The 57,421-nt window shown below is 64.1% G+C and carries 48 protein-coding genes, 6 tRNA genes and 1 pseudogene (2 of these 55 running past the window's edge); 33 read left to right on the top strand and 22 right to left on the bottom strand.

What is annotated here, in order from left to right; genetic code table 11:
• Window positions 1–442: the final stretch of an ATP-dependent DNA helicase gene (locus OKW41_RS33230; protein ID WP_429575256.1), read on the top strand. Its footprint begins 1,823 nt before the window's first position; only the last 442 of its 2,265 coding nucleotides appear in the window; its start codon lies off the left edge, out of view; its stop codon occupies window positions 440–442.
• A gap of 190 nt (window positions 443–632) precedes the next feature.
• Here OKW41_RS33230 and OKW41_RS33225 read toward each other — a convergent pair whose 3' ends face one another.
• Both OKW41_RS33225 and OKW41_RS33220 read right to left on the bottom strand, forming a co-directional pair.
• Window positions 633–884, bottom strand: coding sequence for a hypothetical protein (locus OKW41_RS33225; protein WP_429450358.1), 252 nt, complete (start codon window positions 882–884; stop codon window positions 633–635).
• Window positions 885–1,115: 231 nt separating this feature from the next.
• Window positions 1,116–2,369, bottom strand: coding sequence for a JmjC domain-containing protein (locus tag OKW41_RS33220; RefSeq protein ID WP_429575255.1), 1,254 nt, complete (start codon window positions 2,367–2,369; stop codon window positions 1,116–1,118).
• Between the two features lie 32 nt (window positions 2,370–2,401).
• Here OKW41_RS33220 and OKW41_RS33215 point away from each other — a divergent pair, with 32 nt between their 5' ends.
• Window positions 2,402–2,944: an FKBP-type peptidyl-prolyl cis-trans isomerase gene (locus OKW41_RS33215; protein ID WP_429575254.1), complete on the top strand. Its 543-nt coding sequence runs from the start codon at window positions 2,402–2,404 to the stop codon at window positions 2,942–2,944.
• Here the strand turns inward: OKW41_RS33215 and OKW41_RS33210 are convergent.
• The 4 genes from OKW41_RS33210 to OKW41_RS33195 form a co-directional block, all read right to left on the bottom strand.
• A complete protein-coding gene (locus tag OKW41_RS33210) occupies window positions 2,924–4,372 on the bottom strand; it encodes a hypothetical protein (protein WP_429576523.1) in 1,449 nt (482 codons plus the stop codon). The genes OKW41_RS33215 and OKW41_RS33210 overlap by 21 nt on opposite strands.
• Complete coding sequence (gene mutS / locus OKW41_RS33205; protein WP_429575253.1) at window positions 4,338–7,025, bottom strand: DNA mismatch repair protein MutS; 2,688 nt, start codon at window positions 7,023–7,025, stop codon at window positions 4,338–4,340. Before mutS ends, OKW41_RS33210 begins: the two co-directional genes overlap by 35 nt.
• A gap of 208 nt (window positions 7,026–7,233) precedes the next feature.
• Complete coding sequence (gene lplT / locus OKW41_RS33200; RefSeq protein WP_429575252.1) at window positions 7,234–8,532, bottom strand: lysophospholipid transporter LplT; 1,299 nt, start codon at window positions 8,530–8,532, stop codon at window positions 7,234–7,236.
• A 213-nt stretch (window positions 8,533–8,745) separates the two neighbouring features.
• Window positions 8,746–9,549 (bottom strand): inositol monophosphatase family protein, encoded by an 804-nt coding sequence (locus OKW41_RS33195; RefSeq protein WP_429575251.1) that lies wholly within the window; start codon window positions 9,547–9,549, stop codon window positions 8,746–8,748.
• Window positions 9,550–9,956: 407 nt separating this feature from the next.
• On the opposite strand from OKW41_RS33195, the gene OKW41_RS33190 reads away from it, so the two are divergent.
• Window positions 9,957–10,787 carry an RNA methyltransferase gene (locus tag OKW41_RS33190; protein ID WP_429575250.1) on the top strand — a complete coding sequence of 277 codons (831 nt, stop codon included), beginning with the start codon at window positions 9,957–9,959 and terminating at the stop codon, window positions 10,785–10,787.
• Between the two features lie 263 nt (window positions 10,788–11,050).
• Complete coding sequence (gene cysE / locus OKW41_RS33185) at window positions 11,051–11,878, top strand: serine O-acetyltransferase (protein WP_429575249.1); 828 nt, start codon at window positions 11,051–11,053, stop codon at window positions 11,876–11,878.
• A gap of 45 nt (window positions 11,879–11,923) precedes the next feature.
• On the opposite strand, the gene OKW41_RS33180 is transcribed toward cysE, so the two are convergent.
• The 4 genes from OKW41_RS33180 to OKW41_RS33165 form a co-directional block, all read right to left on the bottom strand.
• The gene (locus OKW41_RS33180; RefSeq protein WP_429450349.1) at window positions 11,924–12,721 is read right to left on the bottom strand and encodes a UDP-2,3-diacylglucosamine diphosphatase; all 798 of its coding nucleotides are present in this window, start codon (window positions 12,719–12,721) and stop codon (window positions 11,924–11,926) included.
• Between the two features lie 63 nt (window positions 12,722–12,784).
• A complete protein-coding gene (locus tag OKW41_RS33175; protein ID WP_090800697.1) occupies window positions 12,785–13,279 on the bottom strand; it encodes a peptidylprolyl isomerase in 495 nt (164 codons plus the stop codon).
• A 126-nt stretch (window positions 13,280–13,405) separates the two neighbouring features.
• Window positions 13,406–13,987 (bottom strand): peptidylprolyl isomerase, encoded by a 582-nt coding sequence (locus OKW41_RS33170; RefSeq protein WP_429575248.1) that lies wholly within the window; start codon window positions 13,985–13,987, stop codon window positions 13,406–13,408.
• Between the two features lie 50 nt (window positions 13,988–14,037).
• Complete coding sequence (locus OKW41_RS33165) at window positions 14,038–14,829, bottom strand: tetratricopeptide repeat protein (protein ID WP_184057269.1); 792 nt, start codon at window positions 14,827–14,829, stop codon at window positions 14,038–14,040.
• 250 nt (window positions 14,830–15,079) lie between these two features.
• On the opposite strand from OKW41_RS33165, the gene cysS reads away from it, so the two are divergent.
• From cysS to OKW41_RS33135, 6 genes are all read left to right on the top strand, one after another.
• Window positions 15,080–16,477, top strand: coding sequence for a cysteine--tRNA ligase (gene cysS, locus OKW41_RS33160; protein ID WP_429450348.1), 1,398 nt, complete (start codon window positions 15,080–15,082; stop codon window positions 16,475–16,477).
• A gap of 47 nt (window positions 16,478–16,524) precedes the next feature.
• On the top strand, window positions 16,525–17,634 hold the full coding sequence (locus OKW41_RS33155) for a DNA-3-methyladenine glycosylase family protein (protein ID WP_429575247.1): 1,110 nt from the start codon (window positions 16,525–16,527) through the stop codon (window positions 17,632–17,634).
• A gap of 128 nt (window positions 17,635–17,762) precedes the next feature.
• The gene (locus OKW41_RS33150) at window positions 17,763–18,734 is read left to right on the top strand and encodes an acetyl-CoA carboxylase carboxyltransferase subunit alpha (RefSeq protein ID WP_013089750.1); all 972 of its coding nucleotides are present in this window, start codon (window positions 17,763–17,765) and stop codon (window positions 18,732–18,734) included.
• A gap of 53 nt (window positions 18,735–18,787) precedes the next feature.
• Window positions 18,788–20,263 carry a tRNA lysidine(34) synthetase TilS gene (gene tilS / locus OKW41_RS33145; protein ID WP_429575246.1) on the top strand — a complete coding sequence of 492 codons (1,476 nt, stop codon included), beginning with the start codon at window positions 18,788–18,790 and terminating at the stop codon, window positions 20,261–20,263.
• Window positions 20,264–20,678: 415 nt separating this feature from the next.
• Window positions 20,679–21,929: an aspartate kinase gene (locus OKW41_RS33140; RefSeq protein ID WP_090800687.1), complete on the top strand. Its 1,251-nt coding sequence runs from the start codon at window positions 20,679–20,681 to the stop codon at window positions 21,927–21,929.
• Window positions 21,930–22,109: 180 nt separating this feature from the next.
• A tRNA-Ser gene (locus OKW41_RS33135) sits at window positions 22,110–22,203 on the top strand.
• Between the two features lie 276 nt (window positions 22,204–22,479).
• Here OKW41_RS33135 and OKW41_RS33130 read toward each other — a convergent pair.
• The 3 genes from OKW41_RS33130 to OKW41_RS33120 all read right to left on the bottom strand — a co-directional run bounded on the left by OKW41_RS33130 (window position 22,480) and on the right by OKW41_RS33120 (window position 27,473).
• Complete coding sequence (locus OKW41_RS33130; protein ID WP_429575245.1) at window positions 22,480–23,670, bottom strand: porin; 1,191 nt, start codon at window positions 23,668–23,670, stop codon at window positions 22,480–22,482.
• 61 nt (window positions 23,671–23,731) lie between these two features.
• Window positions 23,732–26,167, bottom strand: a complete 2,436-nt coding sequence (locus OKW41_RS33125; protein ID WP_429575244.1) for a TIM-barrel domain-containing protein — start codon at window positions 26,165–26,167, stop codon at window positions 23,732–23,734.
• A gap of 19 nt (window positions 26,168–26,186) precedes the next feature.
• Window positions 26,187–27,473, bottom strand: coding sequence for an MFS transporter (locus tag OKW41_RS33120; RefSeq protein ID WP_184056975.1), 1,287 nt, complete (start codon window positions 27,471–27,473; stop codon window positions 26,187–26,189).
• Window positions 27,474–27,938: 465 nt separating this feature from the next.
• On the opposite strand from OKW41_RS33120, the gene OKW41_RS33115 reads away from it, so the two are divergent.
• From OKW41_RS33115 to OKW41_RS33090, 6 genes are all read left to right on the top strand, one after another.
• On the top strand, window positions 27,939–28,286 hold the full coding sequence (locus OKW41_RS33115) for a hypothetical protein (protein ID WP_429450341.1): 348 nt from the start codon (window positions 27,939–27,941) through the stop codon (window positions 28,284–28,286).
• A 192-nt stretch (window positions 28,287–28,478) separates the two neighbouring features.
• Window positions 28,479–30,395: an extracellular solute-binding protein gene (locus OKW41_RS33110; protein WP_429575243.1), complete on the top strand. Its 1,917-nt coding sequence runs from the start codon at window positions 28,479–28,481 to the stop codon at window positions 30,393–30,395.
• Window positions 30,396–30,444: 49 nt separating this feature from the next.
• A complete protein-coding gene (locus OKW41_RS33105; protein ID WP_429450338.1) occupies window positions 30,445–31,482 on the top strand; it encodes a microcin C ABC transporter permease YejB in 1,038 nt (345 codons plus the stop codon).
• Window positions 31,482–32,588: an ABC transporter permease gene (locus OKW41_RS33100; protein ID WP_429575242.1), complete on the top strand. Its 1,107-nt coding sequence runs from the start codon at window positions 31,482–31,484 to the stop codon at window positions 32,586–32,588. The genes OKW41_RS33105 and OKW41_RS33100 overlap by 1 nt, the downstream gene beginning before the upstream one ends.
• Window positions 32,585–34,216 (top strand): ABC transporter ATP-binding protein, encoded by a 1,632-nt coding sequence (locus OKW41_RS33095; RefSeq protein WP_429575241.1) that lies wholly within the window; start codon window positions 32,585–32,587, stop codon window positions 34,214–34,216. Before OKW41_RS33100 ends, OKW41_RS33095 begins: the two co-directional genes overlap by 4 nt.
• Window positions 34,217–34,352: 136 nt before the next feature.
• Window positions 34,353–35,018, top strand: a complete 666-nt coding sequence (locus OKW41_RS33090) for a C40 family peptidase (RefSeq protein WP_429575240.1) — start codon at window positions 34,353–34,355, stop codon at window positions 35,016–35,018.
• Window positions 35,019–35,131: 113 nt separating this feature from the next.
• Here the strand turns inward: OKW41_RS33090 and OKW41_RS33085 are convergent, their stop codons facing one another.
• Window positions 35,132–36,079: a patatin-like phospholipase family protein gene (locus tag OKW41_RS33085; protein WP_429450333.1), complete on the bottom strand. Its 948-nt coding sequence runs from the start codon at window positions 36,077–36,079 to the stop codon at window positions 35,132–35,134.
• Window positions 36,080–36,564: 485 nt separating this feature from the next.
• On the opposite strand from OKW41_RS33085, the gene gltX reads away from it, so the two are divergent.
• The 8 genes and pseudogenes from gltX to OKW41_RS33045 all read left to right on the top strand — a co-directional run bounded on the left by gltX (window position 36,565) and on the right by OKW41_RS33045 (window position 40,712).
• Window positions 36,565–37,974 (top strand): glutamate--tRNA ligase, encoded by a 1,410-nt coding sequence (gene gltX / locus OKW41_RS33080; protein WP_429575239.1) that lies wholly within the window; start codon window positions 36,565–36,567, stop codon window positions 37,972–37,974.
• Between the two features lie 120 nt (window positions 37,975–38,094).
• Window positions 38,095–38,170 (top strand) — tRNA-Ala (locus tag OKW41_RS33075).
• 187 nt (window positions 38,171–38,357) lie between these two features.
• A tRNA-Glu gene (locus OKW41_RS33070) sits at window positions 38,358–38,433 on the top strand.
• A 90-nt stretch (window positions 38,434–38,523) separates the two neighbouring features.
• Window positions 38,524–38,600 (top strand) — tRNA-Asp (locus OKW41_RS33065).
• A gap of 61 nt (window positions 38,601–38,661) precedes the next feature.
• A tRNA-Glu gene (locus OKW41_RS33060) sits at window positions 38,662–38,737 on the top strand.
• Window positions 38,738–38,817: 80 nt separating this feature from the next.
• Window positions 38,818–38,894, top strand: a tRNA-Asp gene (locus tag OKW41_RS33055).
• 443 nt (window positions 38,895–39,337) lie between these two features.
• Window positions 39,338–40,125 (top strand): annotated as a pseudogene (locus OKW41_RS33050) (reverse transcriptase domain-containing protein); the annotation flags it as partial.
• 122 nt (window positions 40,126–40,247) lie between these two features.
• Complete coding sequence (locus OKW41_RS33045) at window positions 40,248–40,712, top strand: GNAT family N-acetyltransferase (RefSeq protein ID WP_018417609.1); 465 nt, start codon at window positions 40,248–40,250, stop codon at window positions 40,710–40,712.
• Between the two features lie 47 nt (window positions 40,713–40,759).
• Here the strand turns inward: OKW41_RS33045 and OKW41_RS33040 are convergent, their stop codons facing one another.
• Window positions 40,760–41,659, bottom strand: coding sequence for an AraC family transcriptional regulator (locus tag OKW41_RS33040; protein WP_429450331.1), 900 nt, complete (start codon window positions 41,657–41,659; stop codon window positions 40,760–40,762).
• A 182-nt stretch (window positions 41,660–41,841) separates the two neighbouring features.
• Between OKW41_RS33040 and OKW41_RS33035 the strand changes: the two genes are divergently transcribed.
• Complete coding sequence (locus OKW41_RS33035; protein WP_429575238.1) at window positions 41,842–42,243, top strand: gamma-glutamylcyclotransferase family protein; 402 nt, start codon at window positions 41,842–41,844, stop codon at window positions 42,241–42,243.
• A gap of 127 nt (window positions 42,244–42,370) precedes the next feature.
• Here OKW41_RS33035 and aceB read toward each other — a convergent pair whose 3' ends face one another.
• Window positions 42,371–43,963, bottom strand: a complete 1,593-nt coding sequence (aceB, locus tag OKW41_RS33030; RefSeq protein ID WP_429575237.1) for a malate synthase A — start codon at window positions 43,961–43,963, stop codon at window positions 42,371–42,373.
• Window positions 43,964–44,043: 80 nt separating this feature from the next.
• Window positions 44,044–44,850: a haloacid dehalogenase type II gene (locus tag OKW41_RS33025; RefSeq protein ID WP_429450326.1), complete on the bottom strand. Its 807-nt coding sequence runs from the start codon at window positions 44,848–44,850 to the stop codon at window positions 44,044–44,046.
• 151 nt (window positions 44,851–45,001) lie between these two features.
• On the opposite strand from OKW41_RS33025, the gene OKW41_RS33020 reads away from it, so the two are divergent.
• A complete protein-coding gene (locus OKW41_RS33020) occupies window positions 45,002–45,904 on the top strand; it encodes a LysR family transcriptional regulator (RefSeq protein ID WP_184004033.1) in 903 nt (300 codons plus the stop codon).
• A gap of 127 nt (window positions 45,905–46,031) precedes the next feature.
• On the top strand, window positions 46,032–46,466 hold the full coding sequence (locus OKW41_RS33015; protein WP_090800630.1) for a universal stress protein: 435 nt from the start codon (window positions 46,032–46,034) through the stop codon (window positions 46,464–46,466).
• A 270-nt stretch (window positions 46,467–46,736) separates the two neighbouring features.
• Here OKW41_RS33015 and aceA read toward each other — a convergent pair whose 3' ends face one another.
• Window positions 46,737–48,041: an isocitrate lyase gene (gene aceA, locus OKW41_RS33010; protein WP_429576522.1), complete on the bottom strand. Its 1,305-nt coding sequence runs from the start codon at window positions 48,039–48,041 to the stop codon at window positions 46,737–46,739.
• A gap of 401 nt (window positions 48,042–48,442) precedes the next feature.
• On the bottom strand, window positions 48,443–50,038 hold the full coding sequence (locus tag OKW41_RS33005; RefSeq protein ID WP_429575236.1) for a DEAD/DEAH box helicase: 1,596 nt from the start codon (window positions 50,036–50,038) through the stop codon (window positions 48,443–48,445).
• Window positions 50,039–50,046: 8 nt separating this feature from the next.
• Here OKW41_RS33005 and OKW41_RS33000 point away from each other — a divergent pair, with 8 nt between their 5' ends.
• On the top strand, window positions 50,047–50,370 hold the full coding sequence (locus OKW41_RS33000) for a hypothetical protein (RefSeq protein ID WP_429575235.1): 324 nt from the start codon (window positions 50,047–50,049) through the stop codon (window positions 50,368–50,370).
• 167 nt (window positions 50,371–50,537) lie between these two features.
• Here OKW41_RS33000 and OKW41_RS32995 read toward each other — a convergent pair whose 3' ends face one another.
• Window positions 50,538–50,807, bottom strand: coding sequence for an acyl-CoA-binding protein (locus tag OKW41_RS32995; RefSeq protein ID WP_429450324.1), 270 nt, complete (start codon window positions 50,805–50,807; stop codon window positions 50,538–50,540).
• A 167-nt stretch (window positions 50,808–50,974) separates the two neighbouring features.
• On the opposite strand from OKW41_RS32995, the gene tsaB reads away from it, so the two are divergent.
• Genes tsaB through OKW41_RS32975 form a run of 4 tightly spaced genes read left to right on the top strand, consistent with a single transcriptional unit; the run spans window position 50,975 to window position 54,300 of the window.
• Window positions 50,975–51,811 carry a tRNA (adenosine(37)-N6)-threonylcarbamoyltransferase complex dimerization subunit type 1 TsaB gene (gene tsaB / locus OKW41_RS32990; RefSeq protein WP_429450323.1) on the top strand — a complete coding sequence of 279 codons (837 nt, stop codon included), beginning with the start codon at window positions 50,975–50,977 and terminating at the stop codon, window positions 51,809–51,811.
• Window positions 51,808–52,302: a ribosomal protein S18-alanine N-acetyltransferase gene (gene rimI / locus OKW41_RS32985; RefSeq protein WP_429575234.1), complete on the top strand. Its 495-nt coding sequence runs from the start codon at window positions 51,808–51,810 to the stop codon at window positions 52,300–52,302. The genes tsaB and rimI overlap by 4 nt, the downstream gene beginning before the upstream one ends.
• Complete coding sequence (locus OKW41_RS32980; protein WP_429575233.1) at window positions 52,289–53,272, top strand: uracil-DNA glycosylase; 984 nt, start codon at window positions 52,289–52,291, stop codon at window positions 53,270–53,272. Before rimI ends, OKW41_RS32980 begins: the two co-directional genes overlap by 14 nt.
• 2 nt (window positions 53,273–53,274) lie before the next feature.
• Window positions 53,275–54,300, top strand: coding sequence for a DUF1853 family protein (locus tag OKW41_RS32975; protein WP_429454467.1), 1,026 nt, complete (start codon window positions 53,275–53,277; stop codon window positions 54,298–54,300).
• Window positions 54,301–54,306: 6 nt separating this feature from the next.
• Here OKW41_RS32975 and thiD read toward each other — a convergent pair whose 3' ends face one another.
• Window positions 54,307–55,113, bottom strand: a complete 807-nt coding sequence (gene thiD / locus OKW41_RS32970; protein ID WP_184056933.1) for a bifunctional hydroxymethylpyrimidine kinase/phosphomethylpyrimidine kinase — start codon at window positions 55,111–55,113, stop codon at window positions 54,307–54,309.
• A gap of 60 nt (window positions 55,114–55,173) precedes the next feature.
• Window positions 55,174–56,481, bottom strand: coding sequence for a lysophospholipid transporter LplT (gene lplT / locus OKW41_RS32965; protein WP_429450319.1), 1,308 nt, complete (start codon window positions 56,479–56,481; stop codon window positions 55,174–55,176).
• A gap of 218 nt (window positions 56,482–56,699) precedes the next feature.
• Between lplT (OKW41_RS32965) and alr the strand changes: the two genes are divergently transcribed.
• A protein-coding gene (gene alr, locus OKW41_RS32960; RefSeq protein ID WP_429575232.1) for an alanine racemase crosses the window boundary here: on the top strand, window positions 56,700–57,421 show its 5' portion. 349 nt of this gene lie beyond the right edge of the window; only the first 722 of its 1,071 coding nucleotides appear in the window; its start codon is at window positions 56,700–56,702; its stop codon lies beyond the right edge, outside the window.

Here is a 57,421-nt window from a genome sequence, read left to right as displayed (position 1 = left end):
GGGCGATGCGAGCCGCACCGAACTGCTCGACCGCTTTCGCGCCTACGGCAATGCGATCCTGGTCGGCAGTCAGAGCTTCTGGGAAGGGGTGGACGTGCGCGGCGACGCGCTGTCGCTGGTCGTGATCGACAAGCTGCCGTTTGCGCCGCCGGACGATCCCGTGCTGGCCGCGCGGCTCGACGCACTGACGAAGAAGGGCTTGAGCCCGTTCGCCGTGCATCAGCTGCCGCAGGCCGTCATCACGCTGAAGCAGGGCGCCGGCCGGCTGATTCGCGCGGAGACTGATCGTGGCGTGCTGATGATCTGCGATACACGTCTCGTCGATAAACCTTATGGCCGCCGCATCTGGCAGAGTCTGCCGCCGTTCAAGCGCACCCGCGAGATCGACGTGGTGCGTGAGTTCTTTGAGGAGAGCGCTGGGCCAGCGGCGCCGGTTCGATAGGCGGATGTGTTCCACACATGCGACGAGCTCCGCAGTGGAAAGCGGCCCTGAATGACAAAACGCCACGGATGTGAATCCGTGGCGTTTTTCTTTTCCCGTTTGCGGCTCGCGCCGTTTCCGGCCAGCCTCCAAACGTTTCGTGCGCAGGCGCTGTAGCGGGAGCGCCGCTACAGCGCCGAACCGTTGCGGCTTACTGGCTTGCGCCTGCTGCCGGCGATGCTGCTTCAGCCGGCGATGCTGCAACTGCCGGCGATGCTGCTTCTGCCGGCGATGCTGCTTCGGCCGGCGATGCTGCAACTGCCGGCGATGCTGCTTCAGCAGGCGATGCTGCCGCCGGTGCGGACGCAGCCTCCGACGGTGCAGCAGCCTGATCGTTGCTCTTGTTGCATGCAGCGAGTGCCACAACTGCCAACAGGGATGCTACGAGGAGGGATTTCTTCATGATCACGTCCTTTTATGGTTTAAAGGTAAGCAACAGCGCAAAATAAAACCGGTAATGTGCTCCAACACCGACCTGGGCCGCTGGCGGAGATGCTCTTTTGACGAGCTGGAATCTTCCCTACGGCTTGGGCGGAAATTATATGCACTTTCGTACTGACAGTCGATAAATGCGGGTCAATACGTTGTCTTTCTCATACAAAATTTCACTGTACGGTATAACAGGCGGGCAGAGTTACGCAAGCTCGCCCACCTGTATCCAGCCCGCACAATACCACTCGTGTAGCAGTGCTGTCACCGATGAATCGTGCGATAGTGTTACAAAGCGTTTCGCACTCATGCACCGCAGATTTGCGAGTTCAAACAGCCATTTTTTCGCGCCGGTCCATGATATTTCTTCTCCATTTACGAAGAAAAAACGTCGTTCATACAACAGGTTAGTCTTGCGATCGAGCCGTAGGCCGGATCTCGACGCCGCGCCGATGAAACGGGCTTCGTTGAGCGGCCGTTGCGGCGGATCGAAGACGACACTCGGCTTGGGTTCGCTGAGGTACGTGCCAAGGAACGACGCAATGTCCTGCTCATTCCATCGCACTTTAGCAAGCATCGCGCCCACCCGTTCGACGAGCGCCGCGGGCAACTCGGCCGGCTGTTCGACGGCGGCCTGCCGTGGGTCGCGATAAAGGGCGCCCGCCTTGCCCGTGGCCTCTCCGCGCTCGGCCAGGTGGTAGAGGAACTGCGCGGTCAGCTCGCTTTCGGAGGGCGCGCGAAAACCGATCGAGCAGGTCATGCATTCGCCCTCGGCGATGCCGTCGTGCGCGATGTGCGGCGGCAGGTACAGCATGTCGCCGGGCTCGAGTACCCACTCCTGTTCGTGCTCGAAGTGCTGTAAAACCTTCAACGGCAAGCCGGGCTGCAGCGTCAGATCTTTCTGCGCGCTAATGCGCCAGCGGCGCTTGCCTTTTACTTGCAAAAGAAACACATCGTAGGAATCGAAGTGCGGGCCGACACCGCCGCCATCGGTCGCATACGAAATCATCAGGTCGTCGAGACGCGCGTCCGGCACGAAGCGGAAACGGTCGAGCAACGCGCGTGAGCGGTCGTCGTGCAGGTCCACGCCCTGCACGAGCAGTGTCCATGCGCGCTGTTTGACGGACGGCATTCCGTCGGGCGCGAACGGGCCGTCCTCCAGCTGCCATTTGTTGCGGAAGTGCGTGATCAGGCGCGCTTCGACGTCGTCCCGATCGGCCAGCTCGAACAGCTCGTCGCGCGACAGCGGCGCTTCGATGTCCGGAATCGCTTGACGGATCAGCAGCGGCTTCTTCTGCCAGTAGCGGCGCATGAATTGCGACGGGCTCAGATGGCCGAGAAGCGCGGTCGGAACGTGGGGCGAGGGCGGAAGAATGGGCCGCGTGGCCGGCTTTGCGGCAGACGGCGAATTGCTTGCCGAACCTGCATCGGCCGGGAGGTGAGTGGGCCGCCTGGGCATCGTATAATGTGAGTTGTATTCTGGAGAATCGAATGAAAATCGCAAAGAACACCGTCGTGTCGGTCGCCTACAAACTGTCGGATGCGCAGGGCAATCTGATCGAGGAAAGCGAAGAGCCGATGGTCTATCTTCACGGCGGCTATGATGGCACGTTCCCCAAGATCGAGGAAGAGCTCGACGGCCGCGAGGCTGGCTTCGAGACCCAGATCCAGCTCGAGCCGCAAGACGCGTTCGGCGAATACGATCCTGACCTTGTGAAGATCGAGCCGCGCGATCGCTTCCCTGAACCGCTCGAAGTCGGCATGCAGTTCGAAGGCACCCCGGAAGATGGCGACGAGGAAATCGATGCGCTGGTGTACGTGGTGACCGACGTCGCGGAAGACAAGGTCGTGCTCGATGGCAATCATCCGCTCGCCGGCATGGCGCTGCGTTTCGCGTTGACCGTCAAAGACGTGCGTCCGGCTACTGAAGACGAAATCCAGCACGAGCACGCGCATGGCGCGGACGGCCTCGAAGTTCTCGACGACGATGAAGACGAGGACGAAGACGACAGCTCAAAACCGACCCTGCACTGAGCTTGCGGGCATGCGCGGTGTCGTCGCGGGGGCAGACGGCACCGATGCGGGCAACGCAGGCGAGGCTGGCAATATCGACCCCGGCGGCATCGAGATAGCGGGCCCATAGTCGCCGCCGCCCTGGTCGGACGGGATGCGCGGCTGCTGCTCCTGCGACTCTCCAGGCGTCTGCAATACGGGCGGCAATTCCGACGCCGGCCCGAAACCTTCCACATTCGGCATCTCCGGCGCAACCGGCATCGACGCGCCGGATTCGTCGCGCGGCGATGGGGGCGGCAAGACCGGCGGCGTGGTGGGCAGCGGCATCTGCTTCGGCACGTCGCGCACGCCGACTCTGAACGGCGGTTTCCTGCCGAAATCCGCTTCTATCTGAATCCATTGGTTGAGACGATCATGCGGCGCGAGCGCAATGCGCGTGAGGTTCGTCACGACCATCCCCTTGTCGTTGCGTAGCGGCTGATCGATGACGAAACCCCCGGCCGGCCGGTCGTCGTCTGCATGAATGACGACCACGGGTCCGGGGAAAATCTGCGCGAGCTTGAGCAGACTGCGCTTGAATTCTAGAAAGCCGTCGCGGCGCGAGCTATGTGCGAAGTGCAGCCAGGCGAACCGTTCGGGTCGCTCGTAGCGCTCCGGGTCGAAGTCGCCCTGAATGAACACGACGATCGCGCGCGCGTCGCGGCGCTTCGCGTATTCGGCCGCATGCTCGAGCCAGAATGCGTTGGCGATCACGCGATCTTCGAACTCGCCGTTGCGGCCGCCCGCGCTCAGGTAGTGGTTGTTCGGACCCGGCGCGTTCAGGCCGATGAAGACGATGTCGCCGGCTTTGGTGTTCGCTTTGTCGTTCGTTTTTTCGTTGACCACCCAGCGCACGTTTTCACGGAACGGGCGGAAGCGCGACACCTCGCTCTCGCGCGTCAACGCGATCGGGTTCTGCCCCATCGACGTTGGATCGGCGAACAGCGTTTGCCGCAACTGGTCGAGCCGCTCGACCGGATCGAAGCCGCCGGCTTCCGCCGTGCCGCAATCGACCCAGTCATGTTGGCCGGGAATAAAGAAGAGGGCAGTGCGCGAACTGTCGAGCAGCGCGTGGCGGCGCTCGAACAGCGCGTCGCGGCAAACTTCCTTTGGCCCCTTCAGATTGCCGTCGTAGACGATGAGGCGCACGTCGCGCTCGCGGCCGATCGCCTCGAGCAGCCGTTGCGTGGCGGCTTCGTCGGCGGGGCTGTGCATCGTGCCGGAAATCACCGCGAACGCGAAGCGCGAGGCCTCGGCGTGCGCCGGCGCGGTCCATGCGCACACTGCCACGAGCACGACGATGCCGCCTGCCGGTGCGAGCACGTGGCGCAGCGCCGCGCGAAGCCCGCGCGGGCGCGGCGGGTGTCCCGGCGTGTCAGTGGTCCGCATCCGGCGCGACGGCCAGTTCATGCAGTTCATACAGCAGATCGAGCGCTTCGCGCGGCCGCAGATCGTTCGGATCGATGCCGCGCAGACGCTCGACGAGTGTCTGCATCGCGGGCAACGCAGGCGTTGCGTCACTCGCCGCCTCGTGGTCGTCGTCCGCGTCTTCGGCGAGCATGGCAGGCTGCGTCGCGAACAGATCGAGTTGCGGCGCGGGCTGCGCGGCCGATTGCTGCTCCAGATGCGCGAGATGCTTGCGTGCCGCGCGGATCACCGCGTTCGGCACGCCGGCGAGTTGCGCGACCTGCAGACCGTAGCTCTGATTGGCGGGCCCTTCGTTGACCGCGTGCAGGAACACGATGCCGTGCCCATGCTCGACCGCCGACAGATGCACGTTGGCCGCGTGCGGAAACTCCGCGGGTAGTTGTGTCAGCTCGAAATAGTGCGTCGCGAACAGCGTGTAGCAGCCGTTGTGGGCGAGCAGGTGGCGCGCGATCGCCCACGCGAGCGCGAGGCCGTCGAATGTCGACGTGCCGCGGCCGATCTCGTCCATCAGCACGAGGCTTTGCGGTGTCGCGTCGTTGAGGATCGCGGCGGCTTCGGTCATCTCCACCATGAAGGTCGAGCGGCCGCCGGCGAGGTCGTCGGCCGCACCGATGCGCGTGAAGATGCGGTCGATCTGTCCGAAGGCCGCGCGCCGCGCTGGTACATAGCTGCCCACGTAAGCGAGCAGCGCGATCAGCGCGGTCTGGCGCATGAAAGTCGACTTACCGCCCATGTTGGGACCGGTGATCAACAGCAGCTTGCGCTCGGTCGCGAGTGAGCAATCGTTGGCGATGAACTGCTCGACCTGCGCCTCGACCACCGGATGACGACCCTGCTCGATGTCGATACCCGCGTTCGCCGAGAACGTCGGCGCAACCCAGTCGAGCGCGCGAGCGCGTTCGCCGAGCGCGGCCAGCAGATCGAGTTCGGCGAGCGCGAGCGCCACGCGCTGACAGTCGGGAATGAACGGCAGCAACGATTGCAACAACGCGTCGTACAGTGCGCGTTCGCGCGCGAGCGCGCGTTCCTGCGCGGACAGCGCTTTGTCCTCGAAGGTCTTCAGCTCGGGCGTGATATAGCGCTCGGCATTCTTCAGCGTTTGCCGACGGCGATAGTCGTCCGGCACCTTGTCGGTTTGGCCGCGCGTGACTTCGATATAGAAGCCGTGCACCTTGTTGTACTCGACGCGCAGATTGCTGATGCCGGTGCGCGCGCGTTCGCGTGTTTCGAGATCGATCAGGAACTGTCCGCAGTTCTCCGAAATATCGCGCAGTTCGTCGAGCTCGGCGTCATAACCACGCGCGATGACGCCGCTGTCGCGCACCATCGCGGCCGGCTCTTGCGCGACCGCGAGCTTCAGCAAATCGGCGCACGCGTGCGGCGGTTCGAGCGCCGCGTCGATGCGCGCGAGCGAATCCGCGTTCGATGCCACCGCCGCGAGCTGCGCGCGCAATGCAGGTAGCGCGATGAAGGTATCGCGCAGGCTCGACAGATCGCGCGGCCGCGCCGACAGCAGCGCGAGACGTCCGGTGATCCGTTCGATGTCCGAAATCTGCCGCAATGCGCCGCGCAATGTATCGAGATCGGCGCCCGGCGGCGCGTCGAGCAACGCGCCGATCGCCTGCTGACGCGCCTGAGCCACCGCCGAATCGCGCGGCGGATGATGCAGCCAGTGACGCAGCAGGCGGCTGCCCATCGTCGTGCAGCAGGTGTCGAGCAGCGAGCACAGCGTCGGCGATTCGGTGCCGCGCAGCGTCTCCGTGAGTTCGAGGTTGCGGCGCGTGGCCGGATCGAGGCCGATGTATTCGGATTCGTATTCGACCTTCAGGCTGCGCACATGACGCAGTTGCTGGCCTTGCGTGGACGCCGCGTACAGCAGCAACGCGCCGGCCGCGCCGCACGCACAGCCGAGCGAATGTGCGCCGAAGCCGTCGAGGCTAGCGACTTCGAGCTGGTCGCACAGGCGCTTCGTGCCCGAGGTGATATCGAAGTGCCAGGCCGGTACACGCTTGAGCGCGCTGGCGTTGACAGGCGGTGTCCAGCTAGTCGAATCGGCGGTGGCGTCGGCGACCAGAATTTCCGCGGGACGGATGCGCTCCAGCGCGGCGGCGACCTGATCGGGCGCGACTTCGGCGAGGCGCAGCGCGCCGCTCGCGAGATTGAGCCATGCGAGACCGACGCTCGTGGCGACACCGCGGCGATTGTGCGCGACGCCCAGCGCGAGCAGATAGACGTCGCTCTTGTCGGACAGCAGCGCGGCGTCGGTCAGCGTGCCAGGCGTAACCACGCGCATGACCTTGCGCTCGACCGGGCCTTTCGAGGTGGCCGGGTCGCCGATCTGTTCGCAGATCGCGACCGATTCGCCGAGCTTCACGAGCTTGGCCAGATACTGTTCGACAGCGTGATGCGGCACGCCGGCCATCTTGATCGGATTGCCCGCCGACGCGCCGCGCTGCGTGAGCGTCAGGTCGAGCAGGCGCGCGGCTTTTTCCGCGTCGTCGAAAAAGAGTTCGTAGAAGTCGCCCATCCGGTAGAACACCAGCGTGCCCGGATGCTCCGCCTTGATGCGCAGGTACTGCTGCATCATCGGCGTGTGTTGTGCGACGTCGTTGGCCGCTGCGGTTTGAATACCCATCCTTCGTGTCTTCTTGCGGTAGATGCTCAGGGCGTGAGTTTAACCCGCCGGCGCGGCGAGCGGACCCTGGCCGAACGGACGATGCCCAATACAAGAGCTGAATGTCAGCATGACCTATTCGATCAAAGCGGGGGTTGCACGCCGTCGCGGCGGGTTACGGCCGTCGAGCCGAGCCTCGCGCTGTCATTGCTGGAGCACCGTGATGCATTCATTCCTCGATCATCGCCCGCATGTCCACCCTGCGTTCGTTCGCCGCGCTGCGGCGTTTCGCGAGCCACATCAGCAGCGTGATGAAGGTGCCGAACACGACGATGATCCACTGCGCGGGCATCTTCGCCGTGAGCAGCAGCGCGTACACGCCGAGCATCAGCAGCACCGCGAGGTTCTGGTTGAAATTCTGCACGGCGATCGAGTGACCGGCCGACAGCAGCGTCGCGCCGCGATGCTGCAGGATCGCATTCATCGGCACGATGAAAAAGCCCGACAACGCACCGAGCACGATCATCAGCGGATAGGCCAGCAGAATGTAGTAGGGCGCGACGTGCGTGCCGAAGCGCAGGCCCGCCCCCGCCGGGAACAGGTCCTTGTTGTAGAAGGCCATCGCGATCGCCACCGCGCCCGTCAGCACGCCGACCGGCAACACCTTCAGCGAGTGGCGCAATGGAATCAGCGCGGCCGCGCCCGCCGCGCCGATCGCGATGCCGAAGCCGGTCACGCCTTGCATCACCGCCGCCTTCGACAACGACAGCCCGAGGTTCACGTTCGCCCATTTGAGCACCAGCAGCTGCATCGTCACGGCGGCGCCCCACATCAGCGTGGTCACCCACAGCGCGATCTGCGCGAGCTTGTCGGCCCACAGCACCCGGAAGCAGTGATGGAAATCGCCGACCAGCTTATTCGGCTCGGTCAGCCGGTTCGGATAGCGCGCGCCAGTGTCCGGAATGAAGATGTTGATCGCGGCGGCGATCGCGTAGGTGAGCATGACCGCGCCCATCGCGAGATCGGCGGCCGAGCGGATCAGCGGCATATGAGCACGCATGACGAAATGCTCGACGACGGTGCTGATCAGCGCACCGCCGAGCATCGTGCCGGCGATCGTCGACAGCACCGTCGCCGATTCGAGCCACGCGTTCGCCTGCACGAGCTTTTCAGCGGGCAGCAGCTCGGTGAGGATGCCGTACTTGGCGGGCGAATACGCGGCCGCGCCGAAGCCGACCACGCCGTAGGCGATCATCGGATGAACGCCCAGAATCATCATCAGGCAGCCGCTCGCTTTCAGCGCGTTGGAGATGAACATCACGTGGCGCTTCTGCATCGAATCGGCGAACGCGCCGACGAACGGCGCGAGCAGCACGTACGAGATCGTGAAAAAAATCTGCAGCAGCGGCGTAACCCACGCGGCCGAGCGCATCACGGAAAGCAGGGCGATGGCGGCGATCAACAGCGCATTGTCGGCCAGCGACGAAATGAACTGTGCCGCGATGATCGTATGGAAGCCTTTTTTCATGGGGCAGATTGGAGGCTGCGCCCGGGGCGAAAGTCGGGCAGGGTCAAAGCGGCATGGAGCAGGGAACGGTCCCGGCCGAGTACCGCCCCGAATAACTTCCCGCTTTTTAGCACGACGCTCCGGACACTGGAGCGCCGCCAACAGAAAGGCGGCCGAAGCCGCTTTTCTCTGCAACCGTTATGCGTTGCCGCGGACCGGCCGCGGCGGCGCACCTTACGCCGACTGCTGACGCGTGCGGCTGAAGCGCGACAGGATCGGAATCATCTGCGCGTAGACCTTCGGGTTGCCCGCGACGACTTCGCCGACGTGCAGGAACTCCGAATCACCGGTGTAGTTGCCGACCAGGCCGCCGGCTTCGGTGATCAGCAGGCTGCCCGCCGCGACGTCCCATGCGTTCAGGCCCTGCTCGAAGAAGCCGTCCATGTGGCCGGCCGCGACGTTGGCCAGGTCGAGCGCGGCGGCGCCCGGACGGCGCAGGCCGGCGCAGGCTTCGGTCATCTCGGCGAACTGACGGCCGTACGATTCGAGGCTGTCCTGCGCGCGGAACGGAAAGCCGGTGCCGATCAGGCAGTCGGCCAGGCGGTCACGCTTGGCGACGCGGATGCGGCGATCGTTGAGAAACGCGCCACGGCCGCGCGATGCGGTGAACAGATCGTTGCGGGTCGGATCGTAGACGACGGCCTGCGTGACGACGCCCTTGTGCGCGAGCGCGATCGACACGCAGTAGTAAGGGAAGCCGTGGATGAAGTTGGTGGTGCCGTCGAGCGGATCGATGATCCACTGGTATTCGGAATCGTGGTCCGACTTGCCCGACTCTTCGGCGAGGATGGCGTGATCGGGATAGGCGGTCTTCAGCGTTTCGATGATCGCCGCTTCGGACGCTTTGTCGACCTCCGTGACGAAATCGTTGTGCTGCTTTTTGCTGACCTGAATCAGGTCGAGATCGAGCGATGCGCGGTTGATGATCTGAGCTGCGCGGCGCGCGGCCTTCACAGCGATATTGAGCATGGGATGCATAAACTGATCCTTGTGCCGGGGCAGCACGGCTGCCGGCCGGTAAATAAGCGCGAAACTGCGCTGACGGGCGCCGCAACGACGCAAAAACAGCACGGAACGGCAGACCGGCTATCAAACCGGAGAGCATTCCGTCCACGGAGACGAATTGAATAAGAACAGTGCGACCGGTTCGACGGAAGCTTCAGCAAACGTCGGCGCCGGACGCGAAAAGCGGTATTTTACCTGAGTACGGGCGCCCTCGCGCATGCTCGCTCACGTGCGGATGATGTACCGCACAGGCGCCCGCCGGTGCCGGTCAGATGCTGCGCCCTCGTCCGCGCGCGTGGCTCGCGCGTGCGTCTGATTCGGCATAGGTGCCCGTTGGCGCTACCATACGCGTCTTGAGTCCTAGCCAGCCGAGTTTCATCGTGGATCGCACCCACCATTCCTCCGACCCCGCCGTGGCCGATTTGCGCGGCGGCTTCACGTCGACGCGTTTCGTGCTGGTCGAGCCCAGCCATCCGGGCAATGTCGGCGCCGCGGCGCGCGCGCTGAAAACCATGGGCTTTTCGCGGCTCGTGCTCGTGTCACCGCGCGTGCCGAACGTGCAGAACGACCCCGAAGCGATCGCGATGGCGAGCGGCGCCGATGACGTACTCGCCTCCGTGCACGTGGTGCCGTCGCTCGCCGATGCACTGACTGGCGTGCACTGGTCGATTGCGCTGACCGCGCGGCTGCGCGAATACGGTCCGCCGCAATGGACGCCGCGCGCAGCTGCCGCCGCCGCGCACGCAGAGGCGATGCACGGCGAGATCGCGCTGGTGTTCGGCAACGAGCGCACGGGCTTGTCGAACGAGGACGTCGAGCGATGCAGCGCGATCGCGCATATTCCGGCCAATCCGGCCTATAGCTCGCTCAATCTCGCGCAGGCGGTGCAGGTGCTCTCCTACGAGCTACGCACCGCGTACCTCGGCGCCGACGAAGCGAGCGACGGCGCACCCACCGCGGGAGCACACGCGGCGCCGGCCGAATCCGCCGCTCCACGCGCGCAGATGGCGGCCAGCGACGAGATAGAGAGCATGTTCGCGCATCTGGAAAGCGCACTGGTCGCGCTCGAGTTTCTCGATCCGGCCAATCCGAAGAAGCTGATGTCACGGCTGCGGCGGCTCTTCGCGCGCTCGGGCCTCGAGCGCGAGGAGGTCAACATCGTGCGCGGCATCGCCAAGCACATCCTGCTCAAGACCAGACGGACCGGCTGACGGTCCGTTGACCAGCCCGTGCCGGCGCACCTGATGCGCCGCCTTCGTCTGACGACAACCTTGCAGGTGACGGGGACTTCCGGCAGGTTTCGCGCAATCGCCCTACAATCCACGAAACGTTAGAAGCAAAGCTACCGCCGTGCTAAGCGGCAGCGATGCCGTTCGCTATGGCGCGAAATGCAGAGTCCCGCGCATGCGCAAACCGCGCGGATTCGCTCACGCAGACGGTTTTCCCTCCCAACAATACGGTCGCTGGCATGTCCATGTTCACGAGACTTCGCGAAGATATCGCCACCATCCGCGAGCGCGATCCCGCCGCCCGCAGCGCATGGGAAGTGCTCACGTGTTATCCGGGGCTGCACGCGCTCGTGCTGCATCGGATCGCTCACGCGTGCTGGCGCGCGAAGCGCCGCTGGCTCGCGCGTTTCGTGTCCCAGATGGCGCGCTTCATGACCGGCATCGAGATTCATCCGGGCGCGAGCGTCGGGCGGCGCGTGTTCATCGATCACGGCATGGGCGTCGTGATCGGCGAGACCGCGCAGATCGGCGACGACTGCACGATCTACCAGGGTGTGACGCTCGGTGGCACGTCGCTCACGCGCGGCGCGAAGCGGCATCCGACGCTCGAGCGTGGTGTGATCGTCGGTGCGGGTGCGAAGGTGCTCGGCGGCTTCACCGTCGGCGCGGACGCGAAGATCGGATCGAACGCGGTCGTGACGAAGCCGGTGCCCGCGCGTGGCACGGCGGTCGGCAATCCGGCGCGGATCATCGTGCCGGCCGCGGCGGCTGCGAACGGTGCGAACCCGAATGTGAACAACGCCGCGCGTGACGCGAAGCGCGGCAGCGAAATCAGCGCGTTTTGCGCATACGGCATCACGCCCAACGCGGACGATCCCGTTTCGCTCGCGATTCACGGTCTGATCGACCATGCGGCTACTCAGGCGCGACGTATCGATGAAATCGTCGATGCGCTCGAGCGGCTCGGCACGAGCCTCGAAGGTCTGCAAGGCGCGGATGCAGCGTTGCTCGATTTGCGGCGGCTATCGGCGGCGATCGCGGGGAAGGTGGAGGGGCTGGCGGGGGAGCGCTAGGTATCGGCGCCTCGGCAGCGCGAAGCGCACGCCGTACCCACGAGGTCAATCCAGCGGCAGCGCTCGAATCCCCTCGGCATCGATCTTCAGATAGCCGCCCCGGCGCTCGCCGTGATCGAGATCCCAGTCGGGCAGAACCCAGCGCGTGCCGCCCGGCTCGCGATGCCGCGCGGGCAGATGGGTATGCCCATGAATGATCGTCGCGGTCTTCGATTTCCTGAACAGCGCGGCGACACCTTGCGGGGTCACGTCATACTTGATCGGCATCGGCCGCATGCGGCCATGCTCGCTCTTCGAGCGCATGTTCTCGGCGAGCTTGCGACGCCAACGAAATGGCCACGCGAGAAACAGAATCTGCGCGAGTCGATTGCGCGCGAAACGCCTGAACAACTGATAGCCGCGATCCGCGGTGCACAGACCATCGCCATGGGCGAGCGCAATGCGCGTGCCGAACGCGGTAATCACGAACGGATCGGGCAGCCAGATCGCGCCGGCCGCTTTCATGAAGCGCTTGCCCAGCAGAAAGTCGCGGTTGCCGTGCATGATGTAAAGCGCGATGCCGCGCTCGGACAGCGTGTGCAGCAGCGCCGCAATATGGGCGACGAACGGCTCGCTCAGCATGTCGTCGCCGACCCAGTACTCGAACAGATCGCCGAGGATGAACACCGAGTCGGCCGCTTCCGCGCTCACGCGGATGAAATGCTCGAACGCGGCGAGCGTGCGCGGAATCGCCTCGCTCAGATGCAGATCGGAGAGGAAGAAAAAAGGGCGCGCGGCGTGCGGGCGTTGGCCCTCGCCTGGCACGCCCGCGGCGACGCTTCGCAGCGGCGTCTCTTGCAGCATTGAAGGTGCCTGATTTCAGTTCAAACGAGTCGACACCCGCATGAGGTGCGACTCACTCACGGTTTAGCCGACGACGACAGCTTTTTCGATCACGACGTCATCGACCGGCACGTCCTGATGGAAGCCCTTCGAACCGGTCTTGACCTTCTTGATCTTCTCGACCACGTCCATGCCTTCGACGACCTTGCCGAACACCGCATAGCCCCAGCCTTGCGGCGTCGGCGACGAGTGGTTCAGGAAGTCGTTGTCGTTCACGTTGATGAAGAATTGCGCGGTCGCGGAATGAGGGTCGTTGGTACGCGCCATCGCGATCGAGCCGTTCTCGTTCTTCAGACCGTTGTTCGCCTCGTTGGTGATCGGCTCGGCCGTCGGCTTCTGCTTCATGCCGGGTTCGAAGCCGCCGCCCTGGATCATGAAGCCGTCGATCACGCGGTGAAACACCGTGTTGTCGTAGTGGCCGGCCTTCACGTAGTTCAGGAAGTTCTCGACCGACTTCGGCGCCTTTTCGGCGTTCAGCTCGAGTTTGATGAGGCCGTGGTTCGTATGCAGTTCAACCATGATGGAATCCTTTGATGAACAGGTGGATAAAAGGCGCGGCGCGTCGTCATGCGCTGACGACCGGCCGCGCCGGGGCGTTGGTTGGGGCCGGGCTTCGGCCGCGTGGGTTCGCTTGCCCGTTCGTTTTTACTTGCTCACCACCGTCGCCGACTGGATCACGATCGGCTTCTGCGGCACATCGCTCATCGGGCCGCGCGTGGTGGTGGGCGTGGCTTCGATGCGTTTCACGACGTCCATGCCGCTCGTGACCTTGCCGAATACCGCGTAGCCGTTGCCGTCCGGATTCGGGTAGTCGAGACTGGCATTGTCCACCGTGTTGATGAAGAACTGCGCGGTGGCCGAATTCGGGTCGCTGGTGCGCGCCATCGCGATCGTGCCAGCGGTGTTCTTCAGACCGGTGCGGCTCTCGAGCGGAATCGGCGCGCGCGTCGGCTTCTCGACGAAGCTCTGCGTATAGCCGCCGCCCTGGATCATGAAGCCCGGGATCACGCGATGGAAGATCGTGCCGCTATATTGGCCGGCTTTCACGTAGTCGAGGAAATTGGCGACCGTCTTTGGCGCTTTCTCGGGATACAGCTCGACGCGGATGTCACCCTCCGACGTCTTCAGCAGCACGGAAGGATGAGCGGCCTGCGAACCGGACTGCGCAAAGGCGGGTGCGTTTGCGATCAGGGCGGCGCTGCCGAGCGCCAACATCAACCATTTCATGAAAGTCCTCGGGGTTGGAGAAAACTTGCGGCAGGCAACGAGCCCGGCGCTCAGCGCGACGGCGCCATGTACGGCGGCATGGCGAGCGAGCCATTCGGGCCGCCGAACTGGAAGCTCGGGCTGTCCGTGATGTTCGACGTGGGGTGCGCGGCGGGCACGGTCGTCTGCTCGGCGGCAGGCTGCGACGCCGCGGCAGCGGGCGTTGCCGGCGACACGACCTTCTGGATATCGGCGAGACGCTGCGCGGTCCTCGGGCTCGCCTTGCCGAGGCTCTCCGCGCGACGGTACGCGGCATCGGCGAGGCGCAGATAGAGGTCACCGAGGTTCTCGAACGCGAGGCCGTAGTTCGGATTGACCTGGGTGGCCATCTCGAGCGCCGCGCGCGCTTCGGTCAGACGGCCTTGTCTCGCGAAGAGTGTGGCGAGGTTGTTGTACGGCTCGGGCAACTCGGGATACAGCTGCGTGAGTTCGGTGAACGCTGTGATCGCTTCGTCGTCGCGATTCAGATGCACGAGCACGTTTGCGCGTTTGAACTTCGCTTGTGCGTCGCGCGGATTCGCGGCGACGCGCGCATCGAGTTGGGTCAGCGCGGCTTGCCAGTTTTTCTGCGCGATCGACGCGTCGATTTCCGGCGTATTGTCACGCACGGCGGGGCCTTGCGGCATCACCGCGGTCTTCTGCGCATAAGCGCTCGCGACCGGCACCGCGGCAAGTGCGGCAACGACGGTGACGCGCCACGCGAGGGCACGCGCCGCTTCGAAAGTAACGCCACCGACAACGTTGCCAAACGCAGTCGCGGCGAGGGTCGCAGCGCTGTGCGCGCGGCCGCTGGAGTGTTTCATAGGCTCGGGTCTGGATGTTATACTCCGAGCCATTCTAACAAAAGGTCTGCGCGTTCCGTCGAACCGCCGACTGTCTTTTCGCCACCCGTGGCCGTCTCCGCCCGGTTCGCAGCCTCGTCTGCAGCCTGATCGCCGCACGAGGTGCGCCGGTTTCAGCTGTATGCGATGCACCCGTTATCCTGTTCGTTTCGCGGGTCGCGGCGCGCATGAAGCACAATGCGGACTTCTTTCGGCCCACGCACCGCTCTCTATGGAATCTCTGCGCATTTACAACACGCTCGCGCGTGACAAACAGACTTTCGTGCCGCTGCGCGAAGGTGTCGTGCGGATGTACGTCTGCGGGATGACCGTGTACGACTATTGTCACGTCGGTCATGCGCGGGTGATGGTCGTGTTCGACATCGTGCAGCGCTGGTTGCGTGCGCTTGGCTACAACGTGACCTACGTGCGCAACATTACCGATATCGACGACAAGATCATCAGGCGCGCAGTCGAGAACGGTGAAACCATCAAATCGCTGACCGATCGCTTCATCGCCGCGCTGCATGAAGACGCGGACGCGCTCGGCATCGAGCGTCCGGACATCGAGCCGCGCGCGACCGACTTCATTCCGCAGATGCTCGGCATGATCGAGACGCTCGAGAAAAACGGCTACGCCTACCAGGCGAGCGACGGCGACGTCAACTACGCGGTACGCAAATTCGCTGGCTACGGCAAGCTGTCGGGCAAGTCGCTCGAAGACCTGCGCGCTGGCGAACGCGTCGCGGCCAACGACGCGAAACAGGACCCGCTCGACTTCGTGCTGTGGAAGCAGGCGAAGCCCGAGGAACCGGCCGACACCGGCTGGGATTCGAAGTACGGGCGCGGTCGTCCCGGCTGGCACATCGAGTGCTCGGCGATGGGCTGCACGCTGCTCGGTGAACAGTTCGACATTCACGGTGGCGGCCAGGATCTGCAGTTTCCGCACCACGAAAACGAGATCGCGCAAAGTGAGGCCGCGACCGGACAAACATTCGTCAATTACTGGATGCACAACGGCTACGTACAGATCGACAATGAGAAGATGTCGAAGTCGTTGAACAATTTTTTTACGATTCGCGAAGTGCTCGCGCAGTACGATGCAGAGGTGGTGCGTTTTTTCATCGCGCGGGCGCATTACCGCTCGCCGTTGAACTACAGCGACGTACATATCGACGACGCGCGCAATGCACTCGCGCGTTTGTACACGGCGTTGAAAGACGTGACGCCCGATAGCGCCGTGCTCGACTGGAACGAAGCGTACGCGCAGCGTTTCCAGGCGGCAATGAACGACGACTTCAACACGCCGGTGGCCGTGTCGGTGCTGTTCGAACTGGCCACCGAAGTGAACCGCACGCGCGACCCCGCGCTGGCCCGTCAATTGCGCGCGCTTGGCGCGGTGCTCGGGCTGCTCGGACGCGAACCGCGTGCATACCTGCAGCAGGCAGCGGGTGCTGCAGCCGAAGGCGCGCTCGAGCCCGCCGCGATCGAAGCGAAGATCGCCGCGCGCATCGCCGCCAAGCAGGCAAAGGACTATGCGGCAGCAGACCGGATCCGGGCCGAATTGCTCGATGCCGGCGTTGCCCTTGAAGACAAACCCGGCGGGTTGACCGAGTGGCGGCGCGTGTGAGCGCACCTCGTACTTCCCTCTGAACGACTCGCCAGGCAGGAGGCAGGATGGCAACGGCCACGAAGACGCCGGCTAAACGCGCGGCGTCTCAAACCAGTGCGGCAGCCGCGGCATCGGCTGCCGCAACATCGGCTGCCGCAGCTCAGTCGACTCGTGCGGGCGGCGGCCCGGTAGACAAAGCGCCCTCGAAAGCGGGCGGGGCGGCGGCGAAAGCCGACTCGGCCGCGGCAAAGAAGAGCGCGGCCAAACGCTCGCTCAATGGCGCGGGCACTGAAGCTGCCCACGCGCCTGCGAAACGCGCGAAAACGGCGTCGCGTGCGAAGGGCAACGGTGCGTTGCCGGCCAAACTCGCGGCCGAGCTCGCCGGCGACGTGCAGGAACTCGCGCGCGACACGAACGCGGGCGAAGTCGTGCGCAAGACGCGCGTATCGGCCACCTCGGCGAGCACGGCCAGCGCGGGCGGCGAAGCGGCCGGTGTCGCATCGCTCGCGAACGAAGTCGCGGTGCCGGTGCAGATCGGCGGTCTCGCGCCTGAAGTCACGCGTCCCGCGTATTGGGACAAGGCGTGCGCGGATCTCGTCAAGCGCGATCGCATTTTGAAGAAGCTGATTCCGAAGTTCGGCCCCGTGCATTTGCTGAGTCGTGGCGATCCTTTCGTCACGCTTGCGCGCTCGGTGGTCGGCCAGCAGATCTCGGTCGCGTCGGCGCAGGCCGTGTGGACGAGGGTCGAAGTCGCGTGTCCGAAGCTCGTGCCGCAGCAGTTCATCAAGCTCGGTCTCGAGAAGCTGACCGCGTGCGGTTTGTCGAAACGCAAGGCCGAGTACGTGCTCGATCTCGCGAGGCATTTCGTGTCGGGCGCGTTGCACGTCGGCAAGTGGACGTCGATGGACGACGAGGCGGTGATCGCCGAACTCACGCAGATTCGCGGCATCGGCCGCTGGACCGCGGAGATGTTCCTGATTTTCAACCTGTCGCGTCCCGACGTGCTACCGCTCGACGACCTCGGCCTGATCCGCGCGATCAGCGTCAACTATTTCAGCGGCGAACCCGTCACGCGCAGCGAAGCGCGCGAGGTTGCCGCGAACTGGGAGCCGTGGCGCACCGTGGCGACCTGGTACATGTGGCGTAGTCTCGATCCGTTACCGGTCGACTACTAAAGAAGAACAGGAAACGAAGCCGTTTCAAAGACTATCGCGTATATGATGTCGATAGTTGAGAAATGGTTTTGACATCGGCGCACGCGGTTAGAATACGCGCTGCCCGGTAAGTCCAAGGATTACAACCAATGAAGACCACGTTTCTGGATTTCGAACAGCCGATCGCTGAACTCGAAGCGAAGATCGAAGAATTGCGCTTCGTGCAGGACGACTCGGCCGTCGATATTTCGGAAGAGATCGAGCGGCTGTCCAAGAAGAGCCAGCAGCTCACCAAAGATCTGTATGCGAACCTCACACCGTGGCAGGTTTCGCAAATCGCCCGTCATCCGCAGCGTCCGTACACGTTCGACTACGTGAGCGAGCTGTTTACCGATTTCCATGAACTGCATGGCGACCGCAGCTTCGCCGACGATCTTTCGATCGTCGGTGGTCTCGCGCGGTTCAACGGCCAGGCGTGCATGGTAATCGGTCATCAGAAGGGCCGCGACACCAAGGAGCGCGCGCTGCGCAACTTCGGCATGCCGCGTCCGGAAGGCTATCGCAAGGCCGAGCGGCTGATGCGCCTCGCCGAGAAGTTCGGCCTGCCGATCTTCACGTTCATCGACACGCCCGGCGCGTACCCGGGCATCGGCGCGGAAGAGCGCGGCCAGTCCGAAGCGATCGGCCGCAACCTGTACGTGATGGCCGAGCTGAAGACGCCGCTGATCGCGACGATCATCGGCGAGGGCGGCTCGGGCGGCGCACTCGCTATCGCGGTGGGCGACAGCGTGCTGATGTTGCAGTTCTCGACCTACTCGGTGATCTCGCCGGAAGGCTGCGCATCGATCCTGTGGAAAAGCGCCGCCAAGGCACCGGAAGCAGCGGAGGCGCTCGGCCTGACCGCGCATCGTCTGAAGGCGCTCGGTCTGATCGACAAGATCGTCAACGAGCCGCTCGGCGGCGCGCATCGCGATCCGAAGGGCATGGCGGCGATGCTGCGCCGTGCGCTCGCCGATTCGCTGCGCCAGTTCCAGGGTATGAGCACCAACGACCTGCGCGAACGCCGTTTCGAACGGCTGATGGCGTACGGCAAATTCAAGGAAACGACGCCGGGCGCATAAGCCCGCGCGTTGGCCTGTCTCTTTCGTCCACCGGCGCTTTCCGCGCTAACGACGTGACCACCACCGCCGACTCATCCGCCGAGCGCCTCGTGATCGAGGCGCTCGGCGCCGCGCTGTCCGGGCTCGATTCGAACGCGCGCATTGCGATCGCATTCAGCGGCGGCGTCGATTCGAGCGTGCTCCTCGATGCGGCGGTGCGCGTCGCGGGTGCGTCGCGCTGTATCGCGCTGCACGTGCATCATGGATTGAGTCCACATGCCGATACGTGGCTCGCGCACTGCGAGGCTTTCGCGCGCGAACGTGGCGTCGAATTCGACGCGCGACGCGTGGATGTTTCGCGCGCGCCGGGCCTGAGCATCGAGGCCGCGGCACGCGACGCGCGTTATCGCGCGCTCGAAGCGATGTGCGCAACGCACGGCATTGGCACGCTATGGCTCGCCCAGCATGCGGACGATCAGGCCGAGACCGTGCTGCTGCAACTGCTGCGCGGCGCGGGGCTCGCGGGTCTCGCGGCGATGGCGCTCGGCGCGCTGCCGACAGGTGCGTCGACGACACGTGTGCGGCCGCTTTTGCATCTGCTGCGCGCGCAGCTCGAATACTATGCGAGCGCGCGCAAGCTGCGCTGGATCGACGACGAATCGAACACGGACACGCGTTATGCGCGCAACGCCTTGCGTCATCAGGTGATGCCGGTGCTCGCGGTGCACTTCCCGGGCTTTCGCGATGCGCTCGCGCGCACGGCCGCGCATTCGGCATCGGCGCAGCGATTGCTCGACACGCTCGCGCGCGCCGACATGGAAAGCGCGTCGCGCGATGAAGGACGCGCCCTCGCGCACGACGTGCTGCTCGCTCTCGACGACGATCGCGCGCTGAATCTGCTGCGCTACTGGATGCGTACGCTCGGCTTCGTCGCGGCATCGAGCGCGCGTGTCGCGGATGCACTGCGGCAGTTGCGCGAAGTGGCTGCGGGGCAGGACGGACATCGGCTCCGCATCGATCATGCGGGGCATGCGTTGCGCAGCTATCGCGGTCTCGTCTACTGGGAAGCCGGCGATAGCAGCGAACCCGCCGACGAAACCGCGCTCGTCGAGCGCGAGATCAGTGAACTCGCGTGGCAAGGGCAAGAGATCTGGCATTTGCCGCAATGGCGCGGCACGTTCGTGTTCGCGATGGTGGATGCAGCCGCTGCTTCCGACGTAGCCGACGCAACGCACGCAGCGCCACGTAACGAAGCATGCGACATGGTTCCCGTCAGCGTCCTGCAACGAGCCTCTCTAAGCGTGCGGGCGCGCCGCGGCGGAGAACGCATGCGCGTCGGTGTGCCGAACACGCCGAGCCGCACGCTGAAGAACCTGTTTCAGGAGCGCGGGATTCCCGCATGGAAGCGCGACGTGCCATTGCTTTACGTTGGCGATGAACTGCTGTTCGTGCCGCTGATCGGCGTGAATCGCGGGACCGTGCGCGACGCATCTCCGGAGCGCGAAGCGTGCGTGAAAATCGTCTGGCGCGAGGATCTGCTGATCGCCTGAGCGCCGGTCGGACAGTCGCGCAAGCCGTGCGTGCAGATGTCGAAAGCGTGAAACCGGGCGCAAATCAGCGATAAAACAGGCCATTGCAGGCCTGATTCGACGCATTTGAGCGCTCGTTGCGTCTTGTCTTTTTGCGCCTTATCAGGTACTTTAGCTTGTTTGCCCGACCCGATTTCGCCGTCGCTTTTGTCGCTATCGGTCGTTAGTGCCGGCAGGCGTGCGTGATCCGTCGTCGCCGTTCAATTCCGATCAGCCATTTGCGATTTCATCCCGGGCAAATCCGCGCGTGCTGCACGCGTGCTGCATCTACGCCGCCACACACTTTGCCGCCGTTCACGAGACGTTGCGCCCCTGTGCTTTCCGTGCGGTCGTCTCCAGCGCGCCAGCGCGGTTTCTCTTCCAGTTCAGAACGACAATGGCACTCATCGTACATAAATACGGCGGCACCTCGATGGGCTCGGTCGAGCGCATCAAGAACGTCGCCAGGCGCGTCGCGAAATGGCACAAGGCCGGCCATCAGATGGTCGTCGTGCCGTCGGCAATGTCCGGCGAAACCAATCGCCTGCTTGGCCTCGCGAAAGAAATCACGACTCAACCGAGCCCGCGTGAACTCGACATGATCGCCGCCACCGGCGAGCAGGTCAGCTCGGGTCTGCTCGCGATCGCGCTGCAGGAAGCCGGCGTCGAAGCGGTCAGCTACGCAGGCTGGCAGGTGCCGGTCAAGACCGATAGCGCGTTTACGAAAGCGCGCATCAGCGACATCGACGGCGAGCGCGTCATGCAAGACCTCGCAGCCGGCAAGGTGGTCGTGATCACCGGCTTCCAGGGCATTGACCCGGACGGCCACATCACGACGCTCGGCCGCGGCGGCTCGGACACGTCGGCAGTCGCGGTCGCGGCCGCGCTGAAGGCCGACGAGTGCCTGATCTACACGGACGTCGACGGTGTGTACACGACTGACCCGCGCGTCGTTGAAGAAGCGCGCCGGCTCGACCGCGTGACGTTCGAAGAAATGCTGGAAATGGCCAGCCTGGGTTCGAAGGTGCTGCAGATCCGCTCGGTGGAATTCGCCGGCAAATATCAGGTGAAAACGCGCGTGCTGTCGAGCCTGACCGATCCGCTGATGCCACTCGACGAAGAAATGAAGTCGGGCACCCTGATTACTTTTGAAGAAGACGAGACCATGGAAAAAGCAGTCATCTCGGGTATCGCGTTCCAGCGCGACGAAGCTCGTATCGCCGTGATGGGCGTGCCCGACAAGCCGGGCATCGCGTATCAGATTCTCGGCCCGGTGGCGGACGCGAATATCGATGTCGACATGATCATCCAGAACCAGAGCGTCGAGGGCAAGACGGCATTCACGTTCACGGTTGGCCGCGGCGACTATGCGCGTGCAATGGAAATCCTCACCGGCACGGTAAAGGCGCACGTCCAGGCCGAGCAGGTGCTGGGTGACCCGAAGGTGTCGAAGGTGTCGGTGGTCGGCGTCGGGATGCGCTCGCACGTCGGTATCGCCAGCAAGATGTTCCGCACGCTGTCGGAAGAGGGCATCAACATTCAGATGATCTCGACCTCGGAAATCAAGATTTCGGTGTTGATCGACGAAAAGTACATGGAGCTGGCGGTACGCGCGCTGCATAAGGCCTTCGAACTCGACCAGGCATAAGTGGCGGGAAAAACGGGGCGCTCTAGAGCGTCCCGTTTGTTTTGTGGCGTTCATGTGAATGAATTGCGTGATGAGACGCCACGTTGGCACAAATAATGTTCGTCAGACATTGACCTTATCGGCCCGGCCCGCTATTATTTTGGCTTCGTCGCACTGACTCCCTGTGCGACAGAAAGTTTGGGAGACGTGGCCGAGAGGTCGAAGGCACTCCCCTGCTAAGGGAGCATCTGGGCCAAAACCTGGATCGAGGGTTCGAATCCCTCCGTCTCCGCCAGCAATGGCGGCGAAACCCCGCAGAGTCTAGGCTCTGCGGGGTTTTTGTTTTTGCGCGGCTTGATTTTGATCTCGCTCGATACTTCAGCGATGTCAGCGGCATTCCCCGCCCTCCAGCGTGTGACCACGTCCTACGTGAATAGGCAGGTCTGCTGATCAATGCATGGGCGCCGTTAGCCTGCCACGCTGGTCCGCAGAAAACCGCGCCAGATCCAGCGCGGCAGGCAAGGAGTCCGCATGACTGATCCCGTCGTGCCGCTGACCGAGACCGCCTCGCTTAGAATGCGTGCCGCAACCCTACCATGCCGACGAACTGAGACGGACCCGACGACGGCGTCGTGTTCTGCGAGTCGCCGACCACCGCGACCGCGTCGGCGATGGTCACACCGCTGCCCGACGAGATCAGCGACTTGCCGCCTGCATGCTGATAGGCCTCGAGCGCGTACAGCGTGGTGCGCGTCGACAGGTTGTAGGTCTGTTCGAGCGAGATCTGATGATAGTGCGCCGGATCGCTGATGCCGTTCGCCTTGCTTGCCTGGGTGAAGCTATAGCCGCCGCCGACCGTCACGCTCGGCGTGATCCGGTACGTCGCGATCGCACCGTACGTGTTGAACACGGCCTTGTCGAAGAACAGCGAGCCGTGGCCCGGCGCGTACTGCACATTCGAGTAGTTGATACCCACCATCAGATCGTGCCACTTATAGCGACCCGCCGCGGCGAACAGCTGCGCGCTGCGCGCGCTGGCGTAACCGTTGTTGACCGGCGAGTTGATCGCGAAGCTGCCGAGCGCCGCGCTCGTCGAAATGTCCTTCAGTTTCACGTAACCGGCTGCGAGCGACACGGGCTGGAAGTCATAACGCAGCGCCGCGCTGAACAGGCTGCCGTTCGCGACGCTGCCGGGCACGCCGCCGAGACCATACTGCGCGCTTGCCTGCAGGCCCCCGATCGTCGGCGATAGGTAGGTTACCGAATTATTGAAGCGCAACGTCGTGTCGAGGGCGTCGAGATCGCCGGGGTGCGCCCCGGTCGCGCCGGTCAGCACGCCGGTCGGTCCGAGCGCGCCGACCATCTGGAAGTAGGGTGTGTACTGGCGGCCGAGCGTCACGGTGCCGTAGCGGTCGTTCGCGAGGCCGACATAGGCCTGGCGATTGAACAGGTAGCCCGCGGTGCTTTGCGCGCCAGTCAGCGAATTGAAGCCGCTCTCGAGCCGGAAGATCGCCTTCGTGCCGCCGCCGAGATCTTCCGAGCCGAGGAAGCCGAACTTGCTCGCCTGCAGGTTGCCCTGGCTCATGTAGAAATTCGAATGCCCCTTCTGGTTGCTGGCATAGGCGAACGCGTTGTCGACGACGCCATACAGCGTGACGCTGCTTTGCGCCGATGCGCTGGTGGACAACGCGGTGCCCGCGAACGGCAGGCAGCAGAGGACGAACGCGCGGGTGCGCGCGCGCTGGCGCTGGTTTATTTTCATGATTGGGATGTCTCCAGACTGATGGGACGGCCTGATCCCTCAGGCCGGTGCGGTGTGTTGTTCAGTGCGGCACCGAAATCGTCAGGCAGCGCCAGCCGTCCGCGGTGTGATCGGTGACGAGCGTGCCGTTAGCGCAGACGACCGCGCGTGTTTCGCGCATCGGCACGAACACGCGCACTTGCGGATGCACGCGCGGCATCCATTGCGAACGCTCGAGCGTCACCCGCAAAGTGTTTGCGTCGCCCGTCAGCGTGACGTTCCAGTGGCCTTGCTCGCCGTTGCGCCAGGCCTCGGTCTCGCCGTCGTCCTCGATCGAGCCGCCTTGCGCGGTGCCCGCGTCGGCATACGGCACCGCGAGGAATGCGCGTTCGTCGGCGGGGCGGCCAAAATGCTGCGCGGCGATGTTGAGCGGAATCACGCTGCCTTCTCGCAGCAGGAACACCGGCCGCTCGAACGGCGCGGGCAACGTGACGGTCTGGCCGCCGTCGAACGTTTCGCCGCTCCAGTACGACACCCAGCGCGAACTGGCCGGTAGATACACGGCGCGCGTGCTCTGGCCCGGATCGACCACTGGCGCGACCAGCATCGACGAACCGAGCATCATGTCGTCGCCATCGACGAGACAGCGCGGATCGTGCGGAAACTCCGCGAACAGCGGCCGCAGCACCGGCTCGTACGCGCTATGCGATTGCCACAGCAGCTCGTAGAGGTAAGGGATCAGGCGATAGCGCAGCTTGATCAGGTCTGCCACGTGCCGCGTGACTTCGGGATGCATCCACGGCTCGTTGACGGTGCCGTCGTCGTTCCACGAGTGAATCGAAAAGCGCGGCAGGAAGATGCCGAACGCGACCCAGCGCACGAACAGCTCCGGCTCCGGCGCCGGACCCGAGAAGCCGCCGATGTCGTGACCGCTATTCGACACGCCCGACATCGCGAGCCCGAGACCCATCTTCAGATTGAAGCGCAGCGTTTCCCATGACGTGTAGTTGTCGCCCGACCACGTCTGTACATAGCGATGCATGCCGACGCCGCCCGAGCGCGACACGAGGAACGGGCGCCTGTCAGGCGCATGCTCGCGCTGCGCGTCGTGCGACGCGCGCATCATCAGTTGCGTCTGCAGCACCTTCGCCTGGTGTGCGGGATACGGCTCGCCGAAGCCGTGCGCGATCGCATGCGGCGACCAGATCTCGAACTCGTTGTTGTCGTTCCAGGTGGCCGCGATGCCGTATTTGAGTAGTGCGTCCTTCACGCGAGCTTTCCACCAGTCGATGGTCGCGGGATTCGTGAAGTCGAGGTACGCGCCGACTTCATCCCAGAACTGCACCCATGCGGGATCGCCATCGGGCGCTTCGATCAACAGGCCGGCGTGGGCGACGTCGTCGAACGCTGGGTGGTCTTGCAGCAGACACGGCTTGATGTTCGCGCACAGACGCACGCCGTGATCGAGATAGCTCCGCACGAAGCCGTCGATGTCCGGAAACTTGTCGTGATTCCAGTTGAACACGTAGCGCTTCGGCCCGATCGACGTATAGCCCGACGACAGATGAAACGAATCGCACAGCACGTCGTGTTCGCGGCAACGCTCGATGAATTTGCCCATCTGCTGTTGCGCGTCCGGCGCGTCGGTATAGCTCATCGTCGAGCCCGAGTAGCCCAGGCCCCACTTCGGCATCCACGCGGGACGTCCGGTCAGCCACGTGAAGCGGCGCACCGCGTCGAGTGGCGAGCCGGGCGATGCGATGAAGTAGTAGTCGAGATCGCCATGCTCGGCGATGAAGTGCCGATAGTGACCATGATAGTTGTCGAGCTCGCGGCCCATGTCGAAGCGGCAATCGGCGAGCGTGTCGTAGAACAGGCCGAAGCCCGTCGACGTCTGCGGCTGCCACGTCACGTAGAACGGGATGTGCTTGTACAGCGGGTCCGTGGTGCGCGCGCTGTAGCCCATCGCGTCGATGTTGCGCATCTCGTAGCTTTGCCGCGCGCGATCGAGCGAGCCGGCACGCTCGCCGAGACCCACGTACATTTCGTCGCGGCGCCGCTCGACGTAGTGATAGACGCGCGAGTCCCACCAGCCGAAGTTGTACGCCTGGGTCTTGCGATCGCTCATCACGCGATGCCACTTGCCTTCGTGCAGGATTTCCCAGGCGCAGGCGCCGCCTTCGAGCGCGACGCTCACCCGCACGCGCGCCGTTTCGATCACGATGTGACCGGCTGCTTCGTTCACCGTGAACGGCGGCGGCGTGAAGCCACTCAGGTCGCGGCGCTCGCGGCCTTCGAGCGGCACGTCGTCCATCCCGGGCGCGATCGCCCATGTGCGCGGGCCGCGCGTTTCGCCGTCCGGCAGCACGAGCACGCGGATGATGTCCTCGGCGAGCACGAACAGCTCGATGCGGCAATTCGGCTGCGCGCTAAGCACGACCGGCTTGGCCGCCGGGTTGCCAGCGTGGCGGACGAGCGCGAAGCGCGGCGGATGTTTGAGATTGATCTGTGAACGCATGAGGAGTCTTCGAGGAAGGTCAGGCAGCAGTGTTGACGCTCAGTTCGGCGCGGCGCGCGCGGCCGTGGCGCGGCACACCGCGCATCAGGATGATCAGCAGCGTCGCGCCGATGATGTCGAATGCGCCGAGCGCACCGAATAGCGGCGTGTAGCCGATCGAATCGGCGAGCGCGCCGACCATCAGCGAGAAGCCGAGGCCACCGATCCACGCGGCCATGCCCGCGAAGCCGGCGACGGTGCCGACTTCGCCCGGATCGAATACGTCGGCGGCGAGCGTGTTGACGAGCGCCGAGATCATCTGGTGCGCGAAGCCGCCGACGCAGAAGAGGGCGATGGCCTGGTAGGGCGACGCGACGAGACCGATCGATGCCGGCCCGATCATCATCAGCGCGCCGAGCACGACGCCCGAGATGCGCGACCAGATCAGCGGCACGCGAAAATGCTTCATCAGGAATGGCGACAGATAGCCGCCGAACAGACCGCCCAGGTCCGCGGCGAGAAACGGCAGCCACGCGAACATCGCGATCTGCTTCAGATCCATATGACGCTGCGTGGCGAGATAGAGCGGAATCCAGAAGCTGAACGTCTGCCACGCGGGCTCGGCGAAAAAGCGCGCTTGCGCGATCGCCCAGAAGCGGCGCGTGCGCAGCACTTCACGCACGCTCGCGCGGCGCGCGGCGGGAGGTGCCTGGCCTTCGACGATCGCGGCGCGCTCGGCATCGCTCACGCGCTTGTGCTCGGCGGGCGAGCGGTACAGCACGAACCATGCGGCGGCCCACACGAAGCCGAGCGCGCCAGTCACCGCGAACGCGCTCTGCCAGCCGTAGCGCAGCGACAGGAAAACGACGAGCGGCGGCGCGAGCAGCGAGCCGAGCGAGGTGCCCGCATTGAAATAGCCGACCGCGACGGATTTCTCGCGATCGGGAAACCATTCGGCGACGACCTTCATGCCGGCCGGAATCGCGACCGCTTCGGACAGGCCCATGAAGCCGCGCAGCGCCGCGAGCGAAAACCAGCTGCCCGCGAAACCGTGGAACACGCCGGTCAGCGACCACAGGCACGCGAACAGCGCGAAGCCGAGGCGTAGGCCGATCAGATCGATGATCAGGCCACAGACGGGCTGCATCACCGTATAGCCGACCTGGAACGCGCCGACCACGTACGAGTACTGCCGCGTGTTCATGTGCAGCAGTTTCATCAGTTCGGGCGCCATCACGCCGAGCGCGTTGCGCGACAGATAGTTGACGATCGTCCCAACGCACACGAGGGCGATGATCCACCAGCGCAATCCCTTGATCGTTTTCAAAATCAGTCTCCGTGGCGCATTGAGCGGTTGCTTCCGACGCAGTGCTCGGGTATGCGCGAATTCGAACATTTATTGGTTTTCAATGGAAGTCATCCTACCACTTGGAAACGACCTGGATATCCGGGGAAACCATAGCTATCGCTACATTTTTCCTTGATTTTCGGGATAATTTAATATTTTTTCTGCCTCGTCTCCGAGCAGTGATCGGATGACTGTGGTGAAGAATATCGAGCAGATATGTTCTTTCGAACTTTAAAATGTTCGTTTTCGGGATGTGAGCCGGACCGCGAGCCGGCGCCCGCGCGGAGGGTGCTTTTTCACCGCCGTCTGGCGTGTGTAACCAGACATTACGCCGCCGCCCCGGCGAGGCGATTTTCAGCATCAGCAATTACAAAGTTGAAATACGCGCGTTGCTGCCTTGCGTTATATTTCCGCCAACAAAACATGTTCCTACAAAGGTGATCAATGAAGTCCGCTCGTCTTGTTCCGCTTGTGCTCGGCGTGTTGACGTTGGCTGCATCGGGTGCCGCGATGGCCGCGGGGCTCAACATCGGGGTCAATATCGGCATTCCCGCGCCGGTCTACGTCGCACCGGCGCCGGTCTACGCACCGCCGCCGCCGCCGCCTCCGCCCGTCGTCTATCAGCCGGCTCCCGTGTACTACGGCGGTCCGCAAATCGTGATCGGCTGGCATGGCGACCGTTACTGGGACGGCCGTCGCTACTGGGCGCGCGACGACTGGTATCGCCACCGTCCGCCGGGCCACGGCGGCTATGAGCGCGGCCACTACGACCAACATCGCGGCTGGCACTGAGTCGCCACTGCGTCAGCGCTGAAGCGCGCCAACCGGTCGCAGCGATGACAGAACCGCCCTTGGAGGGCGGTTTTGTTTTTTGTGCTGAAACATCCGTCGCTGACGCAGTTCGTCACAGTCGCCCGCCAGATCGCGCAAGCTAATTGGGTAGAATCCCCCACATCGCCACTGCCCGCTTACCAGCACGACTCCATGACAACTGGCTCGCGACGGGTTCAAACGCCTGAGGGACTTCGACACAGTGTGATCCACGGACCCTTGCGCGCCGCGCTCGCCGTCGCGTTGCTGTGCGCGAGTCTGTTCGTCGCGCCGCACGCGCATGCCGCGCATGCGATCGCGCAATACGGCGAGCCCAAATATCCGGCCGGCTTCAAGCACTTCGACTACGTCAATCCCGATGCGCCGAAAGGCGGCACGCTCGTGCTCGCGAACCCGAGCCGTCTAACGAGCTTCGACAAGTTCAATCCGTTCACTCTGCGTGGAAATGCGGCGCCCGGCCTCGAATTGATGTTCGAGAGCCTGACGATCGGCAGCAGCGACGAAGTCGCGTCCGCCTACGGGCTGCTCGCCGACGACATCGTCGTCGCGCCCGACGGTCTGTCGGTCACGTTCCACATCAACCCGCGCGCGCGCTTTTCGAACGGCGACCCTGTGACCGCCGACGACGTCAAGTTCTCTCTCGACACGCTGAAGAGCCCGCAGGCCGCGCCGCAGTTCGCATCGCTTTTCAGCGAGATCAAGCGCGCGGTCGTCGTCGATCCGGCCACGGTGCGCTTCGAGTTTCGCGAGCGCAATCGCGAGTTGCCGCTGCTCGCGGGCAGCATGCCGGTGTTCTCGCGCAAGTGGGGGATGAAGCCCGACGGCAGCCGCGTTCCGTTCGACCAGCTCGCATTCGAAAAGCCAATCGGCAGCGGGCCGTATCTGATCGACAGCTACGACAACGGCCGCACGATCACGTTCAAACGCGACCCGCACTATTGGGGCGCCGATCTGCCGGTGCGCGTCGGCATGAACAACTTCGATCGCATCGTCTACAAGCTGTATGCCGATAGCACCGCGCGGCTCGAGGCGTTCAAGGCTGGCGAGTACGACGCGCTCGTCGAATACATCGCGCGCAACTGGGTGCGGCGCGACGTCGGCAAGAAGTTCGACAGTGGCGAGTTGATCAAGCGCGAGTTTGCGCAGCACAACGGCACCGGCATGCAGGGCTTTTTCCTGAACACGCGCCGGCCGCTGTTCCAGGATGTGCGGGTGCGCAAGGCGCTCGATCTCGCGCTCGACTTTCAGTGGCTGAACCGCCAGCTGTTTTTCAGCCAGTACACGCGCATCGACAGCTATTTCGCCAACACCGAATGGCAGGCGAAGGGGCTGCCTTCGCCTGGCGAGCTCGCGCTGCTGGAGCCGTTTCGCGCCCAACTCGACCCGGCGGTATTCGGGCCGCCGCCGAAGCAGCCCGATACCGATCCGCCCGGCTCGCTGCGCGCGAATCTGCTGCAGGCGCGCGATCTGCTGCAGCAGGCCGGCTGGACCTATCGTGACGGCGCGCTGCGCAACGCGAAGGGCGAGCCTTTCCAGTTCGAGATACTCGACGACTCGGGTTCGGCCTCGTCGATGGAGCCGATCATCGCGACCTTCACGCGCAATCTGCAAAAGCTCGGCATTACCGCGAACTTCCGCACCACCGACTTCGCGGTCTATCAGAAGCGGCTCGACGCATTCGACTTCGACGTGACGACGATTCGCATGCCCGACGTGCAGGTGCCGGGCTCCGAGCAGATCACCCGCTTCGGCAGCAAGGCCGCCGATACCCCCGGCTCGGACAACGCGATCGGCCTGAAGTCGCCGGCCGTCGACGCGGTGCTGAACGCGCTCGTGCATGCGCAAACGCGCGAGCAGCTGACCGATGCCGCGCACGCGCTCGACCGTCTGCTGACGCATGGCTACTATGTGGTGCCGCACTGGTACAGCGGCACGCATCGCGTCGCGTTCAAGCGCGGGCTCGCGTGGCCGAAGACTTTGCCGCTGTACTATGGCGCGGAGGGCTGGATCACGACGATGTGGTGGTACGAGGATCCGCGGGCGCGCACGCCCACGGGCAGCGCCGACTGATCCGCAGATCCATCGCCCCCACCAACGCGTTCGCACTGGAACACCGCCTATGTGGAACTACATCCTCAAACGCCTGCTGCTGATGATCCCGACGCTGCTCGGCGTGCTGACGCTGACCTTCGTCGTGATCCAGTTCGTGCCGGGCGGCCCCGTCGAGCAGATGCAGCACGAACTGCGCAAGGGCGCGGAGGGCGCGTCGCCGTTCGGGCTGCGCTCGCATAGCGGCGTCGATGCGCAACAGATCGCGCAACTGAAGCAGCTGTACGGCTTCGACAAACCGCCGCTCGAACGCTACGTGCTGATGCTCAAGCGCTTCGCGACCTTCGATCTCGGCCAGAGCTATTTCCGTCATCAGAGCGTGTGGTCGCTGATCGTGTCGAAGCTGCCGGTGTCGATCAGCATCGGCCTGTGGACGTTCTTTCTCACCTATCTGATATCGGTGCCGCTCGGCATCGCGAAGGCGGTGCGCAACGGCTCGCACTTCGATATCGCGACGAGCCTCGTCGTGCTGGTCGGCTACGCGATTCCGGGCTTCGTTCTCGGCGTGCTGCTGCTCGTGCTGTTCGGCGGTGGCACGTTCCTGCAGCTGTTTCCGCTGCGCAACCTCACTTCCGACAACTGGGACCAGTTGAGCGTCGTCGGCAAGATCCTCGACTATCTATGGCATATCACGCTGCCGATCACGGCGTCGGTGGTGGGCAGCTTCGCGGTCGTCACGATGCTGACGAAAAACGCGTTCCTCGACGAAATCCGCAAGCAGTACGTGCTGACCGCGCGTGCCAAAGGTTTGTCCGAGCGGCGCGTGTTGTGGAAGCACGTGTTTCGCAATGCGCTGCTGCCGCTGATCGTCAATTTCCCGGGCGCGTTCATCGGCGCGTTCTTCACCGGCAGCCTGCTGATCGAAACCCTGTTCTCGCTCGACGGGCTCGGGTTGCTGTCGTATGAATCGGTGATGCGGCGGGACTATCCGGTCGTGCTCGGCACGTTGTATCTGTTCACGCTGATCGGCCTCGTCACGCGGCTGATCTCCGACCTTTGCTATGTGTGGGTCGATCCCCGCATCCAATTCGAACAACTGGAGCGCTGATGAATCGAGCCCGCCTTTCCGCCGACGCGGCGGCGCGCACCGAACCCGCGCGGGCACTGATGTCGCCGTCGCCGGCGCGTCGCGTGTGGCATCGTTTTCGCCAGCAGCGTCTCGGCTACTGGAGCCTGATCATCTTCGTCGTCGCGTTCGCGGCGAGCCTCGTGGGGCCGCTGTGGTCGAACGACAAGCCGGTCGTCGTGCGCTACGACGGCCATCTGTACTTCCCGCTCGTCAAGACCTACGCCGAGACCACCTTCGGTGGCGACTTCCCCACGCCGACCGATTATCTTGATCCGTACATCCGTCACCGCTTCGATGCGCCGGGCAACTTCGCGCTGTATCCGCCCAATCATTACTACTACGACACGCTCAATTACTTTTCGAAGGCGCCCAACCCGGCGCCACCGTCGCGCGAGAACTGGCTCGGCACCGACGACCGCGGCCGCGATCTGTTCGCGCGTCTGCTGTACGGTTTCGGCGTGTCGGTCGTGTTCGGCCTCGTGCTGACCGTGATCAGCACGATCGTCGGCATCGTCGCCGGGGCAGTGCAAGGTTACTTCGGAGGGCGAACGGATATCGTCGGGCAGCGTCTGATCGAGATCTGGAACGCGATGCCGCAGCTCTATCTGCTGATCATCTTTTCATCGATCTTCGAGCGCAGCTTCGCTCTTTTGATCGTGCTGCTGTCGCTGTTCAACTGGATCGGCCTGTCCGACTACGTGCGCGCCGAGTTCCTGCGCAATCGCCAGCAGGACTATGTGCGCGCCGCGCGCGCGATGGGCCTGTCGCATTGGCAGATCATGTGGCGTCACGTGTTGCCGAACAGTCTGACGCCGGTCATCACGTTCCTGCCGTTCAGCATGAGCAGCGCGATTCTCGCACTGACGAGTCTCGACTTCCTCGGCCTCGGCGTGCCGCCGCCGACGCCGAGCTTGGGCGAACTGCTCGCTCAGGGCAAGGCGAATCTCGACGCGTGGTGGATCTCGGTGTCGACCTTCGGCGTGCTGGTGGCGATGCTGCTGCTATTGACCTTCATGGGCGACGCGCTGCGCAACGCGCTCGACACGCGTATCTCCGATGCGATACACGCCGGAGGTGGTCAATGAGCGCGCTGCCGCAAATCGATCCGCAATCGACGGACACGCCGCTGCTCGAACTCGACCATCTGCGTGTCGCGTTCGGCGACACGGTGGCCGTCGACGACGTCACGCTCGCGATCGCGCGCGGTGAACGCGTCGCGCTCGTCGGCGAGTCGGGCTCGGGCAAGAGCGTGACCGCGCTGTCGGTGCTGCGCCTGCTGAACGACGCGCAGGTGAGCGGGGCGATCCGCTTCGATGGCAAAGATCTGCTCGCGAAGAGCGAGCGTGCGATGCGTGGCCTGCGCGGCTCGGACATCGCGATGATCTTCCAGGAACCGATGACCGCGCTCAATCCGCTGTATACGATCGGCGACCAGATTGCGGAAACGATCGTCGTGCATGACGGCGTCAGCGCGACCGAAGCGTGCAGGCGGGCGGTCGCGCTGCTCGCGCGCACCGGCATCACCGAGCCGGAGAAGCGCATCAACAGCTACCCGCATCAGCTGTCGGGCGGGCAGCGGCAGCGCGCGATGATCGCGATGGCGCTCGCCTGCCGGCCGCGCCTGTTGCTCGCCGACGAGCCGACCACCGCGCTCGACGTGACGATTCGCGCGCAAATCGTCGAGCTTCTGCTGGAACTGCAGCGCGACGAAGCACAAAAGCGCGGCACGGCCGTGCTGCTGATCACGCACGACCTGAACCTCGTGCGTCACTTCGCGCAGCGCGTCGCGGTGATGGAGCGAGGCGTGCTGGTCGAAACCGGCACGGTCGAGCAGGTGTTCGAGGCGCCGCGCCATCCGTATACTCGGCGGCTGCTCGCGAGCCGGCCGCAGCGCGAGGTCGTGCCGGTGCTGCCGATCTCGCCGGTGCTGCTCGAAGCGCGCGACGTGGCGGTCGACTTCAGAACGAAGCTGCCTGGCCTGCGTGGCTGGTTCGGCGCGGGGCGGTTTCGCGCGGTCGACGCGGCGAACGTGTCGGTGCGCCAAGGCGAGACGCTCGGGATCGTCGGTGAATCGGGATCGGGCAAGTCGACGCTCGCGATGGCACTGCTCGGTCTGCAGCGCACCGCGCATGGCGAGATCCAGTTTCAGGGCAGGGTGCTCGCGAGCTATCGCGGCGCCGAAAAGACCGCGCTGCGCTCGAATATGCAGGTCGTCTTTCAAGACCCTTTTAGTTCGCTTTCGCCGCGGCAGACGATCGAGCGGATCGTCGGTGAGGGGCTCGCGCTGCATCGGCCGCAGATGACTCCGCAGGCGCGGCGCGACAAGGTCGTCGCGGTGCTGCGCGAAGTCGGCATCGACCGGACCGCGCTGTATCGCTATCCGCATGAATTTTCGGGCGGGCAGCGGCAGCGCATCGCGATCGCGCGCGCGCTGGTACTGGAGCCGCGCGTGCTGATCCTCGACGAACCGACCAGCGCGCTCGACGTATCGATCCAGCAGCAGGTGCTCAAGCTGCTCACCGGTTTGCAGCACAAATACAACCTCGGCTTCGTCTTCATCAGCCACGACCTGGAAGTGATCGGGGCGATGGCGCATCGAGTCGTGGTGATGCAAAACGGATCGATCGTCGAGACCGGCGAAGTCGAGAAGATTTTTGCTGCTCCCGCGCATCCTTACACGCGAAAGCTGCTGAAAGCGGCGCTTGATCGTTGATTTTTCACCCTTTCACCAATTGAGTGCGCCTGTCGATTGATTTTTCCTATTCCTTTTGACAGGCAAATACTTACTGGCTAGTATCGAGCAAACTTTTTTCTAGACCCCTGATTTTTTTGGCAAAAACTACCGACCAATGCAGCACAGAAACTTCACCCAGGCTTGCACGCGCGTCGTCGCCGGGATGTTCATTGGCGTCTTGATGGCAGCAGCTCCCGGCGCGTTCGCCGACGAAGTAAGCAGTTTTAATCAGAATGCCTCATATCCGACCGCCAACGGCTCGGATCCTCTCTCCCTTCTCACTCCCCAAACCAAGGCCGCAGGCAGCGAAAGCGGCGGCGCCAAATCGTTCCTTTCGGGAATGGCCGGCAAAGCGGGCGACGTGGTGGTCGGCGCGTTGAACATGATCGGCGTTCGCTACCGTTGGGGCGGCAATACGCCTGATTCCGGGCTCGATTGCAGCGGTTTCGTGCGCTACGTGTTCCAGGACACGCTCGGTCTCGCGCTGCCGCGCCGTGCCGAGGAAATGAGCCGCCTGGGCGAGAAGGTGCGGGTAAGCGACCTGAAGCCGGGGGACCTGGTGTTCTTCAATACGATGCGCCGCACGTTTTCGCACGTCGGCATCTATATCGGCGACAACAAGTTCGTGCACTCGCCGTCCACCGGCAGCACGATCCGCGTCGACGACATGGATGACGGCTACTGGGAAAAACGCTTTACGGGTGCGCGTCGGATCGAGACCTCGTATCAGGCCGACGATCTGCGCAAGCGCGTGACCGCGACGATCGGCGGGAATAACTGATTCGGCGCCAGGCCTGGCGATAAAAAAGCCTGCTTCGTTCGAAGCAGGCTTTTTGCGTTTGATGCGCGCATTTTTGCCATGGCGACGCACAGCGACTGTGCGTCGCCGGGCTTTCAGGCTCCCATGCGCCGCGCGGCGAGCTTGCGCTGCAACTCCGGCATCATCTTCGCGACCGCTTCCTCGCCGGCGAGGATCGCGGCGTTGCGCTGTGAGAAATCGCTGCCGCTCATCGCCGCGAGATTCGGCCGGATCACCACGTCGGCGTACTTGTCGAGCTCGTAGGCCTTGATCGTCTGGCCCATGATCGTGAAGGTCTGCATCAGCACGTCGAACGAGCTTGCCGTGACGCCGGTCTCCGGTCGCTGCGAGATATCGACGGCGATCACGAAATCCGCGCCCATCTTGCGCGCGAACGACGCCGGTACCGGGCTGACGAGACCACCATCCACGTATTCGTGACCGCCGATCTTCACCGGCTCGAAGATCGACGGCACGCTGCACGACGCGCGCACCGCGATGCCGGTGTTGCCGCGCTGGAACAGGATCGGCTGGCCGGTTTGCAGATCGGTCGCGACCACGCCGAGCGGCCTCGCCATCTTCTCGATCGGGCGGTTGTTCAGCGTCGTGTTCAGGTAGTTCTGCAGCGCGACGCCCTGCAGGAAGCCGCGCGTACGAAACGGCATCGCCCAGTCGCTGATCGACGCTTCGTCCATCGACAGCGCGAGCTTGTTCAGCGCGAAGCCGTTCATGCCCGACGCGTACAGCGCGCCGACGACGGAGCCGGCGCTCGTGCCGGCAATCAGGTCGATCTGGATATTGCGCGCCTCGAGAGCCTTGATGATGCCGATGTGCGCAAAGCCACGCGCGGCGCCGCCGCCGAGAGCGAGCGCGACGCGAACCGGCTTCTGTTGCGCTTTTTCAGGCGGCGGGGGAACGGCGGGCGTCGCGATGATCGGCGCGCCATCGAGTTTGCCGGCGGTCGTGGTGCAGGCGGCAAGCACCGCGGATGCGGCCGCCAGCGAAAAGCTGCGGCGGCTCAAGTTCGGGGATGAGGGTTTCAACGAGTTCTCCAGCAACGGCGCGGGCGACGCGAGCGGCGTCGCGCGTACCGCGATCAGGCTGAGGTCAGACCGGGCGGATCGCCGACGGCGATTGCGCACGCTGCAGCGGTGTTCGCTCCGTATCGGATCGATGTGCGGTAAGCCCGCATCGCAGCGCGCACATCTTAATGCAAACGATCGGCTCGCGCGGTCCGCTGTAATGAAACGTTGCAGAGGAAGTATTCGGAACTGACACGGCGCTTTTTCAAGATGGGTTGGGCGAGCGCTGGGAAGGTGCGTACGCAGATGTCCGGACGCCATTCATCCACGCGCCTTAGGTCGTTCGGACGAGGGCGGCAACCCGCGTGCGGAAGGTATAATTCGGCTCTTGTACTTATTCCCTCGTGGCCGTGCGCGACGTCGCGCGCAGCATGGGCACGCTTCGCTGCCGCGCTTCGCAGTCATGTTCGCCTGAGCGCCGGCGCCTGTTTTCCGAGTAACCGCTAATGACCACCTCCGTTCGTACCCGTTTCGCACCGAGTCCCACCGGCTTCATCCACCTGGGCAACATCCGCTCGGCGCTGTATCCGTGGGCGTTCGCGCGCAAGATGAAAGGGACCTTCGTGCTGCGGGTCGAGGACACCGACCTCGAGCGCTCCACGACCGAATCCGTCGACGCGATTCTCGAAGGCATGGCGTGGCTCGGCCTCGATTTCGACGAAGGCCCGTTCTACCAGATGCAGCGCATGGACCGGTACCGCGAAGTGCTGAAGCAGATGCAGGAGGCGGGGCTCGTCTATCCGTGCTACATGTCGACCGAAGAGCTCGACGCGCTGCGCGAGCGCCAGCGCGAAGCAGGCGAAAAGCCGCGCTACGACGGCACGTGGCGCCCGGAGCCGGGCAAGGTGCTGCCGGAGCCGCCCGTGGGCGTGAAGCCGGTGCTAAGGTTTCATAATCCGCTGACCGGCGTGGTCGCGTGGGACGACGCGGTGAAAGGCCGCATCGAAATCTCGAACGAAGAACTCGACGACCTCGTGATCGCGCGTCCGGACGGCACGCCGACGTATAACTTCTGCGTCGTCGTCGACGATCTCGACATGCGCATCACTCACGTGATTCGTGGCGACGACCACGTCAACAACACGCCGCGCCAGATCAACATACTGCGCGCGCTCGGTGGCGAGCCGCCGGTGTATGCACACCTGCCGACCGTGCTGAACGAGCAGGGCGAGAAGATGAGCAAGCGCCACGGCGCAATGAGCGTGATGGGTTATCGCGATGCGGGGTATCTGCCGGAAGCGGTCGTCAACTATCTGGCGCGCCTCGGCTGGTCGCATGGTGACGCGGAGATTTTCACGCGCGAGCAGTTCGTCGAGTGGTTCGATCTCGAGCACCTCGGCAAGTCGCCGGCGCAGTACGACCATGACAAGCTGAACTGGCTCAACGCGCACTACATCAAGGAAGCCGACAACGCACGCCTCGCCGAACTGGCGAAACCGTTCTTCTCGGAGCTCGGCATCGACGAAGCCACACTCACCCAAGGTCCGGATCTGACGAGCGTGGTGGGCCTGATGAAGGATCGGGCTTCGACCGTGAAGGAGATCGCGCAGAACGCCGCGATGTTCTATCGCACCCCGGCACCCGACGCTGAGTCGCTTGCACAGCACGTAACCGACGCGGTTCGTCCGGCGCTCGCTGATCTGGCCGCTGCATTGGATACGGTCGAATGGACCAAGGAGGCGATCGCCGCCGCGCTGAAAGCGACGCTCGGCACGCACAAGCTGAAGATGCCGCAGCTCGCGATGCCGGTGCGTCTGCTGGTGGCGGGTACGACGCATACACCGTCGATCGATAGCGTGCTGATGCTGTTCGGTCGCGACGTCGTCGTTAGCCGCATCGAAAAAGCGCTTGGCTAATCCGTTGGCGGCGTGCGTCAGAGGTTTCGCATGCCTCCGGAGAAAATTCGAATGTAATTGCTCAAAGGGTATTTACAAAGCGCAGATCGCCCTCTAGAATCTCGTTTCTCTGATGTGCGCGGGGGTATAGCTCAGCTGGGAGAGCGCTTGCATGGCATGCAAGAGGTCAGCGGTTCGATCCCGCTTACCTCCACCAACAGAGCAGAGAGGTTAAAGTGGTTAAGAAGTCTGGTGGTTGTAGAAAAAAGACTTCACAAACTGCTGAAATGTGGTTAAAGTAGCGGTCTTCGCTGTTGACCAGAAAATAACTTGGCGAATTAACTGAAAAGTTAGCGCGAGTTGATCAAGTCAAAAGTGGATTGAGACGGATCTGAAAAGATTTTGTCCCCTTCGTCTAGAGGCCTAGGACATCACCCTTTCACGGTGAGTACAGGGGTTCGAATCCCCTAGGGGACGCCAAACATCAGCGTCGCTTTAGTATTCGAGTAGTAGTAAAGCAGCGCAGCTTGCAGAGAATTAACCGACGCTCGCAAGCAGGGTGTAAAGACTGGAGTGGTAGTTCAGTCGGTTAGAATACCGGCCTGTCACGCCGGGGGTCGCGGGTTCGAGTCCCGTCCACTCCGCCAGACAAAGCCCGTTCATACATACTTGAACGGGCTTTTTCATTAAAGGTATAAGCAGTACGTTGTCCCCTTCGTCTAGAGGCCTAGGACATCACCCTTTCACGGTGAGTACAGGGGTTCGAATCCCCTAGGGGACGCCAGAACATCGGCGTCGTTCGGTTGGAAGTTTGAACGGTAGAGCACGCTGAGAGTATGGCTCGCAGGCTGCGATGCAGAATCTGGAGCGGTAGTTCAGTTGGTTAGAATACCGGCCTGTCACGCCGGGGGTCGCGGGTTCGAGCCCCGTCCGCTCCGCCAGATTTGAGAAAGCCCACTTCGCAAGACGTGGGCTTTTTTTATTGTGCGCCCAGCATGGGCGCAATCCTGCCAGTGCAAGTCCCGCCATAAGCTGGTCACAGCGAATGAAGTGAAGCGCAACTGCATGAGGGCGGCCGAATGTGGGAAGGAAGCGTGGAGCGTAAATCGCGAGCCGATGAACAAGAACTGCATAGAAGGCGTTGCCAGGCACGGCGGGCGAGCAATAGACCGCGAAGCTCTTGTGACCAAGGCGAAGCGGCGTAAATGCGGCGGCTGTGCGATGAAGGAGTGCGCTCTTACCTGGGGAGATTTCGCCTCATGCCTGAAAGGGCGACGGCGTCGAGCCGGAGCTAGAAGTCAGCAGAGGCCGTAGTAGTCGCAGGACAGATCGGTGAGACTGAAGCTGGTGATGAAGGGCCGAACGGGAGGGAGTGTCCAGCGCCATGTCGATGCGACAGGAATTGCGTCAGATGCCCGCGCAAGCGGGCGATCGGAGGCACGCACGGTGAAGCTGCCTATTTCCGTGAGCGACGAAGCCTGTTGCCCGCGCCATGAATCCGGGGACACAGGGTCATCGCTGTCATCGCTGCTGGTAGCGGCGTTGACGAGAGAGAACCTGAAGCACGCGTTCAAACGGGTACGGGCCAGCAAGGGAGCCGCTGGCGTGGACGGTCTGGACATTGACCAGACGTTGCGCCTTCTGGTGACAGCGTGGCCCGCGATCCATGAACAGTTGCTGAAGGGGACGTACCGGCCCAGTCCGGTACGGCGGGTGACGATCCCGAAACCGGACGGAGGTGAGTGCGAGCCTGGCATCCCGACGGTAACGGACCGGCTGATCCAGCAGGCGCTGCGGCAGGTGCTGCAGCCGGTTTTGGACCCGACCTTCAACGAGGAGAGCTACGGCTTCCGGCCCGGACGGCGTGCGCACGACGCGGTGCTTGCCGCGCAGTCGTACGTGAAGTCGGGCCGGCGAATCGTGGTGGACGCTGATCTCGAGAAGTTCTTCGACCGGGTCAACCACGACATCCTGATTGACCGTCTACAGAAAACGAATTGGCGAGGCCAGCGTGATCCGGCTGATCCGCCGTTGCTGGCCAACGTGTAGCTCGACGTGGTGGACAAGGAACTGGAACGGCGCGGCCACTGCTTCGTGCGCTGTGCCGACGATGCGAACGTGTATATCCGCAGCCGTCGTGCTGGTGAGCGGGTGATGGCGCCTGCACATAGGACCGTAACCGTCCGTTTCTACTGCCGTTGCCGGCCGCCTCCCGGAAGGCTCGGGACAAACAGCCATTGCCAGCGCGCGCGGCATGTTTTACCGTTTATCCGACTCATCCTCGCGGTCCTGCCATGTTCGATCCCACCGAAGCTCCGTCACCGTTTCATCTGCGCACGGCCAGCATGGACGATTTCGAGTTTGCCGAGGCGCTGACCCGCAACAACATGGGCGGCTACTATCGCCGGCATCATCTGGTGTGGCGCAGCGATCTGTTTCTCGGCAGTTGGCGCGAATCGGAGAATTTCATTCTCGAAGTGGATGGCGTGCCGATGGGCGTGCTGCGTATCACCGAGGAGGGTGATTCGCTGCATATCCGCGACGTGCAGATCGCCGAAGGATATCGTCGGCTTGGCGCCGGTACGTTTCTGCTCGACATCTCGCATCAATGGGCGCGCGAGCGCGGGCTGCGCGAGTTGCAGTTGCGCGTATTCGTCGACAATCCGGCGGCGCGGCTCTATCAGCGCAAGGGCTATAAGCTCGCCGGGCCGCGGCTAGCGCAGCTAGGCGCAATCCGTCATCTGGCGCGGCGGGTTTGAGGCGTGCCCCGCATTGATGGCCGACGCGCAGCGCTAGTTGTCGCCATTCACCGCTCGGCGACGTCCGTCGAACCGGCTTGATCCTGTGCCGTTTCATCATCCGCTTGCGCGTCATCATGCTCGCCGTTGCTCGCGCGATGCTCGGCGCCTCGCTCGATAAACGCGCGTGGACTCGCGCCGAACGCACGCCGGAACATCGCGGAGAAGGCGCTCTGGCTCTGATAGCCCAGTTCCTGCGCGACGTGCGACAGCGGCCGTCCCTGGCTCAACAATGGAATGGCGCGCGCGAGAATCGCCTGCTGACGCCACTGCGAAAAACTCACACCCAGCTCCTGGCGGAACAGCCGCGCGATCGTGCGCGTGCTCGCGCCCACCGTCGATGCCCACTGCTCGAGCGACTCGCCATGCATCGGGTCGGCGATCACGGCCTCGCACAGCGCGCGCAGGCGCTTTTCGCTGGGCATCGGCACGGACAGCGGCAACGGCTCGGAGCGCGTCAGTTCATCGAGCGCGAGCGCGCCGAGCACCTGCTCGCGCGCGGCGGACAGGCCAGGCGTATCGAGCGCGGCAATCACCTCGCGCAACAGGTTCGATACTTCGACGACGCGCGGCGTATCGAGCCCGGCCGGCACCGTACTCTCGGTGATGTACAGCGTGCGCAGGAACGCATCCTCGACGGCGACCACTTCGTGCGTCACATGCGGCGGCAACCAGATTGCGCGCGATGGCGGCACCATCCATGTCGTGCCTGTCGTTGCGACCCGCAGCACGCCGCGCGACGCATACGCGACCTGCGCCCAGGCATGCGTATGACGCGCGATATGCCAGCCCGCCGGCATTGGCCGCGAGCGCACGCGGATCGGATGCATCTCGTTCGGCGCGAACTCGGGCGGTATGTCGGCGAAACGCACGCGGCTCAACAAGTCGGAGTCGGAGGACGAGGTCATGGCGAGGTCGGTTCGGATCACGGAGCTGGCAACGGCGAAGCGCGGTCGAGGCCATTCACCGCCGCGGGCATCAAGCATTGTAGGCCGTGCCCAGTTTCTGTTGCCGACGGGCCGCCGTTGCATAATGTCCCGATGGCCCCCGAGCCACCGACATCACCTCTGACCATGGAGACTCAACGACGATGCAGACCGTCTTTGTCTACGGCACGCTGCGTGCCGGTGAAACCAACGACATCAGCGAAGCCGCCGCGCGCAACGACATCCCCGCACCGAGCCTGCTCGGCAGTACCACCGTGCGCGGCCATCTGTTCGATTTTGGCGCCTATCCGGGTCTCGTCGTCGACGAAGCGGGCATCGACGTGCGCGGCGACGTCTATGAAATCGACGATGCGCTCGTCGCGGTGCTCGACGAAATCGAAGCCGTGTATCCGGGCGTCGAGGAGCGTTTTTTGGCACGTGAGGTGATGGTCAAAGTGGACGGCAACGTCGTGAATTGCCGCTTCTATCCGGTCGCGCCAAGCGCCGTAAAAGGGCTGCCCGAAATCCGTTCAGGAGATTGGGTCGAACATCGGCGCACGCGCTGAGCTGGTCCAAGAAGGCGAGCAAAAAAAACGGCGCGCCACGTATGTCCGCGGCGTGCCGTCGTTCAAGCCGATGGGATCACCTGGCTCGAGCAGGCCCAAGGCGCTCGAGCCCGCATCATCAACACCATCAAATCTCTTCGTAAAGCGGCAGCGTCAGAAAATCGGTGAACTGCTCTGCGGTCGACATCTGCTCGAAGATCTGCGCGGCACGCTCATACGGCTTCGTATCTCCGCCCACCGTCTGTTTGACCTTGTCGAGTTCCTGCGCCGCGAGCTCGCGCACCAGTTCGACCGTCACCTTGCGACCGTCGTCGAGTTTGCCCTTCGGCGAGCGGATCCACTGCCAGACCTGCGAGCGCGAAATCTCGGCGGTGGCCGCATCTTCCATCAGGTTGTGAATCGGCACACAGCCATTGCCCGCGAGCCACGAACCGAGGTAGTGAATGCCGACGTTGATGTTGTTGCGCAAGCCCGCTTCGGTGATCGGCGTTTCCGGGCGGAAGTCGAGCAGGTCGGTTGCGGTCACGAGCACGTCGACGCGCTGCTTGCCGATCTGGTTCGGCCGATCGCCGAGCACCTTGACGAACTCTTCCATCGCGACCGGCACGAGGCCCGGGTGCGCGACCCAGCCGCCGTCGTAGCCGTCGCCCGCGTCGCGCGCCTTGTCTGAACGCACGCCGGCCATCGCCTTGTCGTTCGCGGCCGCATCGTTCTTGATCGGAATCAGCGCGCTCATGCCGCCGATCGCCGGCGCGTTGCGGCGATGGCAGGTCTTCAGCAGCAGCAACGCGTACGCGCGCATGAACGGCGAGGTCATCGTGATCTGCGAGCGATCGGCGAGGCAGAAGTCTCGGTCGCTCTTGAACTTCTTGATCGCCGAGAAGATGTAGTCCCAGCGGCCCGCGTTCAGGCCCGAGCTATGTTCACGCAGCTCGTACAGGATCTCGTCCATTTCGAACGCGGCGACGATCGTCTCGATCAGCACCGTCGCGCGAATCGTGCCGCGCGGCACGCCGACCGCTTCCTGCGCGGCGACGAAGATGTCGTTCCACAGCCGCGCTTCGAGATGGCTCTCCATCTTCGGCAGATAGAAGTACGGGCCCGAGCCGCGCGCGATCAACTCCTTCGCGTTGTGCACCATGTACAGCGCGAAATCGAAGATGCCACCCGACACGCGCTGGCCGTCGACCTTCACGTGCTTCTCGTCGAGATGCCAGCCGCGCGGACGTACGATCAGCGTCGCGGTCCTGTCGTTGAGCCGGTACGCCTTGCCGTTCTGTTCGAGCGAGATCGTGCGGCGCACCGCGTCCTTCAGATTGATATGACCGGTGATCTGATTGTCCCAGCTCGGCGCGTTCGAATCCTCGAAGTCGGTCATGTAGGAGTCGGCGCCCGAATTGAGCGCGTTGATGATCATCTTGCGCTCGACGGGGCCGGTGATCTCGACGCGCCGGCACTGCAGATCCTGCGGCAGCGGCGCGATCTTCCAGTCGCCTTCGCGCACGCTCTTGGTGGCGGCGAGGAAGTCGGGCCGCTCGCCCGCGTCGAGCCGCTTCGCGCGCTCGACGCGCGCCTGCAGCAACTGCTGACGGCGCGGCTCGAACGTACGGTGCAAGGCCGCGACGAGTTCCAGCGCTTCGCGGGTGAGGATCGCGTCAAAGCCGGGCTTGATGTCGCCGGTGATTTCCATGCCTTGCGGCAACGACAGCGAATTAGCCATGTTTTCTCCTTGGTCGGTCAGATTGCAAAAATGCGAAGGTTGAAAAGGGGGAAGTGGATTGCCGAATGCGAGGGGCGCCGTCATACGCGCGGGCCGGCGCGCTTGCGACTGCCACTGCCAGGAACTTTCGTTCGACGGCCGCCGCTCGAGCGTGACGACGTCGCGAGTGTGCGCAGAAAGTCCAGCAGATCGTTCATGCCGCTACCGGTGCCATGCGGCGTCACGCCGAGCTCTTCGACGGGCAGGTTCTGCCGGTTCAGCCAGAACGTCGTGAAGCCGAACCATGTCGCGCCCGCGACGTCCCAGCCGTTCGACGACACGAACACGATCTCGCGCGCGGCCACGCCGAACGCGTCGGGGCCGAGCGCATACGCGGCAGGCGAGGGTTTGTACGCGCGCACGGCGTCGACCGACAGCACGTGATCGAAGAGGGCGTTCATGCCGGCGCTCTTGACCGCGATGTCGAGCATTTGCGGATTGCCGTTTGACAGAATCGCGAGCCCCACGCGTGGCGCGGCGGCGGCCTCGCGCAACGCGCGCAGCACGGGCACCGCGTCGGGAAATGCGGACAGGCACGCGTATTCGTCCATCAGCCGCTTTTCGGCCGCGCGGCCGAGCGTGAGCTGCAGTCTTTTCGCGGCGAAGCGCAGCGCGTCGAGCGTGATGTCCCAGAACGGGCGGTAGTGTTCGCCGGGGGCGTCGCTGCGCGCGGCGAGCGTGCGCAATTGCGTGTATTCGATCTGCTTCTGGCGCCACAGCTGCGACAGCGCGTCGCCGTGGCTTGGGAACAGTTGCTCCGCGGCGGCGATCACCGAATGCACGTCGAACAACGTGCCGTAGGCGTCGAAAATCACTGCTCGCGGGGAAGGTGTCGTTGTGGCCGACATTGCCATGCGCTCCTGTCAGAGGTCGGGATCGATTGTATTGGTGACCTTAGGTGCTAAAAAATAGGCTAAAGATCACTTGATCTTTTACTTTTTCGTACCTAATCTGACGCGCACTGCCCACTTTTCCGCCTCGCCGCGGCGCGTATCGTTCATGGACCGTTTCAAGCAGATCGAGACCTTCGCCACTGTCGCGGCCAAAGGGAGCCTGTCCGCGGCGGCGCTCGCCGAGGGCGTCGCGCCCGCGATCATCGGCCGGCGCATCGACGCACTGGAGGAGCGCCTCGGCGTGAAGCTGCTCGTGCGCACGACGCGCAAGATCACGCTGACCTTCGAAGGCTCGGCCTTTCTCGAAGACTGCCAGCGCATTCTTCACGACATGCAGAACGCCGAGGCGAGCGTGTCGGCGGGCGGCGTGAAGGCGAGCGGCCATCTCCGGCTGTCGGCGCCGGCCGGCTTCGGGCGCCGGCACGTGGCGCCACTGGTGCCCGCGTTCACGGTCGCGCATCCGGACGTGTCGATCACGCTCGATCTGTCCGACCGTCTCGTCGACCTCGTCAACGAAGGCTTTGATTGCGCGGTGCGGCTCGGCGAGTTGCCCGATTCGTCGCTGGTGTCGCTGAAGCTCGCGGAGAACCGCCGCGTATGCGTCGCGTCGCCCGCGTATCTGAGCCGGCGCGGCGCGCCGCACAGCCTGGCCGATCTCGCGCGCCACAACTGCCTCGCGCTCGGCGCCAGCGCGAACCAGCAGCGCGGCTGGATGTTTCAGCACGACGGCAAGGTCGTGTCGATCAAGGTATCCGGCACGATGGAGTGCTCGGACGGCGCGGTGCTGCACGAATGGTGTCTCGCCGGACACGGGCTCGCGTGGCGCTCGTGGTGGGAGGTCGGCGCGGAGATCGCGACGGGCCGCCTCGTCAGCGTGCTCGACGAATTCGCCGCGCCGCCGATCGGCATCCACGCGGTGTTCCCGCAGCGCCGTCATCTGCCGCTGCGGGTGCGGCTGTTTCTGGACTTTCTCAAGCATACGTACGGCGAACCCGGTTACTGGGACTGATGCGCCAATCTCCAGACAGACGCGGATACCCGCATTCATACGCATTACAATCGTTTCGAGCAGCCTGCACCATGGGCTTTGGTGGACGCTGACGCCGTGCTGCGGGCAGCCGGCGACGGAGGGGATCATGTTCAGGCACATCCTGGTTCCGACCGATGGTTCAGATCTGTCACGCAAGGCGATAGCGGGCGCGATCGACCTCGCGCAGGCCGTGGGCGCCCGCGTTACCGCATACGCCTGTCTGCCCCAATATCCGTACTCGCCGTTCTCCGATGTCGTGGTCGAACCGCCAGGCGAGTTCCTGCAACGCAGCGAGCGCGAGGCGCGCGTGCATCTGCGCGAAGTCGAGCATGCGGCGCACCGCGTCGGCGTCAGTGTCGAGAGCCGCACGAGCGTGCATCCGGCGCCGTATCTCGGCATCATCGAAGCGGCCGAGCAGGGGCGCTGCGACGTGATCTTCATGGCATCGCATGGGCGGCGCGGGCTCGGCAGCCTGCTGATCGGCAGTGAAACGCAGCGCGTGCTCACGCATACGAAAATTCCTGTGATCGTCTATCGCTGAATCGCTTGGCACTGCCGGCAGCGTGCCGGCATGCACCGCCTTCGAAAAAAAGCGCGCCGGCGGCGCTGCCGGCGCGTTCAGGTTCGCCGCACGCTTGCCGCGTGCTGGCTTCTTTGAGACTCTCCGGCCGTCGGCGTTCGCGCTGACGCTCCTGCCAATCCAGGACGGCACGGCCCTCCCTGCGTCGGCGGCACTCTGGTGGTGCCGCTCGACGTTTGCCGATCGTTCCTGCGCTCAGGCCACGGGACTGCATAACCCCACTGGTTGATCTCAGGCGACCTTCTTGTCGAAGAACTGCTCGTTTTCCGTCGAACCGTGCAGCGCGGTCGTCGATGCTTCGCGCTCGACCGTCTGCGTGACCGCGTCGAAGTAGCCGGTGCCGACTTCGCGCTGATGCTTGACCGCGGTGAAGCCCTTTTCGGCCGCCGCGAACTCCGCCTGCTGCATTTCGACGAACGCGGTCATCTGGTTGCGCGCATAGCCGTACGCGAGGTTGAACATCGAGTAGTTCAGCGCGTGGAAGCCGGCCAGCGTGATGAACTGGAACTTGTAGCCCATCGCGCCGAGTTCGCGCTGGAACTTCGCGATCGTCGCGTCGTCGAGGTTCTTCTTCCAGTTGAACGACGGCGAGCAGTTGTACGACAGCAGTTGGTCCGGGTACTCCTTGTGGATCGCGTCGGCGAATTTCTTGGCGAACCCGAGGTCCGGCTTGCCGGTTTCGCACCAGATCATGTCTGCGTACGGCGCATAGGCGAGGCCACGCGAGATTGCCTGCTCGAGACCGGGCTTCGTGCGATAGAAGCCTTCGACGGTACGCTCGCCGGTCAGGAACGGGCGGTCGTTGTCGTCGATGTCCGAGGTCACGAGGTCGGCGGCTTCCGCGTCGGTGCGGGCGAGCAGCACGGTCGGCACGCCCGACACATCGGCGGCCAGACGCGCGGCTGTCAGCTTCGCGACGGCTTCGCGGGTCGGCACGAGCACCTTGCCACCCATGTGACCGCACTTCTTGACCGATGCGAGCTGGTCTTCGAAGTGCACGCCGGACGCGCCCGCTTCGATCATCGCCTTCATCAGTTCGAACGCGTTCAGCACGCCGCCGAAACCGGCTTCCGCGTCGGCCACGATCGGCGCGAAGTAATCGACGTAGCCTTCATCGCCCGGGTTCTTGCCTTCCGACCACTGGATCTGGTCGGCGCGCGTCAGCGTGTTGTTGATGCGCTTGACGACGAGCGGCACCGAGTTGGCCGGATACAGCGACTGGTCCGGGTACATTTCACCGGCGACGTTGGCATCGCCCGCGACCTGCCAGCCCGACAGATAGATCGCCTTCAGACCAGCCTTCACCTGTTGCATCGCCTGGTTGCCGGTCAGCGCGCCGAGCGAGTTGACGAACGGCTCGTTGTTGACGGCGGCCCACAGCTTTTCCGCGCCGCGCTTCGCGAGCGTGTGCTCGGGCTGCACCGAGCCGCGCAGACGGACCACGTCTTCGGCCGAGTAGGTGCGCTTGACACCTTTCCAACGCGGGTCCGCTTCCCATTGCTGCTTGAGTTGCTGCACTTGCTGTTCGCGGGTCATGGTCATGATGTGCTCCTTCGATGCCAGTTATGGAGGATGGGTGACTCTGTCTTCTCGAAGCGTCGGGCCCGGAGAGGCGTTCTGTTTCGTGAAGTCTTATATAAGAGTCTAGGCAAATCGAAGGACGCGCAATAGACGCCGCAAAGCGTTTTTCCAATATTTATTTTTATATAAAATCAATGACTTGATGCCTGCGTTTCGCGATAAGAAACGATATTTTCCCTGTTGCAATAGTCCTTCTTGTGCTTTGCAGCATGATTTTTTACGACGCAAAAAAATTTTTTACATCGTGAAATTTGGGGCGGCCAGTCGACAGACGAAAAAAAACCGGCGCCCGAGCGCCGGTTTTCTTCAGTGTCACGGACGGCGCGAAGCCATCCGGTCGGTCAGGTGGGTCGCTATTAGCTGCCGCGACGTGCCGAACGGGGACCGTCGTTGCGGCGCGCGCCGTAGCCGTCACGCGAACCGTAGCCGTCGCGCGAGCCACCGCCGAAGCCTTCGCGCGAACCGCCGGCCGACTTGTTACCCCAGCCGTTGCCATTGCCATTGCCATTGCCATTGCTAGTACCGTTACCGCTGCGCGAGCCGCCGTAGCCGCCCGGCTTGCCCGAGCCGCTGCCGAAGCGACGGCCGTTACCACCGGGACGGCCGCGGCCGCCGAAGCCAGGACGACCATTGCCCGAGGGCGGCGCCTTGCGCGGCTCGAAGCCTTCGACGACGTTGACCGGAAGCGGCGTGCGCACGAAGCGCTCGATGCGCTTCAATGCGCCCTGTTCGGCGTGATGCACGAGGCTCACGGCGATACCCGAGCGACCCGCACGGCCGGTACGGCCGATGCGGTGCACGTAGTCTTCGGCGAACTTCGGCAGGTCGTAGTTGAACACGTGCGTGATGCCCGGGATGTCGATACCGCGAGCGGCGACGTCGGTCGCAACCAGCACGCGCACGCGGCGCTCGCGCAGTGCGCGGATCGTGCGGTTACGCGCGCCTTGCGGCAGGTCGCCGTGCAGCGCGGCCGATTCGAAGCCGGCGTCGGCCAGACGGCCCGCCAGCTGGTCGGCGTCCATCTTGGTGGCCGTGAAGACGATCGCCTGGTCGAGGCCGTCGTCACGCAGCAGATGGTCGAGCAGACGGTCCTTGTGATCGCGGTCATCGACGTAGTGGACGGTTTGCGCGATGTTGGTGCGCTGTTCCATGCGCTGGACGATCTCGATCCGCTCCGGGTCCTTCAACAGACGGCCGGTCAGCGAGCCGATCTTGCCGTCGAGCGTGGCGGAGAACAGCATGGTCTGACGCGTAGCCGGCGTTTCGGCGACGATCGTGTCGATGTCGTCGATGAAGCCCATGTCGAGCATGCGGTCGGCTTCGTCGAGCACGAGGATCTGCAGTTGCGACAGATCGATGCGGCCGCGCTCGAGGTGGTCGATCAGACGGCCCGGCGTCGCGACGAGGATTTCAGGGTTCTTCGCGAGCAGCATCAGCTGCTGGCCATAAGCGACGCCGCCGAGAATGCTGACGGTGCGCAGGCGCTTCAGGTGCTTGCCATACGTCGCGGCGGCGGTCGTGACCTGCATCGCCAGTTCGCGGGTTGGGGTCAGCACCAGCATGGTAGGACGCGCAACCGGCTGCGGACGACGGCCGCGGCCACCGTCGACCGGGCGCGGTTCGCGCGGCTGGCTCGCCTGCGTCTTTTGCAGCTGCGAGAAGCGCTCGATGGCGGGCAGCATGAACGCGGCGGTCTTGCCCGAGCCGGTCGGGCTCGAAACCAGCAGATCGCGGCCGGCGATACCTGCTGGCACCGCGCGTTGCTGCACCGGTGTCGGGTGCTCGTAGCCGGCGGCGGTCAGCGCGGAAACGACGTCCGCGGACAGGCCGAGCGACGCGAAGGTCGGCTTGGCGTCAGCCTGCGCGGCGGCTTCGGGAGCGGCGGGCGAAAGACCGAGTGCTTCGTCGGCGATGGTGTTCAACGGGCTGCTGGGGGTGTTGCTCAAAGTCATGTGAATCCTTGAAAACGATCCTGGGTGGTTCATCGGATGAAAACGTCAACGCCAATCGGCATACCCAAGTCGTCGGATTCAGCGAGCAAAACAGCAGCGAGCAAATCGAAAAACGGGGGCAACTCGCGACAATGAAGGCGAGTTTTTCGTTAGAAGCTGTATCGGATGCGACGTGCCAACATGGCGAGTCGCCAGCCTGGGACTTGAGCCCGGAGCGGGCTAGGCAGAAGGGGACAGGTTCTAAACTGGATTGGAGCAAACGCTATGGACGCTGCGCCGCGAGGACCGCTGGAAAAAACGGGCAAAGCAGTGAAGCGCAGACGGCATTATAGCGACACTTGCTGCACTGCGCCACCATTCAGGCAATTCCGACAGAAGAAAAGTGCCGGAATGAAGTAGGCGAGTGAGGGCGGCGGCCCGGAGCTTCGTGTCCGAAATCGCCGCGATGCCGCAGCATTGCCAGACGGCCATTTCGGCAGATGATTGGCGCACCGGAAATTCAGGCCGCGGTGCCGCTCTTCAGCGATTCGACGAGTTCGACGTATTGCTGCATCGCAGCGTCCTGCGTGGTGCCCTTGAGCGCCGCCCACGCATCGTACTTGTATTTGCCGACGATGTCGGTGAAGCCCGGCTTGTCGCCGTGCACGTCGCCTTCGCTCGCCTGCTTGAAGAGCGCATAGAGACGCAGCAGCGTCAGGTTGCCCGGACGCTCGGGCAGTTGCTTGACGTCTTGCTGGGCTTGCTCGAACTGGGAATTGATGTCGGTCATGGTCGTTTGGCCCGCGTGGCGGGATAGATGAGATCGGCCGAAAATCATATCAATTGCCCGCCGCCCCGGGACCGAGGGCTTATTCCAAACGATGACGGCCGCGAAGCCGGGCGGCGCGGCCGCGCAAACCACGATTCAGGGGCACCGCGCCGATTACAATACGGTCCATGACTCAAACAGTGCTCCTCGCCCTTGATACATCGACCGAGTTCTGCTCGGCGGCGCTCGTGTCCGCGTCCGTCGATGCCGCCGGTCAGCCCAGCGCCGAACCGCGCGTCTGGGTTCGCCACGAACAAACCGGCGTGGTGTCCAGTACCCGCCTGCTGCCGGCGATCCGCGAACTGTTCGACGAAGCCGGCCTCACGCTGGCGGATTGCGACGCGATCGCGTTCGGCTCGGGTCCGGGTTCGTTCACCGGGCTGCGTACGGCGACCGGCGTCGCCCAAGGCCTCGCGTTCGGCCTGAACCTGCCGGTCGTACCGATCGGCACGCTGCTCGCGTGCGCGGAGAGCGCCCGCCTGCGCGATCCGTCGACGACGCGCGTGCTCGCCGCGCTCGACGCGCGCATGGACGAAATCTACTGGGCCGACTACGCGTGGGACGACACGCGACACGAATGGCGCACCGTGCAGACGGCGACGCTCGATGCACCCGAGCGGCTCGTGCTGCCCGACGTGCCGTTCACACTCGCCGGCAACGCGGCCGCCGCGTTCGGCGAGCGCTTGCCGGCGGTCGCGGCCGCGCGGAGCGTCGATGGCGAAGCGTTGCCCCATGCGTTGCCGCTCGCGTACGCGGCGCTGCGCGCGTTTCATGCGGGCCGCACGGTGCGCGCCGATCAGGCCGCACCCGAGTACGTGCGCGACAAGGTCGCGCAGACGACCGCAGAGCGCATGGCCGACAAAGCGGCGAAATCAGCCAAAGCGGCTCATAGCGCCGAGCAGTCCGCGCAGCACGCACCCGATGGCGGCTCCGGCGAACCGTCCCACGACGAGGCGCGCCCATGAGCGGCGTGCTGCTCACGGACCGCTACATGTCGCCGATGACCGAAAGCGACCTGGACGAAGTCGCCGCGATCGAGAAACTTGCGTATGAGTTTCCGTGGAGCCGCGGCAACTTCGGCGACTCGCTGCGCAATGGCTATTTCGGCGTCTGTCTGCGTCACGTGACGGGGACGTTGATCGGCTACTGCGTGCTGATGCCAGTCGTCGATGAAATGCATCTGCTGAATCTGTGCGTCACGCCGCAAGCACAAGGCGCCGGCGCCGGCCTCGCGCTGCTGCGCGAGGCGGTGCGCATCACGCACGCGGAGAGGCTCGAGGGGCTGCTGCTCGAAGTGCGGCCGTCGAATCACCGGGCGATCCGGTTGTACGAGCGCTTCGGCTTCGCGTCGATCGGCCGGCGCAAAAATTATTATCCGGCGCGGCATCGCGGCCGGGAGGACGCGATCGTGATGCGTCTGTCGTTAGCCACGGAGGGCGCAAATGGCGCTGCATGAATCGGTGCTCGAAGAATTCGGACTCGCGCCGTTGTGGGTGCGTCGCGGACTCGCGGCGCGAGAGGAGGCCGGGCAGAATGATGCGCTGCAGTCGCTGCGGGAACACGCAGAAGACTTGCGTCGCGCGGAGCCTGCGACGCAGACCTCGCGCGAACCGCTGCGCGCGTCCGCCGAGGTGCAGCCGTCGCAAGTGCAGCGCGAATCCACGCCGCGCTTCGACGAAACTGCAACGCAGCGCGAAACATCAGAATCGCAAACTGACTTTTCAGCCCCGCCGACTTTCGACGCCGCTTCCGAGGACGACTTCGCGTGGTTCGACGATCCAGCCGCATCGGCCCCCGCGCCCGCCGAAGCGCGCCGCGACGCGCCCGCGCTGCCGTCTACCCACACACTCGACTGGGACGCGCTCGCCGAGCGCGTCGCCGGATGCGAGGCGTGCCGGCTGTGCGAGAAGCGCACGAACACGGTGTTCGGCGTCGGCGATCACGAGGCCGACTGGATGCTGATCGGCGAAGCGCCCGGCGAGAACGAGGACCGTCAAGGCGAACCGTTCGTTGGCCAGGCCGGCAAGCTGCTCGACAACATGCTGCACTCGCTCGCGCTCGCGCGCGGCACCAACGTGTATATCGCGAACGTGATCAAGTGCCGGCCGCCTGGCAATCGCAATCCGCAGCCGGACGAAGTCGCGCGTTGTGAACCTTATCTACAGCGTCAGGTGTCGCTCGTGAAGCCGAAGCTGATCGTCGCGCTCGGCCGTTTCGCCGCGCAAAGTCTGCTCAAGACCGACGCGAGCATTTCGTCGTTGCGCGGCCGCGTGCACACGTACGAGGGCGTACCGGTGATCGTCACCTATCACCCGGCCTATCTGCTGCGTAGCCTGCCCGACAAGGCCAAGGCCTGGGCGGATCTGTGCCTCGCGCGTGCCACATGGCTCGCGAACGGCGGCGTGCCGTCGAACGAATCAAAGTGACGATGCCCGAGGGACCGGCGGCGCGCATGCCCGCCGCGTCTGTCAGCCGCGCGGCGCCTCTCGATACCTTGCTGGGTTTGCGTGGCGATGCTTCTGTCGATGCGCTGCGCGATCCCGCTGTCCGCGATCTCGCGTGGCTGCTGCTCAGTCCCGATCTGTTGCGCCCTCAGCTTCCCACAGGCGCGCTCGCCGATCCTTTCGGCACACCGCAGGAATTGCAGGCCACGCTCGACTGGCTGCGCGCGCTCGACGCCGCGCCGGCATTTCTGCGTCAGGATCTCGCGGCAACGCGTATCACGCGCCTTGGCCGCTACGCCGAACGCCTGCTGGGCTTTTACCTTCGTCATGGACCGGCGACGCAACTGATCGCAGCGGGTGTGCCGCTACGACATGCGGGCCTCACGCTCGGTGAATGCGATTTCCTCGTGCGCACGCGCCAGGGCGCGCGACTGCATTGGGAACTCGCGGTGAAGTGCTATCTGCATGCGGGCGATGCGAATGGAGCAGAGGCGGCGCGTCTCGCCGATTATGTCGGCCCCAATCTGAAAGACCGCCTCGATCTGAAGCTCGCGCATTTGCTCGATCATCAGTTGCCGCTCAGCGCACGCGAAGAATTTGCCTCGACGGGCTATGCGGGCGCGTGGACGCCGCAGATGTTCGTCAAAGGCTGGCTGTTTTACCGGCATGGCGAGATGCCCGCCGATCCTGCCGAACTCGATCCCACGCACGGTCGCGGCTGGTGGGTCACGCATCGCGACTGGCCGGGTTTCGCGTGCGCGCATGCGCACAGGTGGCGAGTGTTGCCGCGGCTCGAATGGCTCGCGCCGCAATATCGAACGCAAGCCGGTGCGGACGACACGTGGTACGTCGACGCAAACACGCTCGCCGCGCAGATCTCACCGCAACACGGCCCGACGATGGTCGCCGGATTCATCGAAGACAACACGGGGCGTGTACTTGAACGCTCGCGCGGTTTTATCGTGCCCGACGACTGGCCCGAGCACGCGCGGCGTTACGCGAAGCAATGACGTCGCTCACCACCACCGATGAAAGTGATGCACCGGCCCCACGCCGTGGCCGACGTCGAGCCGCTCGCTCGCCTGCAACGCACCCGTCAGATAAACCTTCGCATCGGCGACCGCGCTAGCGAGATCGTCGCGCTGCGCAATCAAGGCCGCGATCGCCGACGACAACGTGCAGCCCGTTCCGTGCGTGTTCTTCACCGGCACGCGTGGACCGCCGAGACGCAGCGTGCCGCTTTCCTGCACGAGCCAGTCGGGGCTATCGGTCGCGCTCAGATGGCCGCCCTTCATCAGCACCGCGCGCGCGCCGAGCGCGCGCAACGCTTCGCCTTGCTCGACCATGCCGGCTTCGTCGGCGGCGGGTTGCATGCCCAGCAATGCGGCCGCTTCCGGCAGATTCGGCGTCAGCAGATCGGCGAGCGGCAGCAGTTCGTCGCGTACCACCGCGACCGCATCGGGTAGTAATAGCGCGTGATTGCTCTTCGAGATCATCACCGTATCGAGCACGATGTGTTTGGGCTGATGACGGCGCAGCGCGTCGGCGACCGCACGCGCGATCGGCGCATTCGCGAGCATGCCGATCTTCACCGCGTCGATGCGGATGTCGTCGAACACCGCGTCGAGCTGCGCGGTGACGAAGCCTGGGTCCGGCGCGTGAATCGCGGTCACGCCGCGCGTGTTCTGCGCGGTCAGCGCGGTGATCACGCTCGCGCCATAGGCGCCGAGCGCGGAGAAGGCCTTCAGATCGGCCTGGATGCCGGCGCCGCCGCCGGAGTCGGAACCGGCGATCGTCAGCACATTAGGAATCGATTGAGTCATGGTCGAGCGAGGAAGAAGGGGGCGCGCTCGTGTGTGCCGCGGCAGGCCCAGCGCAGCCGATCAGTGCTTGGCTTCGCCGATCAGCGCGACCGAATCGAAGGCGCGCTGGTTCGCTTGATGGCGTCGCATCACGAGCCACATCATCAGGCAGACGAAGGTGCCGAACAGCACGATCACGATGGTGACCGGCACGTCGAGCCACACGAGCACCGCGTACAGGCACAGCATCACGAGCACGGACAGATTCTCGTTGAAGTTCTGCACGGCGATCGAATGACCCGCCGACAGCAGCACGTGCCCGCGATGCTGAAGCAGCGCATTCATCGGCACGACGAAAAAGCCCGACAGGCCGCCCACGAACATCAGGAAGATATACGCGAAAATCAGATAGCCCGGCACGTGCATGCGGCCAAAATACACGCCCCAGTGCGGGGGAAACAGATCGCGCGTGTAGAACGCCATCAGCATCACGGAGATACCCATCATGATGCCGACCGGCAATACCGACAGCGACTTCTTCAACGGCACACGCGAAGCCGCGAAAATCGCGCCGAACGCGACGCCAACCGCGACCACCGCCTGCAGGATCGCCGCCTCGGACAGAGACATGCCCAGCGACACTTCGGCCCACTTCAGCACGATGAATTGCAGCGTCGCGCCCGCACCCCAGAACAGCGTCGTCACGGCGAGTGAAATCTGTCCGAGCTTGTCACGCCACAGCACGAGAAAGCAGTCGGCGAAATCGGTGATCAGGCGGATCGGCCCGTGCTCCTGTCGCGGATAGCGCGCGCCGGTGTCGGGAATGCGCAGATTGAACAGCGCGGCGATCACGTAAATGGCCATGATCACGAGCATCGCGGCTTCCGCGGGCGTGTTCACGGTGGGGACGTGCCATTTGAGAATCGGCGCGGCGATATGCGGGCTGATCAGCGCGCCGCCGAGCACCGTGCCGAGAATGATCGAGCCGACCGTGGTGCCTTCGATCCAGCCGTTCGCTGCAACGAGCCGGTCAGGCGGCAACAGTTCGGTGAGAATGCCGTATTTGGCGGGCGAGTAGGCCGCCGCGCCGAAGCCGACGATGCCGTACGCAATCAGCGGATGCGCTCCGACCAGCATCGTTATGCAGCCAACCACCTTGATCGTATTGGTGATGAACATCACGCGTCCTTTCGGACGGGAGTCGGCGAATGCGCCCACGAAGGCGGCAAGAACGACGTACGACAGCACAAAAAACAGCTTGAGCAGCGGCGTCATCCAGTTCGGAGCGTGAAGATCTTTCAGCAGTGCGATAGCAGCGATCAGAAGCGCATTGTCGGCCAGCGACGAAAAAAACTGCGCGGCCATGATGGTGTAAAAACCTTTTTTCATCTGATGCGATGCTGTCCTCGCTGCGGTCTGTCCGCCCCGGCCGTTTGTCATGCGTCCGGGCTTATGCCGATCGAAATGGGTTGTGCGCACGGCTTTATATCATGAAAATAGCTGGATTCGGACTAGCAGAATCCTTGATCGCACCGCCCAGCGGGCCGCCGAGCGCTGAAAACGCCCTGTAAGCCGCTGATTCGCAAGTGTCTTTACGAAAAAATCCCATGCCGCGCCCCCTTTCCGCCACGATTCATACCGCTGCTCTCGCCAATAACCTCGCTGTCGCGCGGCGCTATGCGCCGAAATCGAAAATCTGGGCCGTCGTCAAGGCTAATGCCTACGGGCATGGCCTCGCGCGCGTGTTTCCCGGTTTGCGCGCTACGGACGGCTTTGGGTTGCTGGACCTCGAAGAAGCGGTGAAGTTGCGTGAATTGGGCTGGGCGGGCCCAATTCTTCTGCTGGAAGGCTTTTTTCGGCCGACCGACGTCGACGTAATCGACCGCTACAGTTTGACCACGGCGCTGCATTCGGACGAGCAGCTGCGCATGCTCGAAATGGCGCGTCTGTCGAAACCGGTCAATATTCAGTTGAAGATGAACACCGGCATGAACCGGCTCGGCTACACGGTCGAAAAATTCCGTGCCGCGTGGGAGCGTGCGCGCGCCTGTCAGGGCGTCGGCCAGATCACGTTGATGACGCATTTTTCCGATGCCGATGCCGAGCGCGGCATCGCGCATCAGATGGAAGCGTTCGAGCGTGGCGCGCAGGGCATCGCCGGTGCGCGCAGTCTGTCGAATTCGGCCGCGACGCTGTGGCATCCGGAAGCGCATTTCGACTGGGTGCGTCCGGGCATCATCCTGTACGGCGCGTCGCCGTCCGGCGTGACGGCCGCGATCGACGGCACGGGCCTGCAGCCCGCGATGACGCTCGCGTCGGAACTGATCGC

Source organism: Paraburkholderia sp. UCT70 (assembly GCF_050434085.1).
Taxonomy (GTDB): Bacteria; Pseudomonadota; Gammaproteobacteria; order Burkholderiales; family Burkholderiaceae; genus Paraburkholderia; species Paraburkholderia tuberum.
The sequence above is the reverse complement of the archived record's forward strand: the minus strand, read 5'-3'. Positions and strand labels throughout refer to the sequence as shown.

Coding starts and splice junctions, on each gene's coding strand:
- OKW41_RS33225 (WP_429450358.1), bottom strand. CDS start 884: ATGAAGAAATCCCTCCTCGTAGCATCCCTGTTGGCAGTTGTGGCACTC.
- OKW41_RS33220 (WP_429575255.1), bottom strand. CDS start 2,369: ATGCCCAGGCGGCCCACTCACCTCCCGGCCGATGCAGGTTCGGCAAGC.
- OKW41_RS33215 (WP_429575254.1), top strand. CDS start 2,402: ATGAAAATCGCAAAGAACACCGTCGTGTCGGTCGCCTACAAACTGTCG.
- OKW41_RS33210 (WP_429576523.1), bottom strand. CDS start 4,372: ATGAACTGGCCGTCGCGCCGGATGCGGACCACTGACACGCCGGGACAC.
- mutS (WP_429575253.1), bottom strand. CDS start 7,025: ATGGGTATTCAAACCGCAGCGGCCAACGACGTCGCACAACACACGCCG.
- lplT (WP_429575252.1), bottom strand. CDS start 8,532: ATGAAAAAAGGCTTCCATACGATCATCGCGGCACAGTTCATTTCGTCG.
- OKW41_RS33195 (WP_429575251.1), bottom strand. CDS start 9,549: ATGCATCCCATGCTCAATATCGCTGTGAAGGCCGCGCGCCGCGCAGCT.
- cysE (WP_429575249.1), top strand. CDS start 11,051: ATGTTCACGAGACTTCGCGAAGATATCGCCACCATCCGCGAGCGCGAT.
- OKW41_RS33180 (WP_429450349.1), bottom strand. CDS start 12,721: ATGCTGCAAGAGACGCCGCTGCGAAGCGTCGCCGCGGGCGTGCCAGGC.
- OKW41_RS33175 (WP_090800697.1), bottom strand. CDS start 13,279: ATGGTTGAACTGCATACGAACCACGGCCTCATCAAACTCGAGCTGAAC.
- OKW41_RS33170 (WP_429575248.1), bottom strand. CDS start 13,987: ATGAAATGGTTGATGTTGGCGCTCGGCAGCGCCGCCCTGATCGCAAAC.
- OKW41_RS33165 (WP_184057269.1), bottom strand. CDS start 14,829: ATGAAACACTCCAGCGGCCGCGCGCACAGCGCTGCGACCCTCGCCGCG.
- cysS (WP_429450348.1), top strand. CDS start 15,080: ATGGAATCTCTGCGCATTTACAACACGCTCGCGCGTGACAAACAGACT.
- OKW41_RS33155 (WP_429575247.1), top strand. CDS start 16,525: ATGGCAACGGCCACGAAGACGCCGGCTAAACGCGCGGCGTCTCAAACC.
- OKW41_RS33150 (WP_013089750.1), top strand. CDS start 17,763: ATGAAGACCACGTTTCTGGATTTCGAACAGCCGATCGCTGAACTCGAA.
- OKW41_RS33140 (WP_090800687.1), top strand. CDS start 20,679: ATGGCACTCATCGTACATAAATACGGCGGCACCTCGATGGGCTCGGTC.
- OKW41_RS33130 (WP_429575245.1), bottom strand. CDS start 23,670: ATGAAAATAAACCAGCGCCAGCGCGCGCGCACCCGCGCGTTCGTCCTC.
- OKW41_RS33125 (WP_429575244.1), bottom strand. CDS start 26,167: ATGCGTTCACAGATCAATCTCAAACATCCGCCGCGCTTCGCGCTCGTC.
- OKW41_RS33115 (WP_429450341.1), top strand. CDS start 27,939: ATGAAGTCCGCTCGTCTTGTTCCGCTTGTGCTCGGCGTGTTGACGTTG.
- OKW41_RS33110 (WP_429575243.1), top strand. CDS start 28,479: ATGACAACTGGCTCGCGACGGGTTCAAACGCCTGAGGGACTTCGACAC.
- OKW41_RS33105 (WP_429450338.1), top strand. CDS start 30,445: ATGTGGAACTACATCCTCAAACGCCTGCTGCTGATGATCCCGACGCTG.
- OKW41_RS33100 (WP_429575242.1), top strand. CDS start 31,482: ATGAATCGAGCCCGCCTTTCCGCCGACGCGGCGGCGCGCACCGAACCC.
- OKW41_RS33095 (WP_429575241.1), top strand. CDS start 32,585: ATGAGCGCGCTGCCGCAAATCGATCCGCAATCGACGGACACGCCGCTG.
- OKW41_RS33090 (WP_429575240.1), top strand. CDS start 34,353: ATGCAGCACAGAAACTTCACCCAGGCTTGCACGCGCGTCGTCGCCGGG.
- gltX (WP_429575239.1), top strand. CDS start 36,565: ATGACCACCTCCGTTCGTACCCGTTTCGCACCGAGTCCCACCGGCTTC.
- OKW41_RS33045 (WP_018417609.1), top strand. CDS start 40,248: ATGTTCGATCCCACCGAAGCTCCGTCACCGTTTCATCTGCGCACGGCC.
- OKW41_RS33040 (WP_429450331.1), bottom strand. CDS start 41,659: ATGACCTCGTCCTCCGACTCCGACTTGTTGAGCCGCGTGCGTTTCGCC.
- OKW41_RS33035 (WP_429575238.1), top strand. CDS start 41,842: ATGCAGACCGTCTTTGTCTACGGCACGCTGCGTGCCGGTGAAACCAAC.
- aceB (WP_429575237.1), bottom strand. CDS start 43,963: ATGGCTAATTCGCTGTCGTTGCCGCAAGGCATGGAAATCACCGGCGAC.
- OKW41_RS33025 (WP_429450326.1), bottom strand. CDS start 44,850: ATGTCGGCCACAACGACACCTTCCCCGCGAGCAGTGATTTTCGACGCC.
- OKW41_RS33020 (WP_184004033.1), top strand. CDS start 45,002: ATGGACCGTTTCAAGCAGATCGAGACCTTCGCCACTGTCGCGGCCAAA.
- OKW41_RS33015 (WP_090800630.1), top strand. CDS start 46,032: ATGTTCAGGCACATCCTGGTTCCGACCGATGGTTCAGATCTGTCACGC.
- aceA (WP_429576522.1), bottom strand. CDS start 48,041: ATGACCCGCGAACAGCAAGTGCAGCAACTCAAGCAGCAATGGGAAGCG.
- OKW41_RS33005 (WP_429575236.1), bottom strand. CDS start 50,038: ATGACTTTGAGCAACACCCCCAGCAGCCCGTTGAACACCATCGCCGAC.
- OKW41_RS32995 (WP_429450324.1), bottom strand. CDS start 50,807: ATGACCGACATCAATTCCCAGTTCGAGCAAGCCCAGCAAGACGTCAAG.
- tsaB (WP_429450323.1), top strand. CDS start 50,975: ATGACTCAAACAGTGCTCCTCGCCCTTGATACATCGACCGAGTTCTGC.
- rimI (WP_429575234.1), top strand. CDS start 51,808: ATGAGCGGCGTGCTGCTCACGGACCGCTACATGTCGCCGATGACCGAA.
- OKW41_RS32980 (WP_429575233.1), top strand. CDS start 52,289: ATGGCGCTGCATGAATCGGTGCTCGAAGAATTCGGACTCGCGCCGTTG.
- OKW41_RS32975 (WP_429454467.1), top strand. CDS start 53,275: ATGCCCGAGGGACCGGCGGCGCGCATGCCCGCCGCGTCTGTCAGCCGC.
- thiD (WP_184056933.1), bottom strand. CDS start 55,113: ATGACTCAATCGATTCCTAATGTGCTGACGATCGCCGGTTCCGACTCC.
- lplT (WP_429450319.1), bottom strand. CDS start 56,481: ATGAAAAAAGGTTTTTACACCATCATGGCCGCGCAGTTTTTTTCGTCG.